60 protein-coding genes (2 of these 60 running past the window's edge) are annotated in these 52,957 nt (G+C 69.2%); 25 read left to right on the top strand and 35 right to left on the bottom strand.

Going from position 1 to position 52,957, the window contains the following annotated elements; genetic code table 11:
• A protein-coding gene (locus tag HHL11_RS14045; protein WP_169418972.1) for a rhodanese-like domain-containing protein crosses the window boundary here: on the top strand, nucleotides 1-221 show its 3' portion. The gene continues 115 nt to the left of window position 1, outside the view; the window shows 221 of its 336 coding nt (coding positions 116-336); the start codon falls outside the window, past its left edge; it ends in the stop codon at nucleotides 219-221.
• Between the two features lie 61 nt (nucleotides 222-282).
• Complete coding sequence (locus HHL11_RS14040; RefSeq protein ID WP_169418971.1) at nucleotides 283-1,602, top strand: TolC family outer membrane protein; 1,320 nt, start codon at nucleotides 283-285, stop codon at nucleotides 1,600-1,602.
• Nucleotide 1,603: 1 nt separating this feature from the next.
• On the opposite strand, the gene HHL11_RS14035 is transcribed toward HHL11_RS14040, so the two are convergent.
• From HHL11_RS14035 to HHL11_RS14005, 7 genes are all read right to left on the bottom strand, one after another.
• Entirely contained in the window at nucleotides 1,604-2,026 is a 423-nt protein-coding gene (locus HHL11_RS14035; protein WP_169418970.1) for a PaaI family thioesterase, read from the bottom strand.
• Nucleotides 2,027-2,084: 58 nt separating this feature from the next.
• Nucleotides 2,085-2,477, bottom strand: coding sequence for a helix-turn-helix domain-containing protein (locus tag HHL11_RS14030; RefSeq protein WP_169418969.1), 393 nt, complete (start codon nucleotides 2,475-2,477; stop codon nucleotides 2,085-2,087).
• The gene (locus HHL11_RS14025; RefSeq protein WP_169418968.1) at nucleotides 2,470-2,838 is read right to left on the bottom strand and encodes a GIY-YIG nuclease family protein; all 369 of its coding nucleotides are present in this window, start codon (nucleotides 2,836-2,838) and stop codon (nucleotides 2,470-2,472) included. Before HHL11_RS14025 ends, HHL11_RS14030 begins: the two co-directional genes overlap by 8 nt.
• A 114-nt stretch (nucleotides 2,839-2,952) precedes the next feature.
• Nucleotides 2,953-3,534 carry a DUF2239 family protein gene (locus tag HHL11_RS14020; protein WP_169418967.1) on the bottom strand — a complete coding sequence of 194 codons (582 nt, stop codon included), beginning with the start codon at nucleotides 3,532-3,534 and terminating at the stop codon, nucleotides 2,953-2,955.
• A gap of 60 nt (nucleotides 3,535-3,594) precedes the next feature.
• Nucleotides 3,595-4,854: a 3-deoxy-D-manno-octulosonic acid transferase gene (locus HHL11_RS14015; protein WP_169418966.1), complete on the bottom strand. Its 1,260-nt coding sequence runs from the start codon at nucleotides 4,852-4,854 to the stop codon at nucleotides 3,595-3,597.
• 7 nt (nucleotides 4,855-4,861) lie between these two features.
• Nucleotides 4,862-5,827: a lipopolysaccharide heptosyltransferase I gene (waaC, locus tag HHL11_RS14010; protein ID WP_169418965.1), complete on the bottom strand. Its 966-nt coding sequence runs from the start codon at nucleotides 5,825-5,827 to the stop codon at nucleotides 4,862-4,864.
• 31 nt (nucleotides 5,828-5,858) lie between these two features.
• Nucleotides 5,859-7,238 (bottom strand): phosphomannomutase/phosphoglucomutase, encoded by a 1,380-nt coding sequence (locus HHL11_RS14005; RefSeq protein ID WP_169418964.1) that lies wholly within the window; start codon nucleotides 7,236-7,238, stop codon nucleotides 5,859-5,861.
• 105 nt (nucleotides 7,239-7,343) lie between these two features.
• Between HHL11_RS14005 and HHL11_RS14000 the strand changes: the two genes are divergently transcribed.
• The 3 genes from HHL11_RS14000 (at nucleotide 7,344) to HHL11_RS13990 (ending at nucleotide 10,304) form a co-directional block, all read left to right on the top strand.
• Nucleotides 7,344-8,813, top strand: a complete 1,470-nt coding sequence (locus HHL11_RS14000) for a DNA-3-methyladenine glycosylase 2 family protein (RefSeq protein ID WP_169418963.1) — start codon at nucleotides 7,344-7,346, stop codon at nucleotides 8,811-8,813.
• An 18-nt stretch (nucleotides 8,814-8,831) separates the two neighbouring features.
• Nucleotides 8,832-9,329 (top strand): methylated-DNA--[protein]-cysteine S-methyltransferase, encoded by a 498-nt coding sequence (locus HHL11_RS13995; RefSeq protein ID WP_169418962.1) that lies wholly within the window; start codon nucleotides 8,832-8,834, stop codon nucleotides 9,327-9,329.
• Nucleotides 9,330-9,407: 78 nt separating this feature from the next.
• Complete coding sequence (locus HHL11_RS13990) at nucleotides 9,408-10,304, top strand: DMT family transporter (RefSeq protein ID WP_169418961.1); 897 nt, start codon at nucleotides 9,408-9,410, stop codon at nucleotides 10,302-10,304.
• Here the strand turns inward: HHL11_RS13990 and HHL11_RS13985 are convergent, their stop codons facing one another.
• On the bottom strand, nucleotides 10,305-10,676 hold the full coding sequence (locus tag HHL11_RS13985) for a hypothetical protein (protein ID WP_169418960.1): 372 nt from the start codon (nucleotides 10,674-10,676) through the stop codon (nucleotides 10,305-10,307).
• A 101-nt stretch (nucleotides 10,677-10,777) separates the two neighbouring features.
• On the opposite strand from HHL11_RS13985, the gene HHL11_RS13980 reads away from it, so the two are divergent.
• Nucleotides 10,778-11,521: a hypothetical protein gene (locus tag HHL11_RS13980; RefSeq protein WP_169418959.1), complete on the top strand. Its 744-nt coding sequence runs from the start codon at nucleotides 10,778-10,780 to the stop codon at nucleotides 11,519-11,521.
• Between the two features lie 42 nt (nucleotides 11,522-11,563).
• On the opposite strand, the gene HHL11_RS13975 is transcribed toward HHL11_RS13980, so the two are convergent.
• The 5 genes from HHL11_RS13975 to HHL11_RS13955 all read right to left on the bottom strand — a co-directional run bounded on the left by HHL11_RS13975 (nucleotide 11,564) and on the right by HHL11_RS13955 (nucleotide 13,106).
• Nucleotides 11,564-11,713, bottom strand: coding sequence for a hypothetical protein (locus tag HHL11_RS13975; RefSeq protein ID WP_169418958.1), 150 nt, complete (start codon nucleotides 11,711-11,713; stop codon nucleotides 11,564-11,566).
• Nucleotides 11,710-11,880, bottom strand: a complete 171-nt coding sequence (locus tag HHL11_RS13970) for a hypothetical protein (RefSeq protein ID WP_169418957.1) — start codon at nucleotides 11,878-11,880, stop codon at nucleotides 11,710-11,712. The genes HHL11_RS13975 and HHL11_RS13970 overlap by 4 nt, the downstream gene beginning before the upstream one ends.
• Before the next feature lie 19 nt (nucleotides 11,881-11,899).
• Nucleotides 11,900-12,061, bottom strand: a complete 162-nt coding sequence (locus HHL11_RS13965) for a hypothetical protein (protein ID WP_169418956.1) — start codon at nucleotides 12,059-12,061, stop codon at nucleotides 11,900-11,902.
• 82 nt (nucleotides 12,062-12,143) lie between these two features.
• Entirely contained in the window at nucleotides 12,144-12,530 is a 387-nt protein-coding gene (locus HHL11_RS13960) for a hypothetical protein (RefSeq protein WP_169418955.1), read from the bottom strand.
• 93 nt (nucleotides 12,531-12,623) lie between these two features.
• A complete protein-coding gene (locus tag HHL11_RS13955; RefSeq protein WP_169418954.1) occupies nucleotides 12,624-13,106 on the bottom strand; it encodes an acyl-CoA thioesterase in 483 nt (160 codons plus the stop codon).
• A 66-nt stretch (nucleotides 13,107-13,172) separates the two neighbouring features.
• Between HHL11_RS13955 and HHL11_RS13950 the strand changes: the two genes are divergently transcribed.
• From HHL11_RS13950 to HHL11_RS13940, 3 genes are read left to right on the top strand one after another with little or no spacing between them, the layout of a single operon-like run.
• Nucleotides 13,173-13,853: an aspartate/glutamate racemase family protein gene (locus tag HHL11_RS13950; protein ID WP_169418953.1), complete on the top strand. Its 681-nt coding sequence runs from the start codon at nucleotides 13,173-13,175 to the stop codon at nucleotides 13,851-13,853.
• Nucleotides 13,846-14,907 carry an Ldh family oxidoreductase gene (locus HHL11_RS13945; protein WP_169418952.1) on the top strand — a complete coding sequence of 354 codons (1,062 nt, stop codon included), beginning with the start codon at nucleotides 13,846-13,848 and terminating at the stop codon, nucleotides 14,905-14,907. Before HHL11_RS13950 ends, HHL11_RS13945 begins: the two co-directional genes overlap by 8 nt.
• Nucleotides 14,908-14,920: 13 nt before the next feature.
• Nucleotides 14,921-15,889 (top strand): Bug family tripartite tricarboxylate transporter substrate binding protein, encoded by a 969-nt coding sequence (locus HHL11_RS13940; RefSeq protein WP_240980073.1) that lies wholly within the window; start codon nucleotides 14,921-14,923, stop codon nucleotides 15,887-15,889.
• A gap of 42 nt (nucleotides 15,890-15,931) precedes the next feature.
• On the opposite strand, the gene cuyA is transcribed toward HHL11_RS13940, so the two are convergent.
• From cuyA to HHL11_RS13910, 6 genes are read right to left on the bottom strand one after another with little or no spacing between them, the layout of a single operon-like run.
• On the bottom strand, nucleotides 15,932-16,972 hold the full coding sequence (cuyA, locus tag HHL11_RS13935) for a D-cysteate sulfo-lyase (RefSeq protein WP_169418951.1): 1,041 nt from the start codon (nucleotides 16,970-16,972) through the stop codon (nucleotides 15,932-15,934).
• Nucleotides 16,973-16,992: 20 nt separating this feature from the next.
• A complete protein-coding gene (locus HHL11_RS13930) occupies nucleotides 16,993-17,529 on the bottom strand; it encodes a LeuD/DmdB family oxidoreductase small subunit (RefSeq protein WP_169418950.1) in 537 nt (178 codons plus the stop codon).
• Nucleotides 17,522-18,805, bottom strand: a complete 1,284-nt coding sequence (locus HHL11_RS13925; protein WP_169418949.1) for a 3-isopropylmalate dehydratase large subunit — start codon at nucleotides 18,803-18,805, stop codon at nucleotides 17,522-17,524. Before HHL11_RS13925 ends, HHL11_RS13930 begins: the two co-directional genes overlap by 8 nt.
• A gap of 10 nt (nucleotides 18,806-18,815) precedes the next feature.
• A complete protein-coding gene (locus tag HHL11_RS13920; RefSeq protein WP_169418948.1) occupies nucleotides 18,816-19,802 on the bottom strand; it encodes a Bug family tripartite tricarboxylate transporter substrate binding protein in 987 nt (328 codons plus the stop codon).
• A gap of 22 nt (nucleotides 19,803-19,824) precedes the next feature.
• Nucleotides 19,825-20,628 (bottom strand): HpcH/HpaI aldolase family protein, encoded by an 804-nt coding sequence (locus HHL11_RS13915; protein WP_169418947.1) that lies wholly within the window; start codon nucleotides 20,626-20,628, stop codon nucleotides 19,825-19,827.
• Between the two features lie 50 nt (nucleotides 20,629-20,678).
• Nucleotides 20,679-21,458: an IclR family transcriptional regulator gene (locus HHL11_RS13910; RefSeq protein ID WP_169418946.1), complete on the bottom strand. Its 780-nt coding sequence runs from the start codon at nucleotides 21,456-21,458 to the stop codon at nucleotides 20,679-20,681.
• A gap of 81 nt (nucleotides 21,459-21,539) precedes the next feature.
• Between HHL11_RS13910 and HHL11_RS13905 the strand changes: the two genes are divergently transcribed.
• Nucleotides 21,540-22,763, top strand: a complete 1,224-nt coding sequence (locus HHL11_RS13905; protein ID WP_205964276.1) for an MFS transporter — start codon at nucleotides 21,540-21,542, stop codon at nucleotides 22,761-22,763.
• Between the two features lie 11 nt (nucleotides 22,764-22,774).
• Here HHL11_RS13905 and HHL11_RS13900 read toward each other — a convergent pair whose 3' ends face one another.
• Nucleotides 22,775-23,803: a LacI family DNA-binding transcriptional regulator gene (locus HHL11_RS13900; RefSeq protein WP_169418945.1), complete on the bottom strand. Its 1,029-nt coding sequence runs from the start codon at nucleotides 23,801-23,803 to the stop codon at nucleotides 22,775-22,777.
• A gap of 124 nt (nucleotides 23,804-23,927) precedes the next feature.
• Here HHL11_RS13900 and HHL11_RS13895 point away from each other — a divergent pair, with 124 nt between their 5' ends.
• From HHL11_RS13895 to HHL11_RS13880, 4 genes are read left to right on the top strand one after another with little or no spacing between them, the layout of a single operon-like run.
• Nucleotides 23,928-24,899 carry a Bug family tripartite tricarboxylate transporter substrate binding protein gene (locus HHL11_RS13895; RefSeq protein WP_169418944.1) on the top strand — a complete coding sequence of 324 codons (972 nt, stop codon included), beginning with the start codon at nucleotides 23,928-23,930 and terminating at the stop codon, nucleotides 24,897-24,899.
• Nucleotides 24,892-26,529: an AMP-binding protein gene (locus HHL11_RS13890; protein WP_169418943.1), complete on the top strand. Its 1,638-nt coding sequence runs from the start codon at nucleotides 24,892-24,894 to the stop codon at nucleotides 26,527-26,529. Before HHL11_RS13895 ends, HHL11_RS13890 begins: the two co-directional genes overlap by 8 nt.
• Nucleotides 26,530-26,548: 19 nt before the next feature.
• A complete protein-coding gene (locus HHL11_RS13885; protein ID WP_169418942.1) occupies nucleotides 26,549-27,322 on the top strand; it encodes a citryl-CoA lyase in 774 nt (257 codons plus the stop codon).
• Nucleotides 27,319-28,032, top strand: coding sequence for a 4-carboxy-4-hydroxy-2-oxoadipate aldolase/oxaloacetate decarboxylase (locus HHL11_RS13880; protein WP_169418941.1), 714 nt, complete (start codon nucleotides 27,319-27,321; stop codon nucleotides 28,030-28,032). Before HHL11_RS13885 ends, HHL11_RS13880 begins: the two co-directional genes overlap by 4 nt.
• Nucleotides 28,033-28,039: 7 nt before the next feature.
• Here HHL11_RS13880 and HHL11_RS13875 read toward each other — a convergent pair whose 3' ends face one another.
• Nucleotides 28,040-29,035 (bottom strand): aldo/keto reductase, encoded by a 996-nt coding sequence (locus tag HHL11_RS13875; RefSeq protein WP_169418940.1) that lies wholly within the window; start codon nucleotides 29,033-29,035, stop codon nucleotides 28,040-28,042.
• A 17-nt stretch (nucleotides 29,036-29,052) separates the two neighbouring features.
• Nucleotides 29,053-29,430 carry a carboxymuconolactone decarboxylase family protein gene (locus HHL11_RS13870; RefSeq protein WP_169418939.1) on the bottom strand — a complete coding sequence of 126 codons (378 nt, stop codon included), beginning with the start codon at nucleotides 29,428-29,430 and terminating at the stop codon, nucleotides 29,053-29,055.
• 92 nt (nucleotides 29,431-29,522) lie between these two features.
• Between HHL11_RS13870 and HHL11_RS13865 the strand changes: the two genes are divergently transcribed.
• Together HHL11_RS13865 and wrbA are read left to right on the top strand one after the other, a co-directional pair.
• Nucleotides 29,523-30,221 (top strand): dienelactone hydrolase family protein, encoded by a 699-nt coding sequence (locus HHL11_RS13865; RefSeq protein ID WP_425355209.1) that lies wholly within the window; start codon nucleotides 29,523-29,525, stop codon nucleotides 30,219-30,221.
• A gap of 71 nt (nucleotides 30,222-30,292) precedes the next feature.
• Nucleotides 30,293-30,895, top strand: coding sequence for an NAD(P)H:quinone oxidoreductase (gene wrbA / locus HHL11_RS13860; protein ID WP_169418937.1), 603 nt, complete (start codon nucleotides 30,293-30,295; stop codon nucleotides 30,893-30,895).
• Here the strand turns inward: wrbA and HHL11_RS13855 are convergent, their stop codons facing one another.
• Entirely contained in the window at nucleotides 30,896-31,645 is a 750-nt protein-coding gene (locus tag HHL11_RS13855) for an IclR family transcriptional regulator (protein WP_169418936.1), read from the bottom strand.
• 89 nt (nucleotides 31,646-31,734) lie between these two features.
• On the opposite strand from HHL11_RS13855, the gene HHL11_RS13850 reads away from it, so the two are divergent.
• From HHL11_RS13850 to HHL11_RS13835, 4 genes are all read left to right on the top strand, one after another.
• Nucleotides 31,735-32,892 (top strand): CaiB/BaiF CoA transferase family protein, encoded by a 1,158-nt coding sequence (locus HHL11_RS13850; RefSeq protein WP_169418935.1) that lies wholly within the window; start codon nucleotides 31,735-31,737, stop codon nucleotides 32,890-32,892.
• Between the two features lie 15 nt (nucleotides 32,893-32,907).
• Nucleotides 32,908-33,657 (top strand): electron transfer flavoprotein subunit beta/FixA family protein, encoded by a 750-nt coding sequence (locus tag HHL11_RS13845; protein WP_169418934.1) that lies wholly within the window; start codon nucleotides 32,908-32,910, stop codon nucleotides 33,655-33,657.
• A gap of 149 nt (nucleotides 33,658-33,806) precedes the next feature.
• Complete coding sequence (locus HHL11_RS13840; protein WP_169418933.1) at nucleotides 33,807-34,739, top strand: electron transfer flavoprotein subunit alpha/FixB family protein; 933 nt, start codon at nucleotides 33,807-33,809, stop codon at nucleotides 34,737-34,739.
• On the top strand, nucleotides 34,736-35,719 hold the full coding sequence (locus HHL11_RS13835; protein WP_169418932.1) for a 2-dehydropantoate 2-reductase: 984 nt from the start codon (nucleotides 34,736-34,738) through the stop codon (nucleotides 35,717-35,719). The genes HHL11_RS13840 and HHL11_RS13835 overlap by 4 nt, the downstream gene beginning before the upstream one ends.
• Before the next feature lie 58 nt (nucleotides 35,720-35,777).
• Here HHL11_RS13835 and HHL11_RS13830 read toward each other — a convergent pair whose 3' ends face one another.
• The 5 genes from HHL11_RS13830 to HHL11_RS13810 all read right to left on the bottom strand — a co-directional run bounded on the left by HHL11_RS13830 (nucleotide 35,778) and on the right by HHL11_RS13810 (nucleotide 40,341).
• A complete protein-coding gene (locus HHL11_RS13830) occupies nucleotides 35,778-36,779 on the bottom strand; it encodes a D-2-hydroxyacid dehydrogenase (protein ID WP_169418931.1) in 1,002 nt (333 codons plus the stop codon).
• Nucleotides 36,769-37,545 carry a class II aldolase/adducin family protein gene (locus tag HHL11_RS13825; protein WP_342593217.1) on the bottom strand — a complete coding sequence of 259 codons (777 nt, stop codon included), beginning with the start codon at nucleotides 37,543-37,545 and terminating at the stop codon, nucleotides 36,769-36,771. The genes HHL11_RS13830 and HHL11_RS13825 overlap by 11 nt, the downstream gene beginning before the upstream one ends.
• Nucleotides 37,546-37,550: 5 nt before the next feature.
• Entirely contained in the window at nucleotides 37,551-38,522 is a 972-nt protein-coding gene (locus HHL11_RS13820; protein WP_169418929.1) for a Bug family tripartite tricarboxylate transporter substrate binding protein, read from the bottom strand.
• A 1-nt stretch (nucleotide 38,523) separates the two neighbouring features.
• Entirely contained in the window at nucleotides 38,524-39,501 is a 978-nt protein-coding gene (locus HHL11_RS13815; protein ID WP_169418928.1) for a Bug family tripartite tricarboxylate transporter substrate binding protein, read from the bottom strand.
• Nucleotides 39,502-39,582: 81 nt separating this feature from the next.
• The gene (locus tag HHL11_RS13810) at nucleotides 39,583-40,341 is read right to left on the bottom strand and encodes a GntR family transcriptional regulator (protein WP_169418927.1); all 759 of its coding nucleotides are present in this window, start codon (nucleotides 40,339-40,341) and stop codon (nucleotides 39,583-39,585) included.
• A 154-nt stretch (nucleotides 40,342-40,495) separates the two neighbouring features.
• On the opposite strand from HHL11_RS13810, the gene HHL11_RS13805 reads away from it, so the two are divergent.
• The 4 genes from HHL11_RS13805 to HHL11_RS13790 are packed head-to-tail and all read left to right on the top strand — an operon-like array spanning nucleotide 40,496 to nucleotide 45,243.
• Nucleotides 40,496-41,656, top strand: coding sequence for an acyl-CoA dehydrogenase family protein (locus HHL11_RS13805; RefSeq protein WP_169420046.1), 1,161 nt, complete (start codon nucleotides 40,496-40,498; stop codon nucleotides 41,654-41,656).
• Between the two features lie 10 nt (nucleotides 41,657-41,666).
• The gene (locus tag HHL11_RS13800) at nucleotides 41,667-42,455 is read left to right on the top strand and encodes an enoyl-CoA hydratase-related protein (protein WP_169418926.1); all 789 of its coding nucleotides are present in this window, start codon (nucleotides 41,667-41,669) and stop codon (nucleotides 42,453-42,455) included.
• Complete coding sequence (locus HHL11_RS13795; RefSeq protein ID WP_342593216.1) at nucleotides 42,452-44,227, top strand: acyclic terpene utilization AtuA family protein; 1,776 nt, start codon at nucleotides 42,452-42,454, stop codon at nucleotides 44,225-44,227. The genes HHL11_RS13800 and HHL11_RS13795 overlap by 4 nt, the downstream gene beginning before the upstream one ends.
• Nucleotides 44,228-44,256: 29 nt before the next feature.
• Nucleotides 44,257-45,243 carry a Bug family tripartite tricarboxylate transporter substrate binding protein gene (locus HHL11_RS13790; protein WP_169418925.1) on the top strand — a complete coding sequence of 329 codons (987 nt, stop codon included), beginning with the start codon at nucleotides 44,257-44,259 and terminating at the stop codon, nucleotides 45,241-45,243.
• A gap of 43 nt (nucleotides 45,244-45,286) precedes the next feature.
• On the opposite strand, the gene HHL11_RS13785 is transcribed toward HHL11_RS13790, so the two are convergent.
• Genes HHL11_RS13785 through HHL11_RS13770 form a run of 4 tightly spaced genes read right to left on the bottom strand, consistent with a single transcriptional unit; the run spans nucleotide 45,287 to nucleotide 49,990 of the window.
• Nucleotides 45,287-46,642, bottom strand: a complete 1,356-nt coding sequence (locus HHL11_RS13785) for an MmgE/PrpD family protein (RefSeq protein ID WP_169418924.1) — start codon at nucleotides 46,640-46,642, stop codon at nucleotides 45,287-45,289.
• Nucleotides 46,639-48,057, bottom strand: coding sequence for an FAD-binding oxidoreductase (locus HHL11_RS13780; RefSeq protein ID WP_169418923.1), 1,419 nt, complete (start codon nucleotides 48,055-48,057; stop codon nucleotides 46,639-46,641). Before HHL11_RS13780 ends, HHL11_RS13785 begins: the two co-directional genes overlap by 4 nt.
• Complete coding sequence (locus HHL11_RS13775; protein WP_169418922.1) at nucleotides 48,054-49,022, bottom strand: NAD(P)-dependent oxidoreductase; 969 nt, start codon at nucleotides 49,020-49,022, stop codon at nucleotides 48,054-48,056. Before HHL11_RS13775 ends, HHL11_RS13780 begins: the two co-directional genes overlap by 4 nt.
• Entirely contained in the window at nucleotides 49,019-49,990 is a 972-nt protein-coding gene (locus tag HHL11_RS13770; protein WP_169418921.1) for a tripartite tricarboxylate transporter substrate binding protein, read from the bottom strand. The genes HHL11_RS13775 and HHL11_RS13770 overlap by 4 nt, the downstream gene beginning before the upstream one ends.
• Before the next feature lie 50 nt (nucleotides 49,991-50,040).
• Between HHL11_RS13770 and HHL11_RS13765 the strand changes: the two genes are divergently transcribed.
• On the top strand, nucleotides 50,041-51,165 hold the full coding sequence (locus tag HHL11_RS13765) for an alpha-hydroxy-acid oxidizing protein (RefSeq protein WP_169418920.1): 1,125 nt from the start codon (nucleotides 50,041-50,043) through the stop codon (nucleotides 51,163-51,165).
• A gap of 6 nt (nucleotides 51,166-51,171) precedes the next feature.
• Here the strand turns inward: HHL11_RS13765 and HHL11_RS13760 are convergent, their stop codons facing one another.
• The 3 genes from HHL11_RS13760 to HHL11_RS13750 all read right to left on the bottom strand — a co-directional run.
• Complete coding sequence (locus HHL11_RS13760; RefSeq protein ID WP_205964275.1) at nucleotides 51,172-51,822, bottom strand: hypothetical protein; 651 nt, start codon at nucleotides 51,820-51,822, stop codon at nucleotides 51,172-51,174.
• 108 nt (nucleotides 51,823-51,930) lie between these two features.
• On the bottom strand, nucleotides 51,931-52,920 hold the full coding sequence (locus HHL11_RS13755) for a tripartite tricarboxylate transporter substrate-binding protein (protein ID WP_169418919.1): 990 nt from the start codon (nucleotides 52,918-52,920) through the stop codon (nucleotides 51,931-51,933).
• A 20-nt stretch (nucleotides 52,921-52,940) separates the two neighbouring features.
• Nucleotides 52,941-52,957, bottom strand: the 3' end of a protein-coding gene (locus HHL11_RS13750; RefSeq protein ID WP_169418918.1) for a TauD/TfdA dioxygenase family protein. 877 nt of this gene lie beyond the right edge of the window; only the last 17 of its 894 coding nucleotides appear in the window; its start codon lies beyond the right edge, outside the window; the stop codon is at nucleotides 52,941-52,943.

Below are 52,957 nucleotides of genomic sequence, written 5' to 3'. Positions count from 1 at the left end.
CCCAGGGCTTCGAGCTGGTGGCGATCCCGATGAACGAGATCCCCGGCCGTTTGGCCGAACTGCCGCAGGATCGCCCCATGGCGGTCCTGTGCCACCATGGCGCCCGCAGCCTGCGCGTCGCCATGTTCCTGCAGCAGCAGGGCTACACGGATGTGGCGAATATCGCGGGCGGCATCGATGCCTGGGCCCAGGAGCGGGACCCCGGGGTCCCGCGCTATTGACAATCCAGGGTTGGTCCCGAAAAAAGCATAACAAGCAGTTGGACGAGAGAAGGACGGAAAGATGAAACTGAAGCGGCTTCTCCCCCTGTCGGCGGCCATCGGCCTGGCTTTCCTGGGCAATGCCCAGGCGCAGAGCCTCGTCGAGCTCTACGACGCGGCCCGCGCCTATGACGCGACCTGGCAATCGGCCAAGTCGCAGTACGACGCCAGCATCGCGCGCGCCGACCAGGCCAAGTCGGGCATCCTCCCGCAGGTGAGCCTGTCCGGCGGCGCCAGCCGCAACGCCATCACCGTCGACCCGGTCCCGCAGCGCGAATACGGCACCCAGAGCGTCACGCTCAGCGCCTCGCAGCCGCTGTACCGGCCGGCCAACTTCGCCACCTGGGAACAGGCCAAGTACCAGGCGCAGCAGGCCGAATACGCGCTGACCGCCGCGAGCCAGGACCTGATCGTCCGCGTGGTGCAGGCCTACTTCGACGTGCTGGCCGCGCAGGACACCCTGAACTACACGCGGGCGCTGAAGACGGCGACCGCGGAGCAGCTGGCCGCGGCCAAGCGCAACTTCGAGGTGGGCACCACCACCATCACCGACACCCGCGAAGCCCAGGCCCGCTACGACCTGGTGACGGCGCAGGAGATCCAGGCCGACAACGACCTGCGGGTGAAGAAGCTGGCGCTGGACACCCTGGTGGGCCGCCAGGGCACCAACCCGAACCCGCTGGTCACCTCGCTGGTCGTGCCCTCGCCGAGCCCGGCCGACCCGGACGCCTGGGTGTCGGTCTCGGACACCGCCAACCCGGCGATCCTGCAGGCCAGGTCCAACGTGGACATCGCGCAGCTGGAAACGCAGAAAGCCTACGCCGGCCACAAGCCGACGCTGGACCTGACCGGCAGCCTGGGCGAGACGCGCAACATCGCCGGCACGGCCACCACCATCGCCGATTCGCGGCCCAAGACCGGCTCGGTCGGCGTGGTGTTCAACCTGCCCCTGTTCTCCGGCTTCGCCGTGCAGAACCGCGTGCGCGAGACGCTGGCCCTGGAAGACAAGGCCCGCACCGACCTCGAGGCGACGCGCCGCACCGTGGCGCAGCAGATCCGCACCGCCTATTTCGGCGTCGTCTCCGGCCAGCAGCAGGTGAAGGCGCTGGAATCGGCCGAAGCCTCCAGCCAGAGCTCGCTGGAAGCCAACCGCCTGGGCTACCAGGTGGGCGTGCGCATCAACATCGACGTGCTGAACGCGCAGACGCAGCTGTTCCAGACCAAGCGCGACCTCGCGCAGGCCCGCTACAACGTGCTGCTGGGACACCTGAAGCTGCGGCAGGCCAACGGCACGCTGGCGGCGGAAGACCTGGACCGGCTGAACCTGCTGCTGGCGCCCTGATTCAGGCGGCCACGGCGACCACGGTGAGCAAGGTCTCGCCGGTCGCCACCAGTTTCTCGTCGGCTCCCTGCAGCGCGAACAAGTCGCAGGCCGTGAACACCTGCGTCTTGCCCGGCTTCACGACCCGCGCGCGGGCGACGAAACGTTCGCCCACTGCCGGCCGCAGGCAGTTCACCGAGTAGTGCGAGGCCAGCACGCGCCCCACCAGCGTGGCGGCGGCGAAGCCGCAGGCCGTGTCGATCAGGGCGCCGAGCAGGCCCGCGTGCAGGAAGCCGGCGTACTGTCCCACCTCGGGGCGCCAGGGCATGGCCAGTTCCGCCACGCCGGCGCCGGCGCGCAGCACCTCGAAGCCGCACCAGCGGTTGAAGGCGGCGCTGTCGTTGATGGCGCGGATGCGCGCGAGGAGTTCGGGATCGCTGCCCATGGCTTGCTCCTTGGAAGAGTGGCGATCCCAATCTAGGCAGCGCGCGGGCGCCGCGCTGTCAACGCAGCGACGCGGCGTCGCGCAGGCGATAGGCTTCGGCGCACACGAAGGCGGCCGTCTCGCGGGCCTCGCGCAACAGCCGGCGGCCACTTGGGCGCAAGGTGACGCGGCGCCTGCCATCGACGTTCGCTTCGCGCACGACCAGGCCGGTCTTTTCCAGCGGCAGCAGCTGCAGCACCAGGCGCGAGGGCGCCAGCCCGAGCCGGCGCGCCAGCTCCGCCGAAGGCACGGCGCCGTCCGCGCCGTCCAGCACCCAGAGCAGCACGAAGTCCGACCACGCGAGGCCGTGATGCGTGCCGAGCTCGTCGTCGAGCCGGGCGTTCGTCGCGGCCAGCTCCAGGTGGCGCTCGAGGTGCCAGTCCAGGCGGGACTGCAGGGCGGAGTCATTCATCCTTGCCTCCCGCCTGCGCGAGCAGCTCGCGGTGGATCTGCTCCAGCGCCTTCAGCTCGCTGGCGTAGTCGAAGTCCGGGTCCGCCCGCTCCTTCAGCAGTTCCACCACTTCGAAGCTGAAGCGCTCCGGCCCGCTGCTGTTCCACGCGGCCTGCAGCACGCGGTCGGAATGCGAGCGCATGCGCAGTTCGAAGCGCGCGCGGTTCAGCGACGCATGCACGTTGCGGCTCGCGCCGAGCAGCACGCGGCCGCTCTGCAGGTCGCGGATCGCGTAGATGCCCATGGGCGGGAAGGCGTCACGCGCGCGGCGCGCGGCTTCGCGCCGCGCCACCCGCGGCGGGGGATCGGAGGGGGAATCCATGGCACTTGGCCTTTCTCTGTTGCGGATACAGGCGCAGGCGCCCGCGCGGCGCCACCTGGCGCCACCGATGTGGATGGAAAGAAACCCGGCGTCCAGGCCGGCAAGGTCAGCGCATCAGCCCGGATCGGCGAGGCGCACGACGTAATCGCGGATATCGGGCGGCCAGCCGGCCACCAGGCCGGCGAAGCGCTCGCGGTCGGCCGCGAACAGCGCCCGGCTCGCTTCCTCGAAGCCGGGCAGCGCGCCGGCCAGCGTGGACATGGCGTGGTAAGCGCGCTCCTGGGCCTGCCGTTCACGATCGCGGTCCGCGTTGGCACGCGAGGCTTCGTGCACCAGCTTGCGCAGGGCGACCGAAGCGCCGCCCGGCTGCGCGGCCAGCCAGTCCCAGTGCCTGGGCAGCAGCGTCACTTCGCGGGCGACGACGCCCAGCTTCGGGCGACCGCGGCCTTTGGCTTCCGGGGCCGGCGGCTCCTCGGCGGGCGTCGCCGCAGGTGCCGCGTAGCGTGCGGCGACCTCGGCTTCGCTCCCGCGCAGGTCCAGGTCGATGGACCGGCCCGTGGCATCGCTGAACACCACCGGCATGGCATACGGGTCAGCCGCGCGGGCACGCTGCACCGCCGCAGCGACTTCATGCAAGCCGCCAGTGGCCAGGCGGTCCGGGCCGAGAAAGGCGGTGTGGGCAGCATCGTGGGACATGATGCTGCAAATTTTACCCGGGTTAAATTGACGAAGTCAATATCGCCCGGATAAAAAGATTCAAGCTTCGAGAACGGGCCGTTCCAGCAAACCCAGCACCGCCCGTGCCGTCTTCAGCGCCGCGCCCCGGTGCGCCGAAGAGAACGCCTCGCAGGCTTCCACCGCCACCTCGCGCCGGCCCGGCTCGCGCGCCAACGCCACCGCCTCACGCACGCCCTCGTCGATGGAGCTCACGCGCAGCGCCGCGCCAGCCTGCTGCGCCAGCTGCGCCGCCTCGTTGAAGTTGAAGGTGTGCGGCCCCATCACCACCGGGCAATCGCAGGCGGCCGCCTCGATGAGGTTCTGCCCGCCCAGGGGCGCGAAGCTGCCCCCCAGCAGGGCGACGTCCGCCATCGCGTAGTACAGCGCCATCTCGCCCAGCGAATCGCCGATCCAGACATCCGCCGAAGCAGGCAGCTCGCCCCAGCCGCTGCGGCGCGACACGCGAAAGCCGGCTTGCGCCGCCAGCGCCGCCACTTCGTCGAAGCGCTGCGGATGGCGCGGCACCAGCAGCCATTGCACGCCGGCCTGCGAACGCGCGGCCTGCAGGAAGCCCGCTTCCTCGCCCTCGCGCGAGCTGGCGAACATCACCACCGGCCGGTCCTGCAGCGCGCGCCAGCCGCGGCCGCGCTCCAGTTGCTCCGGCGCCGGCGCTGCATCGAACTTGAGGTTGCCGAACACGCCCTGCACCGTGGCGCCGGCCTGGGCCAGGCGGCGGGCATCGGTTTCGGTCTGGGCCCAGACGGCGCGCAGCCCGCCATAGGCCGGCCGCGACAGGCGCGGCAGCCGGCGCGCGCCACGCAGCGACTTCTCGCTCAGGCGTGCGTTGGCCAGCGCGAGCGGCACGCCCTGCTCGCGGCACAAGGCGATCAGGTTCGGCCAGACTTCGGTTTCCATCAGCACGCCGACGGCGGGCTTCCAGTGGTTCAGGAAGCCGCGCACGGCTTTCGGCGTGTCCCAGGGCAGCCAGGCCTGCGCATCGCCTTCGCGCAGCAGCTTGGCGCCCTCGGCGCGGCCGGTGGCCGTGCCATGCGTGAGCAGGAGGCGGACGTCGGGCCTCTCCGCGCGCAAGGCAGTGATCAGGATCGCCGCGGCGCGCGTCTCGCCGAGCGAGACGGCGTGGATCCACAGCCGCCCCGGCCCGGTGCTGCCCTGGTAACGGCCGAAGCGTTCGTCGACGTGCTCCAGGTAGCCCGGCTCCTGGACGCCGCGGCGGCGCAGCTTGCGCCGCAGCAGCGGCTGCGCCCCCAGCAGCATCAGCGAGTAGATCGGGCGGATCATGCCGGCATCATGCCGCGGCGGCGACGCCGGTCCAGGCGTCCCAGACGGCGGCCACCGAAGGCGTCGGATCGGCGTAGACGCTGCGCTGGCGCGGCGAGCCGATCGGCCCCGTGCGCCAGGCGGTGTCGAAGTTGTAGATCTGCACGTGCGGCAGGTCGAGGGCGACGGCGATGTGGCTCAGGCCGCTGTCGACGCCGATGCAGCCGGCACAGCGGCCCATGCGTTCGGCCAGGGCGTCCAGCGGCAGCCGCGGCCACACCTCGGCCCGCGGGCCGAGGGCGCGCGCGAGGTGTTCGCTGCGCATCTGCTCCTGGTCGCTGCCGTGCGGCAGCGCGAGGTCCCAGCCGGCCGCCAGCAACTGGCGCCCCAGCTCCAGCCAGTGGTCTTCGGGCCAGCACTTGTCGGCCCGCGAGGTGCCGTGCACGAGGGCGATGGTGTTCTGCTTGTCGGCGGCCGCCGTCCCGAGGCCGTAGCGGATCTGCGCCGGCAGCTCGTAGCCGAAAGCGCCGGCGCAGACGGCGCGCGAGCGCTGCACGGCGTGGATGGCCGTTTCGACGGGCACCAGGATGTCGGCGACCCAGCGCGTCGGCGCCTCGTAGCCGGAGCCTTCGGTGCGGTTGCCGATGGCATAGCGCTTGCCGCCGGGAGCGAGGCGCGCCATGTGGGAGACGAGGGCCGACTTGGTCAGGCCCTGGAGGTCGAGGACGGCGTCGTACTGCGCCTGGTGCAGTTCGTTGCGGAAGGCGCGCCAGGCGTGGCGCGTCTCGCCCGAGAAGGGCGACTTGCGCCAGCGGCGGATGTCGGACGGAATGGCCCGCTGCACGCCGGCGCAACGCTGCACCAGCGGCGCGAAGCCGCGCTCCACGACCCAGTCCACCCGGGCCTGCGGAACACAGGCCAGGACGTCCTGCACGGCCGGCATGGCATGGACCACGTCGCCGAGGGAGGAGAGCTTGACGATGAGGATGTTCACTGGGGGCGTAGTGTGACATCCCTCCTCGTCGCTAATGCGCCGCTTCCCCGATCTTCGCGTCCGGCTTCACCTTGCGCAGCAGCTCCAGCATCCGGTCCTCGATGCGGTGCATGGCCTCCTGCGTGTGGCCTTCGAAGCGCAACACCAGCACCGGCGTCGTGTTGGAGGCGCGGATCAGGCCGAAGCCGTCCGGCCAGTCCACGCGCAGGCCGTCGATCGTCGAAACCTCGGCATCCGGGAACGACGCGATCTTCACCAGTTCGGCGACCACGCGATGCGGCTCGCCTTCCTCGCACTTCACGTTCAGCTCCGGCGTGGAGAAGCTGCTGGGAAGCGCGTTGAGGATGGCGCTCGGGTCCGGCGAGCGCGACAGGACTTCCAGCAGCCGGCAACCGGCATAGGTGCCGTCGTCGAAGCCGTACCAGCGCTCCTTGAAGAAGATGTGGCCGCTCATCTCGCCGCCCAGCGGCGAATTCAGCTCGCGCATCTTCGCCTTGATCAGCGAGTGCCCGGTCTTGTACATCACGGGCTCGCCGCCGGCTTCGCGGATGGCGGGCGCCAGCCGCTGCGTGCACTTGACGTCGTAGAGGATAGGCGCGCCGGGCACGCGCGACAGCACGTCGCGCGCGAACAGCATCATCTGGCGGTCCGGGAAGATGTTGTTGCCTTCGCGGGTGATGATGCCCAGGCGGTCGCCGTCGCCGTCGAAGGCGAGGCCGAGGTCGGCGCCCGTTTCCTTCAGCTTGGCGATCAGGTCGCGCAGGTTCTCCGGCTTGCTGGGGTCCGGATGGTGGTTCGGGAAATCGCCGTCCACCTCGCTGTACATCTCGATCACTTCGCAGCCGATGGCCCGGTAGATCTGCGGGGCCGAAGCGCCGGCGACGCCGTTGCCGCAGTCGACGACGATCTTCAGCGGCCGGGCCAGCTTGATGTCGCCGGCGATGCGGTCGCGGTAGGGAGCGAAGATGTTGACGTTGCGGATCTGGCCCGCCTGGCCGGCGGCGGGCGCGCCCTCTTCCATCAGCCTGCGCAGGCCCTGGATGTCGTCGCCGTAGATGGCGCGGCCACGCAGGACCATCTTGAAGCCGTTGTAGTCCTTCGGGTTGTGGCTGCCCGTCACCTGGATGCCGCTGCTGGTGAGCGTGCTGGCGGCGAAGTAGAGCATGGGCGTCGTCACCATGCCGACGTCGATGACGTCGACGCCGCTGGCGACGAGGCCCTTGACCAGCGCAGCGCTGACCGAAGGCCCGCTGAGCCGGCCGTCACGGCCGACGGCGACGGCCTGTTCGCCTTCGCGCTTGGCGACGGTGCCGAAGGCGCGGCCGAGCGCCTCGGCGACCTCTTCATTCAGCGTGCTCGGCACGATGCCGCGGATGTCGTAGGCCTTGAAGATGCTGGGGTTGAGTTGCATGGATTTCTGTTCTCTTCGTCTCTCGGTCCATTGTAGGCACGAGGGTGGCAGGAACATGTCCGAAAACGGCCAGTCCGCGCGGATGCGCTGCGTATCATGAACCCCATGACGCTCGCCGACCCGCCCCTGGCACCTGACGCCTGCTACCTCGCGCTGAAGGCGCGCGACGCCCGCTTCGACGGCACCTTCTTCACCGGTGTCACGAGCACGGGCATCTACTGCCGGCCCGTCTGCAAGGTGCGGACGCCGCGCCGCGAGAACTGCCGCTTCTTCGCCCATGCGGCCCAGGCCGAGAACGCCGGCTTCCGGCCCTGCCTGCGCTGCCGGCCCGAACTGGCGCCGCAAGCGCCGCGCTGGTCGATCCAGGACGCGAGCAGCATGCTGGCCCAGCAGGCCGCGCGCCTGCTCGACGAGCCTGAAGCGTGGGCCGACGGCTCGCCGTCCGTGGACCAACTGGCAGCGCGGCTGGGCGTCAGCGACCGGCACCTGCGCCGCATCTTCGAAGCGCAGCTGGGCGTCTCGCCGCTGCAATACCTGCAGACGCGGCGGCTGTTGACGGCCAAGCAATTGCTGGCCGACACCGACCTGCCGGTGACGGAGGTGGCGCTGGCCAGCGGATTCGCCAGCGTGCGCCGCTTCAACGCAGCCTTCGTCGACCATTACGGGCTGAGCCCCTCGCAGCTGCGCAAGGAAGGCACCCAGCGCGAAAGCGCCAGCGAAGTGCGGCTGGGCTACCGCCCGCCCTACGACGTGAGCGCGATGCTCGGCTTCTTCCGCACGCGGGCGATCACGGGCATGGAACTGCTGGCCGAAGATTCGCTGACGCGGACCTTGGCGCTCGACGCGGGCGGCAAGCAATACGCAGGCTGGCTGCAGGTGCGCTTCGACGAAGCGCATGCCCAACTGGTGCTGCGGGCCAGCGATACGCTGCGCGGCGTGCTGCCGCTGGTGATCCGCCGCGTCCGGGCCGCCTTCGACCTCGACGCCGACCCGCATGCCATCAACGCACGCCTGCACGGCAGCTTCCCGCTAGGGGATGGCCTGCGGGTGCCGGGCACCTTGAACGGCTACGAGCTGGCGGTGCGGGCCGTGCTGGGCCAGCAGATCACGGTGGCGGCGGCGCGGACCCTGGCGCAGCGGCTCGTGGAGCGCTTCGGCCAGCCGATAGCGACGCCGTTCGAAGGCGTGCATCGCCTCTTCCCGGCCGCCGAAGTGCTGGCGGCCGCCGAGGGCGATGCGCTCGGCCAGCTGGGCATCGTGCGCCAGCGCCAGGCGGCCATCGTCGCCATCGCGCGGGCCGTGGCCGAACGCCGCATCCACCTGCATGCGGGCGCCGACGTGCCGGCGACGATCGAGGCCCTCAAGGAGCTGCCCGGCATCGGCGACTGGACGGCGCAGTACATCGCGATGCGGGCCTTGCGCTGGCCCGATGCCTTCCCGGCCGGCGACGTCGCGCTGCACAAGGCGCTGGGCGTGCAGCAGATGAAGCAGCCGGCCCGCGAAGCCGAAGCAGCCTCGCAGGCCTGGAAACCCTGGCGCAGTTATGCGGTGGTGCGCGCGTGGAGCGCACTCTGAACCTCCTGGAGAAATGACATGAAGACGAACGGATCCCTCGTTTGCACCCGTTACGAAAGCCCGCTGGGCGCGATGCTGCTGGCCGCCAGCGACATCGGCGTGGCCGGCGTCTGGTTCGTCGGCCAGCGCCACGGGCCGGAAGGCGTGCTGTGGCCGGAAGCGCCTGAGCATCCGATGCTGAAGGAAGCCGTGCGCCAGCTGCAGGACTATTTCGACGGCAAGCGGACCTCCTTCGACCTGCCGCTGGACCTGCGGCATGGCACGCCCTTCCAGCAAAGCGTGTGGCACGCGCTGCTGGCCATCCCGCAAGGGGAGACCACGAGCTACGGCGAACTCGGTCGCCGGCTCGGAAGGCCGCAGGCGGCGCGGGCCGTCGGTGCCGCGGTCGGGCGCAACCCGGTCAGCATCGTCGTGCCCTGCCACCGCGTGCTGGGGACGGCCGGCGGGCTCACGGGCTATGCGGGCGGGATCGAGCGCAAGACTGCGCTTCTCAAGCTGGAAGGCGCATTGATGTAAGCGGCGAATCAATCGCCCCCGCAAGTTTCATCAGTGCCGGCGCGGCAACGCGCCGATTGCCCCGACACTCAGGTTCCCATGCCCGTCGCTTCCATCATCGATTTCGTCCTGCTGGCCGCCATCTGGGGCTCGTCCTTCCTGTTCATGCGGCTCGCCGTCGTGGAGTTCGGGCCGCTGGCGGCCACCTGCGCCCGCGTGGGCATCGCCACCCTCCTGCTGGTGCCGCTCATGCTGGCGCGCGGGCTGGGCCCGCAATTGCGCAAGCACTGGAAGGCGGTGTTCGTGGTGGGCGTGCTCAACTCGGGCCTGCCCTTCCTGCTGTTCGCGTTCGCGCTGCTGTCCATCAGCACCGGCCTGTCGGCCATCCTGAATGCGACGGTGCCGCTGTTCGGCGCGCTGGTCGCGTGGGGCTGGCTGGGCGACCGGCCGACCGGCTCGCGCAGCCTGGGCCTGGCGGTGGGCTTCCTGGGCATCGTGCTGCTGGCCTGGGACAAGGCCGGCATCCACCCGAATGCTTCCGGCATCGCGCCGATCTGGGCGGTGCTGGCCTGCCTGGGCGCCACGGTCTCCTATGCCTTCGCCGCGAGCTGGACGAAGAAGCACCTGCAAGGCCTGCCGCCCTTGATGACGGCCACTGGCAGCCAGCTTGCCGCGACCCTGGCCCTCGCGCTGCCGGCCGCCACGGCATGGCCGGCACGGATGCCGAGCGCACAGGCTTGGATCGCAGTGACTGTGGCGGGCGTGCTGTGCACGGGCATCGCTTACATCCTCTACTTCCGCCTGATCGAAAACGCCGGGCCGGCGCGCGCGCTGACGGTGACGTATGCCGTGCCGGTGTTCGCCGTCGTCTATGGCGGGCTGTTCCTGGGCGAGCAGATCACACCGTGGATGCTGGCCTGCGGGGCCATCATCATCTGCGGCACGGCGCTGTCCAGTGGAGTGTTGAAGCTGCCGGCGCTGCGCGCGTCGGCTTGATCAAAAGCGGGGCAAATCGCTCAAGCGCTGCCCCGGCCTCTCCTCCGACGCCATGAGCGTCTCGGTTCCCTCCGCCAACACGTCGACCTTCACCTCGGTCCCCAGCCGCAAGGTGCCGCGCTCGGTGGGGAACAGCGCCACCACGGTGTCGCCTTCCACCAGCCGGTCGACCACTTCGACCAGGCGCGTTGGAGCCGGGCGCAGGTCCCAGTGTTCGAGGCTGGGCGCGATCATCCCCATCATCACCTCGGTCAGGCTGCCGCCTTCCATCCGCACGGCCGTAATGCCGTAGATCACCGGGGGCTCGGCCTCGCCGGCCAGTACGGCCTGCGTCGCGCCGTTGCGCGTGGGCTCCATGCATTTCTCAACCATGGCGCACATTGTGGACACCCCCCATCGCGCAGTGATCAGCCGGGTGCTCCTGGATGCGTGGGAGGGTGCCTACCGTGCGACGTAAACTTCTGCGTTCATCCATGCAGTCCGAAACCGCCCCTGCCTTGTCGGCGCCCGTGCTCGCCAAGGCGCACGCCCGCCGCCTGCGCGACATCTACCGCTCCGCCGGCTGGCCCAGCCAGGACCCGCTGGAAATCGACCTGCTGGCGGCCGGCCTGCTGGAGCGCGTGCGCTCGCCGCTCGGGCATGAGACCTTGCGCGTGACCGACGCCGGCGTGCAGTGGCTCGCAGTCATGCTGGCGCACAACCGCGCGGCGCTCTCGGCGCACGAAGCGCTGGTGGAAAAGGTGGCGCAGGAGATGGCGCGCTCCGGCCGGCTCGCCTGGCGCGGCCTGAGCCTGCGCGCGCAGGTGCCCACGGGCGACGAGGCGAAGCCGCTGCGCTGGTGCGTGGCCCGCCCGGACGTGTTCTCGATCCGCCAGACCTCGGTGGAAGCTTACGTCGAACCGATCGTCCACGAGATCAAGGTGCGCCGCTCCGACCTGCTGGCCGACCTGCGCCAGGAAGCCAAGCGCGCCGCCTATCACGACCTCGGCGCCTGCTGGTACGTGCTGGGCAACGACGCCAAGGGCAAGCCGGTGGGCGAGCCCGACGAAGTGCCGGGCGACTGCGGCGTGCTGCTGCTGCAAGGCGAACGGCTGGTGATGGCGCGGGCCGCGCAGCAACCGGCGCGGGCGGCCTTGCCGTTCGGGGTGTGGATGGCGCTGGCGAAGGCGACGCCCTTGCCGCCGGCGGACGAGGATGCGCAGGGCTTGCTGGCGTAGCAACCCCCACCCCAGCCCTCCCCCCGAGGGGGAGGGAGAGAATCACTGTTTCGGATGCTCCGACTTCCCCTGCTCGGGGTCGTTCTTTTCGTGCCCCTTGCCGGGGTCCACCGGCCCCGTGGCGGGTTCCGGGTTGGCGGGCTTGGGCGCGTCGGTGGGCGGGTGCGGCGCGGCCGGGGCGTGCCAGTTCATTGCTTGTCGGGACGGTCCGGCGCACGCTCTTCGCGCGAGCCCCTGCGCTCGGATTTCGCCGAGGCATGGCTGTCGTCGGTGGGAATGTCGTCCTCGATCCAGAAATCGGGCTCTTCGCGGTCCAGGTAGGGCGCGGGTGGCGTGATGCCGGTGGGAGGCTTGTTCATCGCGATGTCCTTTCTTTGCCTAGAGATGCGGATGCTTGGCGCCCGGGTCCTCCGGCTCGCCAGGGGGCGGCATCGGACCGAATTCGGGCTCCACGGGCAATTGCGTCGGATTGGGCGCGGCTTCGTCGGCGGGTGAGGACGGCGGTTCCGGCTCGACCGGATGGGTGGGCACGGTGTTCATGGCGGCGATCGGAGTGGGCTCTTGAGGGTGAGCGTGACTGCTGCCGCGCCTGCGCGGCTACGGACCCGAGGCCGAAGCGCTGTCAGCGCTTTTCGTCGGCCGGCCTCTGCAGTTCGCGCCGCATCACGGCGCTGGGCTCGTAGGTGGCCGGCAACCGCGGCAGCCCGATCAGCGCCTGCAGGCGGCCGTGCGCCCGGTCCATGTCGGCGCCGATCATCGCGAGCCCGACCTCGTGGGTGGGCTCCCTCTGCATCATGTCGAGGTAGGCGTTGCGCAGGCGCTGGTAGTCGCCGTCGGCACGCGCCACCTGGTCCTGCAGCGAGACCACCTTCGCGTACTCCGCCCGGCTATAGCGCGGCGTCGCGTCGCCGCGGCTGTCGGAAGACGGCCCTTTCGAGCCGCCACCGCTGCCGGGACGCTCTTCCGCCATGGGGTGGGCCCGGGCCGAAGGTCCGTTGCGTTTGCTCATGCAACGGATCCTAGGAACTATTGCACGCCAAGGCTGTAGGACTGCGCGCCTAGCAGCGGCAAGCCGCGCTTGCCGGCGCGAAAAAATGCCCGTTCAAGGCGCGGGCTGCAGCTGCTGGAAGCGTTCCTGCATCTCGCGGCGCAGGCTCTTGCGCAGCTGGGCCGCCTCGAAGCGGCGTTTCTCGTCGGGCGAGAACGGCCGCAGCGGCGGCACCGACACCGGCTTGCGCTGGTCGTCCACCGCCACCATCGTGAAGAAGCAGCTGTTCACGTGGCGCACCTTCTGGCTGCGGATGTCCTCCGCCATCACCTTGATGCCCACTTCCATCGAGCTGGTGCCGGTGTGGTTGACGCTGGCGAGGAAGGTGACCAGCTCGCCGACGAAGATCGGCTCGCGGAAGGTCACCTGGTCGACCGAGACGGTCACCACGTAGTGGCCGGCATAGCGGCTCGCGCAGGCATAGGCCACCTGGTCCAGCCACTTCAGCAAGTGGCCGCCATGCACGTTGCCGGCGAAGTTGGCCGTGTCGGGCGTCATCAGCACCGTCATGGTGAGCTGGTGCGCGGGGAGGTCCATCAAGCGTTCTCCAATGCGGGAAACCGATTGTCGGGTAAACCCATGGTCCCGTTACCATCCTGGCCCATGAATTTGCAGTCTCCACGGGTGGCCCTGATCCATGCCACGCCGCTGGCCATCCAGCCGATCCAGGATGCCTTCGCCCGCCACTGGCCGCAGGCCCGCCGCATGAACCTGCTGGACGACTCGCTGTCCAGCGACCGCGCGCAGGCGCCCACCCTCACGCAAGGAATGGTCCAGCGCTTCGTGGACCTGGCCCGCTACGCCCAGGACACCGGCTGCGCCGGCATCCTGTTCACCTGCTCCGCTTTCGGGCCTGCCATCGAGGCCGCCGGCCGCAACACCGGCCTGCCGACGCTGAAACCCAACGAAGCGATGTTCGAGCAGGCGCTGGCCGCCAGGCGCGGCCCGCTGAAGCTGGCGCTGCTGGCCACCTTCGAAGCTTCCCTGGCGCCGATGACGTGGGAGCTGCAGCAGATGGCGCAGCAGCGCGGCAGCGACGTGCAACTGCGCACCGCTTTCGTGCCGCAGGCGATGGACGACCTGGCCCAGGGCCGCGCCGACGACCACCATCGCAAGATCGCGCAGGCCGCGCGCCAGTTCGCCGATTGCGACGCCGTGATGCTCGCCCAGTTCTCGATGGCCGCCGCCCAGCCCGTGGTGCAGGCCGAACTGCCCTGCCCCGTCCTCGCCAGCCCGGATTGCGCGGTGCTCGCCCTGCAGCAAAGGATCGCCTCCCATGGCTGAAGCCCGGATCCCCGCCGCGCAATTGCGGCGCTTCGTCACCACCGCCATGGAGCGCCTCGGCATGCGCTCCGACCACGCGGCCACCGTCGCCGCGCTCATGACCGAAGCCGAGGTGCAGGGCTCCGACGGCCACGGCGTCATCCGCCTGCTGCCCTACGCGCGCCGGATCAAGGCTGGCGGCATCAACCTGAAGCCCGACATCCGCGTCGTCAAGGAAAAGGCCGCCATGGCCTTGATCGACGGCGACAACGGCATGGGCCACCTGGTGATGAAGAAGGCGGCCGAGATCGCCATCGCCAAGGCGCGCCAGTGCGGCATCGCCTGGGTGGGCGCACGCCTGTCCAACCATGCCGGCCCGGCCTCACTGTATGCGCGCATGGCGCAGGCACAGGACATGGTCGGCATGTACTTCGCCGTCGGCAACGCCAACCACCTGCCGCCCTGGGGCGGGTTGGACATGCTGCTGTCCACCAACCCGATCGCCGTGGCCGTGCCGGCCGGCGAGGAACCGCCGGTGGTGCTGGACATGGCCACCACCGTCGCCGCCTACGGCAAGGTGAAGGCCAAGGCGCAGCGCGGCGAGCAGATGCCCGTGGGCTGGATGATCGACCGCCAGGGCCAGCCGCTGACCGACCCCAAGCGCTCCGAGGAAGGCTTCCTCATGCCCATCGGCGGCTACAAGGGCTACGGCCTGGCGCTGGTGGTGGGCATCCTGGCCGGCACGTTGAACGGCGCGGCGATGGGCAGCGAGACGATCGACTTCAACCACGACGACGTCAGCGTCACCAACACGGGCCAGGCGATCGTCGCCATCGACCCCGATGCCTTCGGCGACCTCGACGAGTTCAAGGCGCGCGTCGACAAGCTGGTGCGCGAAATGCGCGGCAGCGCGCGCATGCCGGGCGTGGACCGCATCTGGCTGCCCGGCGAACAGAGCCACGCCAAGCGCCTGGACAACGAGCGCTTCGGCCTCGAACTGCCCGCCGCGCTGCACACGCAACTCGATGCTTTCGCGCGCGACCTGGGCATCCCCCTGCTGCAAGACACGGAATAAAACGGAGACCAAGATGAAGATCCCCCGCCGCCTGGCGCTGCTCGCGCTGCTGTGTTCCGCCGGCCTCGCCCAGGCGCAAGCGAACTACCCGAACAAGACGATCCGCATGATCGTGCCGCTGGCCGCCGGCAGCGCGGTGGACGCGGCGGCGCGCATCGTCGCCGACAAGATGGGCCGCAACCTCGGGCAGGCCATCGTCATCGAGAACCAGCCTGGCGCGGCCGGCCTCATCGGCGCCGGCAACGTGGCCAAGGCGGCGCCGGACGGCTACACCATCGGCGGCTTCAACGACAGCATCATGACCATGGTGCCGAACATGACGCCGAAGATGCCCTGGGACATCCTGAAGGACTTCGAGCCGGTGTCGCTGGTGGCCACCGTCGAATGGGGCCTGGTGGTGCCAGCCGATGCGCCGGAGAAGACCGCGGCCGACCTGATCGCGCTCGCGAAGAAGCAGCCGGGCGTGTTGAACTACGGCTCGGGCGGCAACGGCAGCCCGCAGCACATCGCGATGGCGCTGTTCGCCTCGCAGGCCGGCCTGAACATGAAGCATGTGCCCTACAAGGGCGCGACGCAGGCGGCGATGGGCGTGGCCGGCAAGGAAGTCGACGCGGCCTTCCAGGGTCTCGCCACCGTCACCTCGCTGATCAAGGCGAACAAGGTGCGGCTGATCGGCGTGACCACGCCCAAGCGCATGCCGCAGTTCCCCGACGTGCCGACCGTGTCCGAGTCGGGCATGCCGGGCTTCGAGTTCAACTCCTGGTTCACGATGATGGCTCCGGCCGGCACGCCGAAGGACATCGTGCACAAGCTCGCCGCCGAAGTGCAGAAGGCGCTGGCCGACCCCGAGGTGCGCGAGAAGCTCGCAGCGCAGGGCCTGACGCCGCGCGGCACGACGCCGGAAGAACTGGGCGCCGCGACGCGCGCTCAGCTCGCCAAGTACGGCGCGCTGATCAAGGCGAACAACATCACGGCAGAGTGACGCAGTCATGTAGGGTGCGCAGCTCCGCTGCGCACCGCGTCGTCAGGGCGCCAGATCCTTCCCCTCGCCCAGCACCACGCCCTCGTAGGCATGCAGCGACGGCAGGCCGCCAGTGTGCAGGAACAGCACGTTCTCGTCCGGCTTGAATACGCCTTCGCGGGCCAGGCCGATCAGGCCGGCCATGATCTTGCCGGTGTAGACCGGGTCGAGCGGGATGCCTTCGGTGCGCGCCAGCATCTGCACGGCTTCGACCATGCGCTCGTTGGGCACCGAGTACTTCGGCTGCCAGAAGCCGCCGACGCAGCTCACGTCCTCGGGTTTCACCTTCAGGTTCACGCCCAGCAGGTCCAGCACGGCCTGCGCTTCCTTCAGGACCAGCGGCGCCTGGTCGGCCGGGTCGCGGCTGACGCCGATGCCGGTGATGGGGATGCGGATGTTGTTGCCCAGGAAGCCGGCCACCAGGCCGCCGTGCGTGCCCGAGCTGCCCGAGCCGACGACGATGCGGTCGATCTTCACATCTTCGTCGAAGAACTGCTGCTGCAGTTCCTGTGCGCAGGCCACGTAGCCCAGGCCGCCGATGGCGTTGGAGCCGCCGCCGGGGATGATGTAGGCCTTGCGACCCAGCTTCGCCACCTCGTCGGCCACCTTCTGCATGGCCTCGGCCATGTTGCTGCCGCCCGGCACCACGGTGATCGCTTCCACGCCCATGAGGCGGAACATGAAGTTGTTGCCGCTGGCGTGCACGTCGTAGCTGTCCTTGACCCGCTCCTCGATGACGAAGCGGCACTTCAGGCCCTCCTTCACGGCGGCGGCGAGCGTGATGCGGCAGTGGTTGGACTGCGGCGCGCCGCAGGTCACCAGCGTGTCGGCGCCCTGCGCCAGCGCGTCAGCCACCAGGAACTCGAGCTTGCGCGTCTTGTTGCCGCCGGGGAACAGGCCCAGCATGTCGTCGCGCTTGATCCACATGCGCGGCCCCTTGCCGCCGGGGCACGAAGCGGCCAGCGCCTGCGTGAAGTTCGGCAGGAATTCCAGCGGGGTGGCGAAGGGCGTGTAGCGACGGCGAGGGAAGCGGGAGAGGTCCATGGAGCGCGATGTTAGCGGGATCAGGCCGCCGCCGCAGCCCTTTGCGCCAGCTTGCGCTGCGCATACGGAACCAGCCCGCCCGCCGCCAGGATCTCCAGCGCCGTGGGCGAAAGCGGCGTGGCCTGCAACACCTGGCCCGTCGCTTCGTTGGTGATGCGCCCGGCCGCCAGGTCGACGCTCAGCGCCTGCCCTGTCTGCACGGCCTGCGAGATGCCTTCGCACACGAGGATGGCGAAGCCGTTGTTGATGGCGTTGCGCAGGAAGTAGCGGGCAAAGCCGTCGGCGATGACCAGCTGGATGCCCGCGCCGCGCAGCGCGAACACAGGTCCTTCCACGGTCTTGCCGCCGCCGCCGAAGTTGACGCCGGCCACGACGATGCCGTACTCGCCGGCCAAGGCCTTGGCGGAGAACGCCGGGTCGAGGTCGGCAAACGCCGCCTTGGCCAGTTCCGCGTCCGACAGCGCGTTGGAGCTCTTGAAGCGCGTGGGCATGATCTCCAGCGCCTTCACGTCGTCGCCGACGCGGTAGGCGCCGGCGCGGATCAATTTCTCAGGCATGTGCAGCCTCCACGGGTTCCAGCGTGCGCGGGTCGGTGATGACGCCCTGCACCGCCGAGGCCGCCACCGTCTGCGGCGAGCCCAGGTAGACGAAGGAATCGGGGCTGCCCATGCGGCCCTTCATGTTGCGGTTGCCGGAGCTGATGGCCACCTCGCCGGCGCCCAGCACGCCGCTGTGCTCGCCCATGCAGGGCCCGCAACCGGGCGGGAAGATCAGCGCCCCCGCCTCCGCCAGCGTGGCCACGTGGCCCGCGGCCAGCGCGCGCTGGTACACCTCGCGCGAAGCCGGCACGACGACGAAGCGCACGCCCGGCGCCACCTGGCGGCCGGCGACGATGCGCGCGGCCGCTTCCAGGTCCTCGAAGCGGCCGTTGGTGCAGGTGCCGATGAAGGCTTCGTTGATGGCCTTGCCGGCCTGCGAGGCTACGCTGTGGATGTTGTCCAGCGCGTGCGGGCAAGCCAGCAGCGGCTCCAGCGCGGCCAGGTCGACCTCGATCACTTCTTCGTACTTCGCATCGGCGTCACTGCTCACCGGCGTGAACTCGCGCTGCTTGCGCGCATTCGCATAGGCCAGGGTCACCGCATCCGGCTCGAAGATCGCCGACTTGGCGCCCATGTCGGAGCAGTAGTTGGTGATGGTGAAGCGCGCGTCCATGGACAGCGCCGCGACACCGGGACCGCCGATCTCGATGGTCTTGTAGATCGCCTTGCGCTCGTAGCCCAGCAGCTTCATCAGGTGCAGCGCGACGTCCTTGGTCGTGACGCCATCGCGCAGCGCGCCACGCAGGTTGACGCGGATCGTGGCCGGCACCACCAGCCAGATCTCGCCCAGCGCCGCGGCCACGGCCGCATCGGTCTGCCCCACGCCTATCACGACCGCGCCCATGGCGCCGCCGGTGGGCGTGTGCGACTCGTTCATGATGACCAGCTCGCCCGGCAGCACCAGGCCGCGCTCGGGCATGACCACGTGCATGATGCCGCTGCCGACGTCGAACAGGTTCTTCACCTCGAACTTCTTCGCCGCCACGCGGATGGCCGCATGCACGTCGGCGATGGCCACCGTCTGCGCCGGGCTCTGGTGGTCCAGCGTCAACGCCACGCGGGCCGGATCGAACAGCTGCTCCGACCCGAGCTTGCCCAGCGTGTTGAACACCAGCTTGCCCTGCAGGTCCATGCTCGCCACCTGGTCCACCTTGCAGTCCAGGAACTGGCCCGGTTGGACCGCGGCCAGCCCCGCCGCGCGGGCCAGGATCTTCTCCGTGATGGTCATGCCCATGCGGGACTCCTTATTCCGCGACGATGTGCGCCGCCTGGATGGTGGCGGCCCACTTGTCGGCGTCGGCCTGGATCAGCTTCGCGAAGGCGGCCGGCGTGACGGCTGTCGGTGCCTGCAGGCCCAGGATCTGGTAACGGGCCAGGATCTCGGAGTCCTTCAGCACTTCGGCCACGTCCTTCTGCAGCTTGTCCGTCACCTGCTTGGGCATGTGGGCCGGGCCCACCAGGCCGAACCAGTTGCTGAACTTGTACGCAGGCAGGCCGGCTTCCGCCATCGTCGGCACGTCAGGCAGCAGCGCGGAGCGCTTGATGCCCAGGACGGCCAGCGGCTTGAGCTTGCCGCCCTTGATCTGCGGCACCACCTGCGAGGCGGCATCGAAGTCCAGCTGCGTCTCGCCCGCCAGCACGGCGTTCACCGCATCGGCCGTGCCCTTGTACGGCACCAGGCTCAGGTCCACCTTGGCGGCGTCCTCGAACAGCGCAGCGGCGAGGTGCGGCGCACCGCCGTTGCCGGAAGTGGCACTGGTCACTGCGTCCGGCTTGGCCTTGGCCGCAGCGATGACGTCCTTGACGTTCTTGAAGGGCGAATTCGCCTGCGTCACCAGCACGAAGTCGACGCCAGCCGTCTGCGCGATGGGCGTGAAGTCCTTGACCGGGTCGAACTTCAGGTGCTTGTACAGGTGCTGGTTTACCGTCAGGTTGCCGGCCGTGGCCATCAACAGCGTGTAGCCGTCGGCGGGCGCCTTGGCCACGTACTCGGAACCGATCACGCCGGCGGCGCCCGGCTTGTTCTCCACGATCACCTGCTGGCCCCACTTGACGCTCAGCTTCTGGGCCACCATGCGCGCCACCACGTCGGTGGGGCCTCCCGGCGTGAAGGCGACCACGATCTTGACCACCTTGTCGGGATAGCCCTGCGCGAAAGCGGGCGCGGCAAGGGCGGCGAAGGCGGCGGCGGCCACGGCGGCGCGCGCCAGGGTGCGGCGGGTGAACTGCATGTCTCTCTCCTTGGGTTGAAATTCAGCGGCTGAGCGCGTGCACGGCCTTGGCCTTGGCAGCGGCGGCGCTTTGCAGGAAGGCCAGGTCGTTGCCGGTGGAAACGAACCGCGCGCCCATGCGCACGAACTTCTCCACCAGGTCGGGGCGGGAAGCGAGACCCCCGATGCCCACGTGCTTGCCGTTCCTGCGGCAGGCGGCGATGGTGCGCTCGTAGGCGGCAGCCACGCGCGGGTCGTCGTACTGGCCGGGGATGCCCCACTCCGACGTCAGGTCGTTGGTGCCCACCAGCATCATGTCGACGCCTTCCACGGCAGCGATCTCCTCCACCTGCTCCAGCGCGTCCACGGCTTCCATCATCAGGATCACCATGGTCTGGCGGTTCAGCGCCAGGTTGGCCTCCATCGTGGGGAAGCTGCGGTACTGCAGGTGCGGCAGGCCGCCGTTGGCGGAGCGGTCACCTTGGGGCGCAAAGCGGGCGTAGCGCACCACCTCGCGCGCCTGCTCCGCGCTGCGCACGTGCGGGCAGATCACGCCGACGGCGCCGCCATCGAGCACGCGCGAGATGTACTCGGGCCGGTTGGCCGGCACGCGCACGAAGGCGGGGATGCCCATTTCCAGCGCCGCCATGCAGACCTGGCTGGTGGTCTCCAGCGAGAAGGAGCAGTGCTCCAGGTCGATGTAGAAGGTGTCGAAGCCGGCCGTCCTGGCGATGCGGGCGATCTCCACGCCGCCCACCAGGCGCACCATCATCGAGGCCACGACTTCGTCGCGGGCCAGCTTCTCCTTCACGCCATTGCGGAGGATTTCGTCGAGCGAGGGGGACATGCTGCTCCAGAAAAGATTCTCATATTGTAGGAGACTTTTCTGGAACCGCGCTAGCCCAGGGCGCGCGCCGGCAGGTCGACGACGTCGGAGCTTTCGGCGATGCCCCGCGAGATTTCCGCGGCCGCCTTCATCACGGCCGGCGCCAGCGCCTGGAAATCCTTCAGCCGGGTGGACTGGGTGGAGGTGGCCAGCGCGATGCTTCCCAGCACCTCGCCGTCCTTGTTGAAGAGGGGCGCCGCCAGGCCCGCGATGCCCGCGCGGAACTCACCCGCCGAAAAGCTCCAGCCCTGCGCGCGGATCTCGGCCAGCCTGGCCCGCAAGGTGTCCCAGTCCTCGCCCAGGCCGGCGGCGGCGATGCGCTCGCCCTGCTTGGCGAACACGCTGCGCAGCTGGTGCGGCGGCAGGTGCGCCAGGATGATGTTGGCGGTGGCGCCCGCCACCAGCGGACGCTGCTGCCCGCGGCCGAACAGGTCGGGCGGCGCGTCCTCGGTGGCGACCTGCTGCACGCACATCACCGAGTCGCTGTAAAGCACCGACAGCAGCGCGCTGTAGCCGGTGCGCTTCGACAAGGCGGCAACCACGGTGCTGCCCACGCTGTACACGGGGTCCGACACGCGCGACACGCGGTCCAGCGCCAGCACGCGCGGGCCCACCACATAGGAGCCGCTGCCCACGCGGGCCAGCAGGCCGGCCTGGTGCAGCGACTTCAAATAGCGGTAACAGGTGGAAGGCGGAAGTTCCAATCGGGCGGCGAGTTCGTCGGCCGACCAAACGGGGGTGTCGACGCTGAACGCGTCGAGCAGGGTGAGCATCTTGTCCTGGCTGGCCATGGGCCATCTACTCCTCGGCAAGACGCGATTTTGCCTTTGCGGGGAGAATGCGGGTTTCCCCCGTAGGACCCCCACGCACCGATGACGGTTGCCGATACCGCCGCGGAACGTTTTTCCGCGCCTCCCGCCTTCCTGCGCCTGCTCTCGGCGCGCGTGCTTGCCGGCATGGCTAACCAGATGATGATGGTGGCGCTGGGCTGGCAGATGTACGAGCTGACCAACAGCGCCTGGGACCTGGGCCTGGTGGGCCTGTTCCAGTTCGTGCCCGTCCTCCTGTTCACGCTGCCCGCCGGCCACGTGGCCGACCGCTACCCGCGCGGACGCATCGTGGCCTTCACCCAGGGGCTGCAGCTGCTGACGGCGGCCTTGCTGCTCGGAGCGAGCCTGGGGCACTTCCTCTCGCGCGAGCTGCTGCTCGGCGTCTCCGTGCTGCTGGGCGCGGCGCGCACCTTCCAGCAGCCGGCGCAGCAGTCGCTGGTGCCGACGCTGGTTCCGACCAGCATGCTGCCGCGTGCGATGGCGCTCAGCGCGTCAGGCAACCAGGTGTCCGTGATCGGCGGTCCTGCGATGGCAGGCGTGCTGTTCATCGGCACGGGCACCACGGTCTATGGCGTGGCGACCGTGCTGCTTGTTCTGGCCGTCATAGCGATGCTGCAAGTGCATGACCAGCGCGTGGTGTCGTCGCGCGAGCGGCCGACCTTGCGCACGATGCTGGCCGGCGCGGAATTCGTCTGGTCGCGCAAGCCCTTGCTGGGCGCGATCTCGCTGGACCTGATGGCGGTGCTGTTCGGCGGCGCCACCGCGCTGCTGCCTATCTATGCGAAGGACATCCTGCATGTCGGCCCGACCGGCCTGGGCGCGCTGCGCGCAGCGCCCGCCATCGGCGCGTTGCTGATGTCGATCGTGCTGGCGCGGCATCCGATCCGCACGCACGTGGGCCGCTGGCTGCTGCTCTCCGTCGGCTTCTACGGCCTGTGCATGCTGGCCTTCGGCCTCTCGCAGTGGTTCGTGTTGTCGCTGGTGGTGCTGGCGTTCTCGGGTTGCGCCGACATGGTGAGCGTGGTCGTGCGCCAGACCCTGGTGCAGCTGGACACGCCCGACGACATGCGCGGCCGCGTCGGCGCCGTCAGCTCCATGTTCATCGGCGCCAGCAACCAGCTGGGCGAATTCGAGTCCGGCGCCACCGCAGCCTGGTGGGGCCCGATCGGCTCGGTGGTGGTCGGCGGGGTGGCGACGCTGCTGGTGGTGGCGTCGTGGTGGAAGGTGTTCCCCGGGCTGGCGCGGCGGAATACCTTCGACGCATAGGGGGCCGCCCCTCAGGGATTCTTGCTTTGCCGCGGCGGTGGCGCACAGGTGCCGCCGACCGTCAGGTCCCATTCCAGGATCACCCGGCGGCCCTGCGGCCCGGCCGTCCCCTCGATGCGATCGAGCATCAGCTGCACCGCCACTTCCGCGCTGCGGTGATAGTCATAGCGCAGCGCGCTCATCGGCGGATACATCAGCTCCAGTGTTTCGGTGGTGCCGATGCCAATCATCGAGAAGTCCCGCGGCACCTCGCGGCCGGTGGCGCGGATGACGTGCAGCGCGCCCGAGAGCATCTGGGTGCCGAGCGCGATCAGCGCCGTCGGCGGTGCAGGCAACTGCAGCATGCCCGCCGTGAACACGCGCGACGACGCGAGCCACGACTCCGGCATGAAGACGAGGTCCGGGTCGAAAGGCAGGCCGGCGGCCGCCAGCGCTTCCTGGTAGCCGCGCAGCTTCTCGCGGCCCGGCGCGAGGTTGGCGCCGGAGACCAGCAGTGCGACGCGGCGGTGTCCCAGCGAGAGCAGGTAGTCCATGGCCTGCCGCACGCCGCCCGCGTGGTTCATCAGCACGCTGTCGAACGCATCGCCGAGGTCCCGCTCCACCACCACGACGGGCAGCGCCGTCTTGTGGAAGGGGCAGTCCGCGGCGGCCGGGTACTCGAAGCTCGGCGACGCAATGATGCCTTCGAGCCGCCGGTTCTCGAAAAAGGTCACCAGTTCGCGATCCCGCGCCGGCCGCTGCGAGCTTCCCACGAGCAGGGAAAAGCCCGCGGCCTGCAGCAGCCGCTCGACCTCGCCCAGATGCGCCGCGGGCGCCGGGTTGGCGATGGTCGGCAGCAGGTAGCCGATGGTCTTGCTGCGGCCGGTGCGCAGGTGCCGCGCCGTGAAGTCCGGTTCGTAGCCCAGCTTGGCCACCGCCTTCAACACGCGCTGCCGCACGGCCTCGCTGGCATAGCCGCTGTCGTTCAGCACGCGCGAGACGCTGCTCATGGCGACGCCGGCGGCGGCCGCCACGTCGCGGACGGAGATGCGATCTGTCATGGTTTACCAGTATGGAAACGATCCACAGCATTGCCGGACGCGTACACGCTACTTAGACTGGAATGCGTCGGGAAACGATTCCACATCTTGGCCCTTCCGGCACGACAACACAAGGAGACTTTCCATGCACGCTCTGCTGCGGACCCTCATCACCGCGGTGGCCCTGGCGGCTTCCGTCCTGCAACCGGCACTTGCGCAGGACTGGCCCACCCGGCCCGTCACCTTCCTGGAACCTTATGGTCCCGGCACCAACCTCGACGCGATCACGCGCTACCTGGCCGCCACCATGGGCGCGCAATGGAAGCAGGCCGTGGTGGTGGAAAACAAGGCCGGCGCCAACGGCGTCATCGGCACCGAGCAGGTCGCCCGCTCCCCCGCCGACGGCTACACCTGGCTCTTCACCGGCCCCGGGCACTTCACCAACGAGGTGCTCATGGGCAAGGTGCCTTTCGATTCGATCAAGGACTTCAAGCCGGTGGCGCGCCTGGCCAGCGTGATGCTGGTGCTGGTCGTGCCGGCGAACTCGCCGTACAAGACCGTCAAGGACATCATCGAAGCGGCGAAGAAGCACCCCGGCAAGCTGACCTATGCCTCCGCGGGCAGCGGCAGCGCGCAGCACCTGTCGGCCGCCGCGTTCCAGCAGGCAGCCGGCGTGCAGTTCCTGCACGTGCCGTACAAGACGCAGGCCGCCGCGCTGACCGACGCGGTCGCGGGCCAGGTGGACTTCACCTTCTCCGCGCTGGCCACCACCAAGGCGCAGATCGAGTCCGGCCGCGTGCGCGCGCTTGCCGTCACTGGCCCGCGCCGTTCGCAATCGCTGCCCCAACTGCCCACGGTGGCCGAGGCCGGCCTGCCCGGCTACGAGTTCTTCTCGTTCAACGCGGTGTTCGTGCCCGCCGGCACGCCGGACGCCATCGTGCGCAAGTTCTCCGACGCGCTCTCGGTCGCGACCCGCACGCCGGAGTTCGCGGAGCTGGCGAAGGCGCAGGGCTTCGAGAGCGATTTCGCCGATGCGCAGGCCTGGACCGCCGCCGTGCCCGCCGAGAAGAAGAAGTGGCAGGACCTGATCCGCGTCAGCGGGGCGAAGAATGAATAAGCTGCCTGGCTACGATGCCCGCACGTCCACGCTGGACATCGTGTTGCGCGAGCGCGCACAGCAATGGGGTAAGAAGACCTTCCTGACCTGGATGCCGGACGGCAGCACGCTGTCGTACGCCCAACTGGACGAGCGGACGCTGCGCGTGGGCGCCGGGCTGGCCGCCGCCGGCTTGCCGCGCGGCGCCCATGTCGGCGTGCTGATGAACAACTCCCCCGAGCAGCTGCTGGCCATCCTGGGCCCGGCACGCTCGGGCTTCGTGTCGGTGCCGCTGAACGCGGCGGCGCGCGGCCAACTGCTCGGCTACTTCCTGGACCACGCGGACTGCGCCGCGCTGATCGTCGACGCCGACCTGCTGCCCCGCTTCCTCGAAGCCAGCGCGCATGCGCCGCGTGTGCGTCACGTGTTCGTGGTGCCGTCGCGCGGCGAGGAGCCGGCGCCTGCCGCCTTGACCCAGCCTGAAGGCGTCACCCTGCACGCCTTCGACAGCCTGCTTGCTGCGCCCGCAGCCGTGCCCGGCGAGCCGCCGGCTTTCAGCGACCTGGCGATGCTGATGTTCACCTCGGGCACGACCGGCCCGTCGAAGGCGATCATGTACACGCACGCCCACTTCATCTACTGGGGCTCGGACGTCGCCTTCCACCACGAATACACGCCGGACGACATCGCCTATGTCTTCCTGCCGCTGTTCCATGGCAACGCGCTGCTCGGAAGCACGATGGGTTCGCTGATGGCGGGCGCGGCGATCGCGCTGGCGCCGCGCTTCTCCGTCAGCCGCTTCTGGGCCCACGTGCGCGCAAGCGGGGCCACCGTGTTCAACGGCGTGGGCGCCGTCACCAATTTCCTGTGGAAGCAGCCGCCCTCGCCGGCCGACCGCGACCACCGCGTGAAGCGCTGCCACCTGGCGCCCGTGCCCGGCTTCGCGCGCGAGTTCGAAGAGCGCTTCGGCATGACCATCATGAGCGCCTTCGGCCTCACGGACTACTGCCTGGGTGCGGCCTACAACACACAAAGCCGGCGCGACAAGCTGGGCTCGTGCGGCCTGCCGCGCGCGGGCATCGACCTGCGCATCGTGGACGAGAACGACTTCGACGTGCCGCCCGGGACGCCCGGCGAGATCGTCATGCGCAACAACAACCCTTGGGGCGCTTCGCTGGGCTACTACAAGCAGCCCGAGGCGACCGCCGCCAGCCGCCGCAACCTGTGGTTCCACACCGGCGACCGCGGGCTCGTCGACGCCGACGGCTACGTCTGGTACACGGACCGCATCAAGGACGCGATCCGGCGGCGCGGCGAGAACATCTCCGCCTTCGAGGTGGAGGAAGTCATTCGCGTCCACCCGGCGGTGGCGGACGTCGCCGTCTATCCCGTGCGCGCGGAGACCAGCGAGGACGAAGTCGCCGCCAGCATCACGCTGCGGCCCGGCGCGGACTTCAGCTACGAATCGCTGATGGAGCACTGCAACCGCAACCTCGCGTACTTCATGGTGCCCCGCTACGTGCAGACGCTGGACGACATGCCGCGGACGCTGAGCCAGAAGGTCGAGAAATACAAGCTGCGGCGCGAGGCGGAAGCCGACCTGTCCGCGCTGTGGGACCGCGAGCGCGCCGGCATCGCGGTCCGGCGTTGAACCCAGGAAGGAAGAACACATGCGCACCAAGCCCCAACCCACGACGGCCATTGCCACCTCCGACTCCAAGACCATCCGAGTGCGCGGCCACGACCTCGTCGAGGAGCTGATCGGCCAGGCGACGTTCACGGAGATGTTCCTGCTGCAGCTGACCGGCAAGCGCCCGACGCCCACGCAGGTGCGCATCCTCGACGCCGTGCTGGTCACGCTGATGGAGCACGGCCTGACGCCCAGCGTCATCGCCACGCGCCTGATCTACCACTCCGCGCCGGATGCCTTGCAGGCGGCAGTGGCGGCCGGCCTGCTGGGCGTGGGCACCACCTTCATCGGCACGATGGAAGGCTGCGCGGCGCTGCTGGAGGAAATGCTCGCCGCGCCGGAAGGCCTGGAAGCCCGTGCGCGCGACATCGCGCTGCGCCACAAGGAAGCCGGCAAGCCCGTGCACGGTTTCGGCCATCCGCACCACAAGCCGGACGACCCGCGCACGCCGCGGATGCTGGCCGTGGCGGAAGGCCAGGACGTGCCGGGCCGCCACATCGCGGCGCTGAAGATGCTGTCCGCGCAGGTCGACGCGGTGTACGGCCGCCACGTGACGATCAACGCCACCGGCGCGTCGGCGGCGCTGCTGGGCGAAATCGGCATCCCGCAGAAGGTGATGCGCGGGGTCGCGGTGGTCAGCCGCTCGGCCGGCCTGGTCGGCCACATCTACGAGGAGTCGCAGCAGCCCTCCGCCGCCTTCATCTGGGAAACCGTCGACGAAGCGATCCCCTACCGCGCGCAGGATGCTGCATGAGCGCCTCCACCGTCTACCTCAAGGTGAACCGCGTCGCGGCCGACATCGTCGAGCGTGCGCGCGAGCTCACTGTCGCCGACATCCACGAATCCATGGGGGCTGCGGGGCGCGCGGCCCTGATGGATGCGCGCATGCACCCCTTGCAACAAGGCGTCCGCATTGCCGGCCCCGCGGTGACCGCGTATTGCTGGCCGGGCGACAACCTGATGATGCATCGCGCCCTGAACCTCGCGCAGCGCGGTGACGTGCTGGTGGTCGTCTGCCGGGCGGAGCTCTCGGGCGCGCAGTGGGGCGACCTCGCAACGCGCCATGCCCTGGACAAGGGTCTGGCGGGCGTGGTCGTGCAAGGCTGCGTGCGCGACGTGGACCAGGTGCGCGAGCTCGGCTTCCCCGTGTGGGCGACGCACGTCTGGGCCATGCACCCGGAGAAGGCCGGACACGGCACCGTCAACGCGCCCGTCATCTGCGAAGGCGTCGAGGTCCGGCCGGGCGACCTCGTCGTAGCCGATGGCGACGGCGTGGTCGTGGTGCCGCGGGCGGATGCGGACCGGGTGGTCGGCGCCGCGCAGGCCAAGATGCGGCGCGAGGACGATGTGATCGCGGCCATGCGCCGGGGCCAGCCCATGTGGGACGCGATCGGCGCGCCCGCCAGCTACGCGAAGCTGGAGGTGCGGGAGGTCGACGGGGCGTTCGACGACGCCCCGCGATGACGGCCCGCTAGCGGACCGCGTCGCCGAAGCGGAACTCGCGCGTCATCTCGTCGAGGCGCGCGAGCAAGGCCGCATCCAGCTTCACGCCCGGCGCGGCCAATGAATCCGGCAGCTGCGCCGCGCGGCTCGCGCCGATGATGGCGCAGGTGATGCCCGGCTGCGCCAGCACCCAGGCCACGGCCAGTTGCACCGGCGGAATGCCGGCGTCCTTGGCCAGCGCGACGAACTGCTGCACCACTTCGAACTCGCGCTCGTGCCAGTAGCGGTCCTTGTACATGGCCGCGGCATTGCCGACGGTGAAGCGGTTGTCCGCGCCCGGCGCCGCCAGGTCGCGGTGCTTGCCCGTGAGCAGGCCGCCGGCCAGCGGGTTGTAGCAAAGCGTGGCCAGGTTCTCGGCCTGGCACATGGGGAACAGGTCGCGCTCGAACTGGCGGAACAGCAGGTTGTAGCGGGGCTGCACCGTCGCCGGCCTGGTGACGCGCAAGGCCTCGGCGCGCCCCAGCATGCGGGCGACGCGCCAGGCGCTCCAGTTGGAGACGCCCACGTAGCGGGCGCGGCCGCTCTTGACCACCGTGTCCAGCGCCTCCAGCGTCTCGTCCAGCGGCGTGCTTTCGTCATCGCGGTGCAACTGGTACAGGTCGACGTAGTCGGTGCCCAGGCGCTTGAGCGACGCATCGATGGCATGCAGGATGTGCTTGCGCGAGGTGCCGCCCTGCCAGGGCAGCGGCCCCATGACGCCGGCGCACTTGGTGGCCAGCACCACCTGCTCGCGCTTGCCCTGCAGCCACTTGCCGACGATGCGCTCGGTTTCGCCCTTCAGCGCATGGTCCACGCCCAGCGGGTAGACGTCGGCCGTGTCGAAGAAGTTGACGCCGCCTTCGCAGGCCGCGTCCATGATGGCGAAGGATTCCTTTTCGTCGGCCTGCGTGCCGAAGGTCATCGTGCCCAGGCATAGGCGCGAAACCTGCAGGCCGGTGTTGCCGAGGCGGGTGAGTTTGCTCATTCGTACGTCTCCGGGGCTCAGATGCCCATGTCCTTGAAAACCTGGCGCGCCACCTTGAAGGCGCCCAGTCCTGCCGGCATGCCGCAGTAGACGGCGACCTGCAGGAAGCATTCCTTGATCTCGTCCTTGCTCATGCCGTTGTTGATGGCGCCGCGCACGTGCAGCCCCAGTTCCTCCGGCTTGCCCAGCGCCGCGATCATGCCCAGGTTCAGGATGCTGCGGCTGCGGCGGTCCAGGCCGGGGCGGTTCCAGATCTCGCCCCAGCAGAATTCGGTGACGAGCTCCTGCATGGGCATGCTGAAGTCGTCGGCGTTCTTCAGCGAAGCCTCGACGTGGCTTTCGCCCACCACGGCGCGGCGCACCGCCAGGCCCTTCTCGAACAGTTCCTTGTTCATGCTAGCTCCTTCTGTGCCAAGACCTGCAGTGTGCCGCGTTCCGCCTTACCATTCGCGCCATCCCTGAAGGAGCAAAAACCATGACCGCCAAAATCCAGACCCGCTGGGTCGCCATGAAGAACAGCGACACCGGCTACCAGGGCTACCTGGCGCTGCCGCCGGCCGGCAAGGGCCCCGGCATCGTGCTGTACCAGGAAATCTTCGGCGTCAACGGCCACATCCGCGGCGTTGCCGAGCAGTACGCGCAGGACGGCTTCGTCGTGCTGGCGCCCGACATGTTCTGGCGCGGCGCACAGAAAGTCGAACTCGGTTACGAAGGCGCCGACCGGGAACGCGCGCTGGAGCTGATGAAGTCCCTGAAGCCTGAGGAGATCCAGGCCGACGTCAAGGCCGCCGTGGCCACCCTGCGCGCGCTTCCTGAAGTGGCGGGCCAGAAGGTCGGCGCCGTCGGCTATTGCCTGGGCGGGCGCCTCGCCTACTTCAGCGCCGCGCTGACGGACGTGAATGCCGCGGTGTCCTACTACGGCGGCGGCATCCAGGACAACCTGCAGGTCGTCGACAAGATCAAGGTGCCCATGCAGTTCCACTACGCCGAGAACGACCACGCCATCCCGCTGGAGGCCGTGGAGAAAGTGAAGGCTGCCTTCGGCGACCGCGCCGAGTTCTTCGTGTACCCGGGCGCGCAGCACGGCTTCAACTGCTGGGACCGCGCCAGCTACCACCCGCGCAGCGCCGCCCTGGCCCATGGCCGCACCCTGGAGTTCTTCGCGCAGAACCTGTACGCGCAATAAAGCGACCCCACGGTCATCAAGGATGAGGAATCGCTTGCCAGAATGCCGGCTCCAACACCACGGAGAACGAAATGGCAAAGATCCTCGTCCTGTACCACAGCTTCTACGGCCACATCGAGGCGATGGCCAACGCCGTCGCTGACGGCGTGCGCCAGGTGGAAGGCTGCACCGTCGACATCAAGCGCGTGCCCGAGACGGTGCCGCAGGACCTGTTCGCCAAGTCCGGCGGCAAGGCCAACCAGCCGGCCCCCGTCGCCAAGCCGGAGGAGCTGGCGAACTACGACGCCATCATCTTCGGCACCGGCACGCGCTTCGGCAACATGACGGGCCAGATGCGCAACTTCCTGGACCAGACCGGCGCGCTGTGGATGTCGGGCGCGCTGGTGGGCAAGGTCGGCTCGGTGTTCTGCTCCAGCGCCACGCAGCATGGCGGCCAGGAAAGCACCATCCTCACCTTCATCCCCACGTTGTTGCACCAGGGCATGATCTACGTGGGCCTGCCCTATGCGGAGCAGCGCCAGATGGGCCTGGACGAGATCAAGGGCGGCAGCCCCTACGGCGCCTCCACCATCACCGGCGGCCAGGGCGAGCGCATGCCCAGCCAGCAGGAGCTGGGCATGGCCGGCTTCCAGGGCAAGCACGTGGCGACGATCGCGAAGAAGCTGTTCGGGTGATCAACCCAGCGCCGCGGCGACCGGCTGGTCCAACTCCGCCGCCGCGGCCTTCAGCCACTTCACCACGTTGTCGATCTTGCGTTCCATGCGCTTGACCGAGCCGGCAACTGTGATGACGTAGATGGCGCCCTGCCACTGGAAGCGGGCCGACACCGTCAGCGAATCCTCCACGCTTTCTTCGCGGTTGAGGAACCAGCCGCGCTCCTCGGAGGCGGCCACGTCCTTCTTCAGCGCCGCCTTGGACGTCAGCGTCTGCGGCGTCAGCGCCTTCAGGTTCAGGGCCGCCAGGATGCGGTCCTGCTCCGCCGGCTCCAGGCTCGCCAAGTAGGCCTTGCCGGCCGACGTGGCATGCAGCGCGCGCAGCGGCTCGCCCACCTTCACGCTCAGGCGCAGCGGGCTGTCAGCGTCGATGACGGACACGTAGGTGAGCGAGCCCTCCCCGGCCTTCATCAGGAACACCGACTCCTGCGCCTGGTCGCGCAGCTTCTCCAGCACCGGCTGCACGCGCGCCAGGAAGGGGTCGTTGTCCACCAGCACTTTGGCCAGGTCGAACAGGCGCGCCGTGGGGTAGTAGCCGCCGCGCGGGCGCACTTCGTAGATGTAGCCGCGCTCTTCCAGCGCGCGCAGCACGTCATGCGCGCTGGACACGGGGATGCCCAGCACCTTCATCAGCTCGGAGAGCACCAGCGGCCGCTTCGCCGTGGCGAAGGCTTCAAAGAAATCGAGCGTGCGGTTGACGATCTTGGACATGGCGGTCTGGTCTTGACACCAGGGGCGAGCATAAAGCAGAATTCGCAACCGCGAAAGTAATTTCGCCATTGCGATATTGGAGCAAATGGATGGCAGGCCCTCTGGCTGGAGTGCGGATTCTCGATTTGACCACCGTGGTGATGGGGCCCTTCGCGACCCAGATCCTCGGCGATTTCGGCGCGGACGTGATCAAGGTGGAATCGCCCGAGGGCGACTCCATGCGCAAGGTCGGGCCCTTCGTGCACCCGGGCATGGGCCCTCTGTACATGCAGGCCAACCGCAACAAGCGCAGCATCGTCCTGAACCTGAAGCAGCAGGAAGACAAGGACACCTTGCTGGCGCTGGTGAAGGAAGTGGATGTCCTGGTCTACAACATCCGGCCGCCCGCGATGCGCCGCCTGGGCCTGGACTACGAGACGCTCGCCAGGATCAACCCGGGCCTCATCATGTGCGGCGCCTTCGGCTTCGGCGAGAAAGGCCCTTATGCCGGCCGTCCCGCCTACGACGACATCCTGCAGGCCGCCAGCGGCATCTCCTCGGTGTTCCAGCGCGTCAACGGCAAGCCCAGCTACGCGCCCATCAACATCTGCGACCGCACCGTGGGCCTGTACCTGGCGACGACGATCTCCAGCGCCCTCTTCCACAAGCAGCGCACCGGCGAAGGCCAGGCCATCGAACTGCCGATGTTCGAGACCATGGCGCAGTTCGTCCTGGGCGACCACTTCGGCGGCGCCTTGTTCCAGCCGCCGCGCGGCGAGACCGGCTACAAGCGCCTGCTGTCCTCGCAGCGCGGCCCCTACCCGACGAAGGACGGCCACCTCTGCGTGGTGGTCTACACCGACGAACACTGGCGCAAGTTCTCGCGCATGCTGGGCGTGCCCGACCTGGTGGACAACGACCCGCGCTTCGCCTCGCTGCAGGAGCGCACGATCCGCTCCGAGGAGATGGGGGCTTACCTCAACTCGGCGCTGGTCGTGAAGACCACCGAGGAATGGCTGCGCCTGTTCGACGAGGCCGACATCCCCGCGAGCCCCGTCAACCGCATCGACGACCTGTTCGAAGATCCGCACCTGGAAGCGGTGGGCTTCTGGCAGGAGATGGAGCACCCCACCGAAGGACGCATCCGCGTGCCGGCGCCGGTGGGCACCTGGTCGCGCACGCAGCCCGAGGTGCGGCGCCTGCCGCCCAACCTGGGCGAGAACCAGGCCGAAGTGCTGCAAGAGATCCTGGGCCGCGAGGCCCGCTAACCCGAGGTTTTGGCCATGAAGATCCTGGTGCCCGTGAAGCGGGTGGTGGACTACAACGTGAAGGTCCGCGTGAAGTCGGACGGCAGCGGCGTCGATATCGCGAACCTGAAGATGTCGATGAATCCCTTCGATGAGATCGCCATCGAGGAGGCGGTGCGGCTGAAGGAAAAGGGGCTTGCCACCGAAGTTGTTGCCGTGTCTTGTGGGGTGGCGCAGTGCCAGGAGACCTTGCGGACCGCGATGGCGATCGGCGCGGATCGCGGCGTGCTCGTGGAGACCGCTGAATCGCTGGAGCCGCTGGCGGTCGCCAAGCTGCTGAAGGCGCTGGTGGACAAGGAGCAGCCGGGGCTGGTGGTGCTGGGCAAGCAGGCGATCGATGATGACTGCAACCAGACGGGGCAGATGCTGGCTGCTCTATGCGACCTTCCCCAGGCGACATTTGCGTCCAAGGTGGAAGTGGCCGACGGCAAGGCGCGGGTGACGCGCGAGGTGGATGGTGGCTTGGAGACGCTGTCTCTCTCGCTGCCTGCAATCGTGACGACCGACCTGCGCCTGAACGAGCCGCGCTACGTGACGCTGCCGAACATCATGAAGGCGAAGAAGAAGCCGCTGGAGACGGTGACTCCCGCTTCGCTCGGCGTCGAGGTTGCGCCTCGCCTGAAGACCTTGAAGGTCTCCGAGCCGCCCAAGCGTGGCGCAGGCGTGAAGGTACCCGACGTCGCGACGCTGGTTGCCAAGCTGAAGACCGAAGCGAAAGTAATCTGACAGCGAAAACGGACTTCCGGACGCAAAAGACGCAAAAGGACGCAAAGGGCGCAAAAGAAATCCATTGATTTTTCTTTGGCCCCTTTTGCGTCCTTTGCGAAACCTTTGCGACTTTTGCGTCCGGAAGTCCGCATTGAATTGGAATCCCCATGACCTCCCTCGTCATCGCCGAACACGACAACGCGTCCATCAAGGCCGCGACCCTCAATACCGTCACCGCGGCCAAGGCCTGCGGCGGCGAAGTGCACGTCCTCGTTGCTGGCGCGAATGCCGGTGAAGCCGCCAAGGCCGCCGCGCAGATCGCCGGCGTGTCCAAGGTGATCCACGCCGACGGCGCGCAGTTCGAACACGGCCTGGCCGAGAACGTCGCGGCGCAGGTGCTGGCGATTGCTTCGAACTACTCGCACATCCTGTTCCCGGCGACCGCCAGCGGCAAGAACATCGCCCCGCGCGTGGCCGCCAAGCTGGACGTCGCGCAGATCAGCGACATCACCAAGGTCGACAGCCCCGATACCTTCGAGCGCCCGATCTACGCCGGCAACGCCATCGCCAGCGTGCAGAGCACGGACAAGGTGAAGGTGATCACCGTGCGCACGACCGGCTTCGACCCGGCCGCCGCCACCGGCGGCAGCGCCGCCGTCGAAAGCGCCAGCGCCGTCGCCGACAGCGGCAAGAGCACCTTCGTCGGCGCCGAAATCGCCAAGAGCGACCGCCCCGAGCTGACCGCCGCCAAGATCATCGTCTCCGGTGGCCGGGCGCTGGGCTCCAGCGAGAAGTTCCATGAAGTGCTGGAGCCGCTGGCCGACAAGCTGGGCGCCGCCATCGGTGCCTCGCGCGCCGCGGTGGACGCCGGCTACGCGCCCAACGATTTCCAGGTCGGCCAGACCGGCAAGATCGTCGCGCCGCAGCTGTACATCGCCCTGGGCATCTCCGGCGCGATCCAGCACCTGGCCGGCATGAAGGACTCCAAGGTGATCGTCGCGATCAACAAGGACCCCGAAGCGCCGATCTTCAGCGTGGCCGACTACGGCCTCGAGGCCGACCTGTTCACGGCCGTGCCGGAAATGGCGGGCCTGCTGTGAAGGCCTGCATCGTCGGTGCCGGCGCGATCGGTGGCCACGTCGCCGTGAAGCTGGCGCGCGCCGGCGCGACGGTCAGCGTGCTTGCCCGCGGCGCGACGCTGGAAGCGATCCGCGCCAACGGCCTGGTGCTGGAGCAGGACGGCCAGCAGCTGCATGCCGATGTGAAGGCCGCCGACGATGCGCAAGCCCTCGGCCCGCAGGACCTCGTGCTCGTCACCACCAAGTCCACGGCCCTCGGCGACATCGCACGCCAGCTGCCGCCGCTGGTGGGCCCGCACACCAGCGTGGCCTTCCTGCAGAACGGCGTGACCTGGTGGTACCCGCTGGGCCTGCCGGCCGGCAAGCCGCGCCCGCCGCAGCTGCCGATGTTCGCGCTGGCCGACGCGTTCCTGCGCTACCTGCGGCCCGAGCAGGTGCTGGGCGGCATCATCTACAGCGCCAACGAAGTACTGCGGCCTGGCGTGGTGCGCAACAACTCGCCGCGCAACGCGATCGAGCTCGCCGCCGTCGACGACAGCGAGCGGCCCGCCGTGACCGCCGCACGTGCGCTGCTGGAACAGGCAGGCATCGAATCGCCTGCCGTGCGGGAGATCCGCGCCAACCTGTGGCTCAAGCTGGTGGGCAACGCGTGCGCCTCGCCGCTGTCCGTCGCCATGGGCAACCCGAGCGCCCTGGTGAACGACCCGGCGCTCAACGCGGTCTACGTGCGCATGCTGAAGGAATGCCTCGCGGTGGCGGCTGCCCACGGCTACGACGTGGCGGACCAGTTCGACTTGACGCGCTGGACCCAGCACCGGGCGCGCCACAAGCCGTCGATGTTGCAGGACTACGAAGCGGGCCGCGCGATGGAGGTCGGCGAGATGGTGCTCGCGCCCGTGGCGTTTGCGCGGGCCGCGGGCGTGGATGCGCCGACCCTGGAGGCGGTGAGCGCGATCGTGGCGAGGTTGGCGATCGACAAGGGATTGTTCACGCCGGCGTGAGACCGGGACGACCATGGAGGCTGGGTTGCCGCGCAGCGGCACCCCAGCTTTCCGGCCATCATCCCGGACGCGCCAGGTTGTGCAGCTCGGCTCCGTCCAACCAGCGCTGAAGGTTCGCCAGGAACATCTCCTCCGTCCTTCCTACGAAGCCCTTGGACATCGCGGCCACATGCGGCGAAATCAGGGTACGCGGCAAGTCCCACCACGGCGATTCCGCCGGCAGCGGCTCTTCGACGAACACGTCCGCATAGACCGCACCGAGCCGGCCCGCACGCACCGCGTCGAACAGGTCCGCCTCGACCACCACCTCGCCGCGCGCCACGTTCACCAGCCCCGCATGCGCGGGCAGGCGGGCCAGCAGCGCCGCATCGACCAGGTCGCGCGTCTGCGCATTGAGCGGACAGCAAAGCAGCAGCCAATCCGCCTGCGGCAGCAGCGCCGGCAATTGCTCCTGCGCAGCCACCGCATCGCAATCCGCGTGCGGTCCGGCCTGGCGCCGAACGCCCGTCACCCGCAACCCCAGCGCACGCAGTCCGCGCGCCACGCGCGAACCAATGGCCCCCAGGCCGATCACCACCGCGTGCTGGCCGTCGAGGTCCCGCGGCAACGTCGGCGCGGACCAGCGTCGCGCATCCTGGTCGCGCACCCAGCCCGGCACGCCGCGCGCCAGCGCCAGCACGCCAGCGATCGCCGTCTGCGCGACCGAGGCGGCATTCGCGCCAGGAGAAGAAGTGACGGCCACGCCGCGCCGCATCGCGTCCTGCAGCAAGGGACGATCCGTCCCGGACGCCGCGGTATGCAGCCAGCGCAGAGAAGGCGCGGAATTCACCGCCGCCCCGAAAGCCGCCAGCGCCGGGTTCGGCGCCTGCTTGTTGCTGGCCTTCATCAGGTCGGGCGACAGGAAGGCCGCCTGCACGTCGGCCAGCTGCTGCGCGGACAGCGTCGCGCCTTCCGGCAGCAACTGCACGCGGCCACGGCCGGCCAGCACTTCATGCAGGCGATCGCCGCAGCGCCGGCCGCAGCTTTCCGTCACCAGGACGGCACGGGACTCATTGCTCATAGCCCGGATTGTGCTTGTCCAGCAGGCGCAGCATCGCCGGCCATTCCATCTCGCCCAGCGGCGTCGCCGGCAGGCCCAGCGAACTCTTGTTGCCGGCGTACTGCTGGTTGGACAGCCGCACCAGCTCCGCCGAAGGCTGGATCAGCGGGCTGTTGGCCGCCTGCGCCAGCAGCTGGATCTGGCAGACGCGCTCCAGCCGGTAGATGCTGTTGAAGGCCTGCGCCACTGTGGCGCCGCAGGCCAGCAGGCCGTGATTGCGCAGCACCATCACGTCGCGCGCGCCGAGGTCGGCCACGAGCCGGCCCTTCTCGCTTTCGTTGAACACCACGCCTTCGTAGTCGTGGTACGCGATGTCCGCGAAACGCATGGCCGACTGCGAGATCGGCAGGATGCCGCATTGCAGCGCCGACACCGCGATGCCGGCCGGCGTGTGCGTGTGGACCACGCAGCCCACGTCGGGCCGCGCTTCGTGCACGGCGCTGTGGATGATGTAGCCCGCGTTATTGATGCTGTACCTGGCGTGCGGGTTGTGCAGGATGTTGCCCGCCACGTCGATGCGGATCAGGCTGGAGGCCGTGATCTCCTCGTACAGCCAGCCGAAGGGATTGAGCAGGATCTCCTCGGTGCCGGGGATGCGCGCCGAGATGTGGTTGGAGACCAGGTCGGTCATGCCGAACAGCGACACCAGGCGATAGCAGGCTGCGAGGTCGACGCGCGTCTTCCACTCCTCCTCGGAGCAGTCGGGGCGGGGAATCGAAAGGCTCACCGCGCTCACTCCGGCTGGATGTTCAGCGCCTTGGCCATCGCGCCCCAGTGCTGGTACTGCGCGTCGACGTAGGCGCCGAATTCGGCCGGCGTCATCGCCCGCGTGTCCTGCGTGCCCTTGCGCATGATGTCCTGCACCACCGGGTCCTTCAGCGCCTGGTTCAGCGCCGCGTTCACCTTGTCGATGATGTCCCTGGGCGTGCCCTTCGGCGCGAACAGGCCGGCCCAGATCTCCACTTCCACGCCCGGCACACCCTCTTCCGCCATGGTCGGAATCTCGGGATGCGTGCTCAGGCGATGCGGGCCGGCCACCGCGAGGGGCTTGATCTTGCGGCCATCGTAGAGGCCGCCGCCTGCGGTGAAGTCGCCGAAGATGTAGTCGATGCGGCCCGCCGCCACCTCGGAGTGCGCCTGCGGCGTGGAGTTGTAGTTGACCTCCACGACCTTGCTGTAGGTCTTCAGCCGGAACATGGCCGTCGCGAAGCGCGCCGACGCATTCGGCACCGCGAAGTTCAAGCCGTCGGGTCGCGCGGCCGCCTGCGCCATGACGTCCTTCACCTTCGCCGCCGGATTGCCGCTGGCCGTGAACAGCACCGGCGAAGTCCCCACCAGGAAGCCCACGGGCGCGAAGTCCGAAAGGCTGTAGGGCAGGCTCTTGAACAGGAAGGGGTTGATCGAATGCGTCGTCAGCGACGTCATGAAGAAGGTGTAGCCGTCCGGCGCCGCGCGGGCCGCGGCCTGCGCGCCGATGAAGCTGTTGGCGCCGGGCCGGTTCTCGATGACGAAGCTGGCGCCCAGCTGCTTGCCCATCACCTGCGCCACCGCGCGGGTGGTGACGTCGGTGCCGCCGCCGGCGGCGAAGGGCACGATGATGCTGACGGGACGCGCGGGCCAGGCCGGCTGCGCCTGCGATGCGGCGGCGCAGGCCAGCCCCGCCGCGAGCGCCAGGGCGCCGCGGATGAAAGTCGAACGGTGCATGTCAGTCGGTGGTGATGTTGCGCTCGCGGATGATCTTCTGGTACGCGGCCTGGTCGGACGCCACCAGTTGCGCCAGCGCGGCAGGGCCTTCGGCGCGCACGGGCAGCGCCGAGTCGAGCAGCTTGCGGCTCACTTCGCGGTCGTTCAGCGCCACCTCGATGTGGTGGGCCAGGAATTGCACGATGTCCGGCGGCAGCCCGCCCGGCCCGAAGAAGCCGAGCCAGGTGGTGAGGTCGAAGCCGGGCACCGTCTCCGCGATCGTCGGGAGGTTGGGCGCGCCGGGGAAGCGCTTGGTCTCGCCGATGGCGAGGATCTTCAGCTTGCCTTCGGACTGGTAGTTCTTGACCGCCGATAAGGTGACGATGCCGGCCTTGATGTTGCCGGCCAGCAGGTCGGTGACCATGGGGCCGCCGCCGCGGTACGGCACGTGCGTCCACTCGAAGCCGGCGCGCTGCGCGAACAGCAGGCCGCCCACGTGCTGCGGCGAGCCGGCGCCGGCGGTGCCGAAATTCAGTTCACCCGGATGCGCCTTGCCGTAGGCGATGAGCTCGGCGATGTTGTTCACCGGCAGCGAGGGATGCACCGCGATGCAGACCACCGCGTTGACGCCGCAGGTGATGGGCGTCAGCTCCTTGTTCGGGTCGAAGCCGATGCTCTTGTAGACGTAGGGATTGATCGTGACGATCGGCTGCGTCGCCAGCAGGATGCGATAGCCGTCCGGCGGCGACTTGGCCACGTAAGCCGCACCGACGTTGCCGTTGGCGCCGCCGCGGTTGTCCACCACCACGGGCACGCCCACGTCCGGCTGCATGCGCTGCTGCACGAGGCGCGCGACCTGGTCGGTGCTCGCGCCCGGCGGATAGGGCACGACGATGGTGAGGGGGCGGTTCGGGTAGGCCTGCGCGATGGCGAGCGGCGCAGCAGCCGCAGCCGCACAGCCGCCGGCGGCCACCAGCAGGCGGCGACGGGTGAGATTCATGGGGAGTCCGGTCCGTGTCAAACGTCCGGACATTAGGACGAAGCCGGGGGGCTTGTCAACCGGGTTTACCTCTTCGAGGTCTTACTCCGCGTTCCAGTTCAACTGCCACCGCGTCGTCAGCTTGAACCGGTCCTGCGGATGCGTGTTGATCGCCACCGACAGCAGCGATTCGTCGGCCCCGAGGTAATAGCGCAGCACGCGCAAGGCCGGCGCTCCAGGCTTCGCGTGCAGCAGTTCGGCGATCTTCTTGGGCAGCGACACGCAGGTGATCTCCTGCTGCAGCGCATGCACCTTCTCGCCACGCAGCTCCTCGATCAGCTGGTACACGGTCTGCCCGGGCCGGTGGATGCGGTCGCGGATGGCCGCGTAGGACGGTTGCACGAGCGTCTCGGTATAGGCGATGGGCTCCTTGCCGCCGGGGCCGGCCGGATAGCGCAGCGACGTGAAGCGCGGCCAGCTCTGGCCCGCGGCGTCGGGCAGCACCTTCAGCCATTCGCCCTTGATCTCCACCTGGTCCTCGCCCAGCAGTTGCACGCGCGTCTGCTTGGTGAAGGCGAACAGGTCGCTCGGGTCCGAGATGCTCGCCGTGTAGCGCGCATTGACCGACTTCGCCTGGATCGTGGTGCCCACGCCCGCACGGCGTGTCACCAGGCCCAGGTCCGTGAGCTGGCGCACCGCCTCGCGCGCCGTGTAGCGCGAGATGGCGAAGCGCTCGCAGATCTCGATCTCGGTGGGCAGCATGCCGCCCACCGGGAACTTGCCCTGCTCGATCTCCTGCATCAGCGTCTGGGCGACGGTGATGTAGCGGGGAACGGACTTGCTGATGGCATGGGCAGGCATCGCGCGGATTATCGCCAAGCCCCGGTCGTCGCCCCTTGACAACAGCAGGGTCACATGGTTGAATTCGCTATAGCGATAAATAATTCGCCATTCCGAATATCTGAAAACCGGCCCGAAGGCCGGAACCAAGCGAAGGAACACCGTGAAAGAAGCCATGGCCGACACGCCGGAGCGCGTGCAACTGCGCGAAGCCGTCCGCGAGATCTGCGACCGGTTCGACGACCATTACTGGGGCGAACTCGATCGCACCCACACCTTCCCGCACGAGTTCACGCAGGCCATCGCCGAAGGCGGCTGGCTGGGCATCGCGATGCCGACCGAGTACGGCGGCGCCGGCCTGGGCGTCACCGAGGCGGCGATCATGATGCAGACGGTGGGCGCCTCGGCTGGCTACTTCGCCGCCTGCTCGGCCATCCACATCAACATCTTCGGCCTGCACTCCATCGTCAAGCACGGCACCGAGGAACAGAAGCAGCGCTGGCTGCCGGGCGTCATCAATGGCAGCATCCGCGCCTGCTTCGGCGTGACCGAACCCGATGCCGGCCTGGACACGACGCGCATCAAGACGCGCGCCGTCCGCCACGGCGACAAGTACGTCGTGCACGGCCAGAAGATCTGGACCAGCACCGCGCAGCAGGCGCAGAAGATCGTGCTGCTGGCCCGCACCACGCCGCGCGAGGAATGCGCCAAGCCCACCGACGGCATCTCGCTGTTCTTCGCCGACATGGACCCGCGCTGGGTCCAGGTGACCGAGATCCCCAAGATGGGCCGGCACGCGGTGAACTCCAACCAGACCTTCATCGACGGCCTGGAGATCCCGGTCACCGACCGCATCGGCGAGGAAGGCAAGGGCTTCCGCTACATCCTCGACTCGCTCAACCCCGAGCGCATCCTGAACGCCGCCGAAGTCATCGGCATGGGCCGCCGCGCGCTGGACAAGGCCGCCCGGTACGCACAGGAGCGCGTGGTGTTCAACCGCCCGATCGGCCAGAACCAGTCCATCCAGCATCCGCTGGCCGAATGCTGGTCCGAGCTGTACGCGGCCGAACTCATGACGATGCGCGCCGCCGACCTCTATGACGCCGGCAAGCCCTGCGGCGCCGAAGCCAACGCCGCCAAGTACCTGGCCGCCGACGCCGGCTTCCATTCCTGCGACCGCGCCATCCGCACCCACGGCGGCATGGGCTACGCGCAGGAATACCATGTCGAGCGCTATTTCCGCGAGATGGTGGCCACGCAGCTGGCGCCGGTGTCGCGCGAGATGATCCTGAGCTTCATCGCCGAGCGCGAGCTGGGCCTGCCCAAGTCCTACTAAGGAGCGCGTCTTGACCCAGTCCATCCTCCTCGAGCGCCGCGGCGCCGCCCTGTGGATCACGATCAACAGAGAAGAGCGCCGCAACGCGATCAACCCGGAAGTCATCGCCGGCATCCATGAAGCGCTGCGCGGCGTTGCCGCCGATGCGGGCATCCGCGCCGTGGTGCTCACCGGCGCCGGCGAAAAGGCCTTCTGCGCCGGCGCCGACCTGACGCGCGGTACCGGCGTCTTCACCGAAGGCGCGGCCGCCGAGACCACCACCGACTTCGGGCGGCTGGCCCGCTTTGCCCGCGAGCTGCGCGTGCCCTTGATCGCCCGCATCAACGGCGCCTGCGTCGCCGGCGGCATGGGCCTGATGTCGCTGTGCGACCTGTGCGTCGTCGCCGACCACGCGCGCTTCGGCCTGCCGGAGGCCAAGGTCGGCGTGTTCGCCATGCAGGTGCTGGTGTTCCTGCGCCGCATGATCGCGCCGCGCTACGTCAATGAGCTGTGCTTCACCGGCGAGCTGATCGACGCGCAGCGCGCGCGCGAGATGGGCATCGCCAACGCTGTCGTGCCCTATGCGCAGCTCGACGCGAAGGTCGACGAGATGGTTGACCGCATCGCTGCCTGCTCGCCGATGGCGGTGCAGCGGGGCCGCTCCGCCATTGCCGGCATGGAGTGGATGGGCTGGAACGAAGCGCTCACCTACGCCGAGACGCAGATCGCCGTGGCGTCCGCCAGCCCGGATGCGAAGGAAGGCCTGGCCGCCTTCAACGAGAAGCGCGCGCCCGCGTGGGCGCCGAAGAGAGAGGTATGACCATGGCAGAACGCATCGTCCGCATCGGCGGCGCTTCCGGCGCCTGGGGCGACAGCCCGCGCGGCATCGGCCAGCTGCTCGGCACGCAGGTCGACTACCTGATGATGGATTACCTCGCCGAGGTGACCATGTCGCTGCTGGCTCGCGCCCGCATGAAGGACCCCGAGGCCGGCTTCCCGCCCGATTTCGTCGACTACCTGAAGCCGCACCTGAAGGCGCTGGCCGAACGCAAGGTCAAGGTGGTCAGCAACGCCGGCGGCGTCAACCCCGCCGCCTGCAAGCGCGCGCTGGAAGCGGCCTGCGCGGAGCAAGGCCTGTCGCTGAAGGTGGCCGTCGTCACCGGCGACGACCTGCTGCCGCAGATCGATGCCTTGCGCGAGGAAGGCGTTCGCGAGTGGGTCAGCGGCGAGCCGCTGCCCAAGCGCATGCTCACGGCCAACGCCTACCTCGGCGCCTTGCCCATCGCAGCTGCGCTGGCCAAGGGCGCAGACATCGTCATCACCGGCCGCTGCGCGGACAGCGCTCTCGGCCTGGGCATCCTGATGCACGAATTCGGCTGGCAGCCCGGCGACTACGACCGCCTGGCGGCCGGCTCGCTGGTGGGCCACGTGCTCGAGTGCGGCCCGCAGGCCACCGGCGGCGTGTTCACCGACTGGGAGCGCGTGCCGGACTGGCACGACATCGGCTACCCCATCGCCGAATGCAAGGCAGACGGCAGCTTCTGGCTGACCAAGCCTCCGGGCACCGGCGGCCTGGTCGACACCGCTTGCGTCGCCGAACAGGTGCTGTACGAGATCGGCGACCCGCGCGCCTACATGCTGCCCGACGTGGTGGCGGATTTCTCGCGCGTGCGCCTGACCCAGGAATCGTCCGAGCGCGTGCTGGTGCAAGGCGCCATCGGCCGCGCGCCGACCGCGCAGTACAAGGTGTCGGCCACTTACCAGGATGGCTACCGCTCCGTCGCCATGGCCGTGATCATCGGCGCCGATGCCGTGCGCAAGTCCGAACGCAGCGCCCAGGCGCTGGTGGACCGCGCGCAAGCCATGTTCAAGCAGCGCGGCATCGCGCCCTTCAAGCGCGTGCACATGGAGATGCTGGGCGCCGAGTCGGCCTACCTCGCCGACGCGAAGACCCGCGCGACGCGCGAGGTGGTGATGCGCCTCGTGGTGGAGCATGACGACGCCAAGGCGCTGGGCCTGTTCGCGCGCGAGATCGGCTCGGCCGGCCTCAGCTTCGCCCAGGGCACGGCGTCCTTGATCGGCGGCCGGCCGAAGCCGACTCCGGTGGTGCGCCTGTTCACTTTCTTCGTCGACAAGGCACGCCTGAATCCCCTGATGGTGCAGGTGGCTGGCGAGCCGGCCTTCGCGGTGGAAGTGCCGGCCACGGGCGGCTACGAAGCGCCTGCGGCGGAGCCCGTGCAGGGCAAGGCCGCTGACCGCGCGAGCGTCGAAGTGCCGCTGATCCAGCTGGCGCACTCGCGCAGCGGCGACAAGGGCAACAGCTCCAACATCGCCATCTTCGCCCGCAAGCCCGAGTACCGCGACCACATCGCCGCCTGGCTGACGCCCGAGCGCGTGGCTGCGCACTTCGCCGGCAGCGTGTCCGGCGCCGTGACGGTGTTCGACGCGCCCGGCCTGCATGCCATCAACTTCCTGCTGGAAGACGCGCTCGGCGGCGGCGGCATGGCTTCGATGCGCATCGACCCGCAGGGCAAGGCCTATGGCCAGCGGCTGCTGGAAATCATGCTGCCGGTGCCCGCTGAATGGGCCTGAAACAAGACACAACGAGACGAACCGAGACGATGTCCTTCCACGATTCCCTGCTTTCCCGTCGCACTGTCCTCCAGGCGCTCACGGCCTCCGCCTTCGCGCCGCAAGCCTTCGCGCAAGCCGGCTTCCCTGCGCGCACCGTCGAACTGATCGTGCCTTACCCGCCCGGCGGTTCCACCGACGTCGTGGCCCGCATGCTCGCGGCCAAGATGCCCGCGCTGCTGGGCCAGACCATGATCGTGGACAACCGCGCCGGCGGCAACGGCAACATCGGCACCGCCTTCGTAGCCCGTTCGCCCGCCGACGGCCACCGCCTGCTGATGGCGACCAGCGCGCTGGTCACGATCAACCCGCACATCCACAAGAACCCCGGCTTCGAGCCGTTCAAGGACTTCGCGCCGGTCTCGCTGATCTGCAATGGCGCGCTGGTCGTCGCCGTCGGCGCGCAGAGCCCGGTGAAGTCGCTGCGCGATCTCATCGCGCTGGCGAAGAAGGAGCCGAAGGGCGTTTTCTACGCGACGCCGAGCTCGGGCACGCCGCAGCACCTGATGGGCGAGCTGCTGAACCAGGCTGCCGGCATCAGCATGACGCCGGTGCACTACAAGGGCGTGGCGCCCGCCATCACCGACCTGATCGGCGGCCAGGTGCAGGTGCTGTTCTCCACCTATGCAGCGATCAAGCCGCAGGTGGACTCCGGCAAGATGCGCGTCATCGCCGTGGCGGAAGCCAGGCGCCTGCCGGAAGCACCGCAAGTGCCCACCATCGCCGAAACCTTTCCCGGCTTCGAGATGACCACCTGGTTCGGCATCTTCGCCCCGGCTGGCACGCCGGCGCCGGTGATCGCCAAGCTGGAGAAGTCCTTCGCCGCGGCCGTGGCGACCAAGGAAGCGCAGGATCTGCTGCAGTCGTTGGCCCTGCCGCCGGTGGGTGGCAGCGCCGCGCAGCTGGCGCAGGTGCTGCGGCGGGATTACGACAAGCTGGGCAAGGTGATCCGGGAGAAGAACATCACGGCGGATTGAGTCCGCGGGAACAAGCTGGGGTCGGCTCGTCGCCGAACCCAGCCTACGTGGAGAGTTGCCGGACGTCGGGCAGGTCCTGCAAGTTCTCCAGCTTGTTCAACAGGACTTCCCCATTCTCGAAGCCACCCGCCTCGGCGCACTGCAGGAACTTCCTCCGCCGCGCCTGCGCATCCAGTGGGCGCCGCGCATGCCCCAAGGCGTAAGCCACCTCGCCGCTATCGAACACGCGGCCATCCTTCATCGTCACCACCACCCGGTCCCAGGGCGAGAACACCGGGTCGTCGGCGCTCTTCTCCTCGTGCAGCCGCAGCGTCGTGGCGGCGATCAGCCGCTGCACCAGCGGCGCATGGATGAAATCGTCTGACAGCTGCGCGAAGCTGGCGTCGCGCGCCACCAGCCCGCTCGCGGCCGCGAACTCCACGCTGTACTTGGCCTCGAAAGGCGTGCGCACCTCGTGGTGCCGGGCCATCCAGGCTTGCATGGAACCGATATCCACCTGCACGCCCTGCACGCCCTCGGCGGAGAAGCCCGGCTGCCGCGCGACGTCGGCCGCCGCATCGACCACGCGGTGCGTCGAATAGCAGACCGGATACTTCTTGATCGACAAGCCCTGCGTCACGATGCGCAGCTCGCCCGGATCGAACACGCCGTCCAGACGTGCGCGGCGTTGCGGCGAGATCGCCTTCAGCAGGCCCGGGTCGCGCTCCAGCGCGTCCGACGACGCGGTCAGCCCCTCCGCCGCCAGCCGCGCGGCCAGCAGGCCCGCGGACGATGCGCGGGCGACCTGGATGGCCTTGGTCTGGGTGCCGAAGTTGGCGACCAGCCCGCCCGTCATGCTGGCAGCGGCGGCGATGGCGGCCGTGCACTGTTGCGCGTCGAGGCCCCGAAGCCGCGCCACGGCCGCAGCCACCGCCGGCGGCCCCAGCATGCAGCTGGGATGCCAGCCGGCGCCATGCAGCGCATCCGGTTCGCGCGAGGCCAGTTCCGCCAGCACCTCGTAGCCGACGACGTAGGCCTGCAACAAGTCGCGGCCACTGCGCCCCAGCGTCTCGGCTTCAGCCAGCAGCGCCGGCACCAGCAAGGCGCTCGGGTGGCAGCCGGCCGCCACGTCGTCCATCGCCAAGGCATGGGTCGCGACGCCGTTCAGGAAGGCGGCATCCAGTGCGCGGGTACGCACGGGGCCGAGGAGCACACTGGCTTCGCCGCTGCTTGCCGCCAGGCCCTCGGGCAGCAGCACCTTGCGCAGGGTGGCAAAGGCCGCGTCCTTGCGGCCGGCGAACATGGTGCCGATGGCGTCGCAGACGCCGGCAGCCGCCACCTGCAGCGCGGCAGCGGGAAAGTCTTGCGGGCGGGCGGCGAAGGCGCCCAGCGAAGCCGTAAGGCCGGAATCAGGATTCATCGTTGTTGCGCGGGCGGTGGCAGCACCTTGCCCGGGTTCATGAGGCCCAGGGGATCCAGGGCCTCCTTGATGCGTTGCATCAGTTCCAGTTCGAGCGGCGCCTTGTAGCGCGCCATCTCGTCGACCTTCAGCAAGCCGATGCCGTGTTCGGCCGAAATGCTGCCATCGAGCTCGTGCACCAGGTCGTGCACGATGCGGTTCATGCGTTCACGCTCGGCGAAGAAGCGCTGCGGCTCCCAGCCCAGGGGCTGCACCAGGTTGAAGTGCAGGTTGCCGTCGCCCATGTGGCCGAAGGGAATGACGCGGATGCCGGGGATCGCCGCTTCGCAGGCAGCCGTGCCGCGCCGGATCATCTCGGGCACTTGGCTCACCGGCACCGCGATGTCGTGCTTGATCAGCCCGCCTTCCTGGTGCTGGTGGCCGCCGGCCGTCACCTCGCGCAGGCGCCACAGCTCGCGCCGCTGCGTCTCGCTGTCGGCAATGGCAGCGTCGAGCACCAGCCCGCGGGCCAGCGCCGTCTCCAGCACTTCCTCCAACGCGGCGCGCAGGCCGCTCGCGCGCGGCGAGGACAGCTCCAGCAGCACGTACCAGGCGTGACGTTCGCCCAGCGGGTCGCGGCCGCCCATGTTGCGCAGGCCGATGTCCAGGCCGTTGCGCGGCAGCAGCTCGAAGGCGTTGGCCGCGTCGCCGGTGATTTCGCGAGTGAGGTTCAGCAGTTCCAGCGCCGCCTGCGGGTCGGTGACTGCGACGAAGGCCGTCTGCCGTTCTCGCGGCGCGGGGAACAGCTTCAGCGAAGCGGCCGTGATGATGCCCAGCGTGCCTTCCGCACCGACGAACAGGTGCCGCAACGCATAGCCGGTGTTGTCCTTGCGCAGGCTGCGCAGCCCGTCCCAGATGCGGCCATCGGGCAGCACGACTTCCAGGCCCAGCATCAGGTCGCGCGCATTGCCGTAGCGCAGCACGTTGATGCCGCCGGCATTGGTGGACAGGTTGCCGCCGATGCGGCAGCTGCCCTCGCCGCCCAGCGACAGCGGGAAGAAGCAGCCGGCGTCGCGCGCCGCCTGCTGCAGGTCGGCCAGGATGCAGCCGGCCTCCACCGTCATCGTGAAGTTGGCGGTGTCGATGGCACGGATGCGGTTCAGCCTTTCGGTCGCGAGCACCACGGCGCCGGCTTGCGGCACGCCGCCGCCGCAGGCGCCGGTGTTGCCGCCCTGCGGCACCACGGGCACACGCAGTTGCGCACACAGCGCCACCACCTGCGCGACCTGCTGCGTGTCCGCAGGGCGCGCCACGGCGATTGCGTTCCCGCGGAAAAGGCGGCGCTCCTCGACCAGATAGCGCTCCATCGCCTCCGCTTCGGTGAGGCAATAGCTCTCGCCGACGATGCGACGCAGGCCGTCCAGCAACCCCGTCATGCGCGGCGCCCCGCCAGCCATTGCTCCAGCACGCCGGCCACGCCGTCCGAATAGGCCAGCATCGCGTCCTGCGCGAGGAAGCCCATGTGCGGCGTGATCAGCACATTGGGCACGCCGCGCAGCGGATGCTGCAGCGGCAGCGGCTCCTCGTCGAAGACGTCCAGCGCCGCGACGCCCGGGCGGCCGGCCTTCAGCGCCTGCACCAGGTCGTCCTGCACCACCAGCGAAGCGCGCGAGGTGTTCACCAGCACGGCATCCGGCTTCATCAGCGCGAGCAGCCGTGCGTCGACGAGGCCGGTGGTGCTGGCGGAAGCCACCAGGTGGATGGTGACGACATCGGAAGTCGCCATCAGTTCTTCCAGCGGCACCGAGCGCGCGCCGGCTTCTGCCGCGCGTTCCGGCGTCATGTGCGGGCTCCAGGTGACCAACTCCATGCCGAAGGCAGCGCCGACGCGCGCGACCAGGGAGCCGATGTTGCCCAGCCCGAGCAGGCCGAGGCGCTTGCCGTGCAGCATCGCCGGCAAGGCGTCCAGGCCCGGCTGGCGCCAGCCGCCTGCTTCCACCGTACGCACCTGCTGCAGCAAGCGGCGGCGCGCGGCCAGGATCAGCGACCAGGCCTGCTCGCAGGTGCTTTCGCGGCCGGGGCCGCCATCGGTGCCCTGGACCGGGATGCCGCGCGCATCGAGTGCGGCGCGGTCCAGTTTCATGTTGCGCGGGCCCGTGTGCACGACTGTTTCCAGGGCGGGCATGCGGGCGATGAGGTCCGCGGTCAGCGGAGTGCGGTCGCGATTGAGTACCAGAGCCTGGGCGTCGCGCACCAGCGCGAACAAGGCCTCGTCCTGCACCGTGTCCCGGTGCACCGCGAGGCGCGTGCGCTGCTTCAGGGCGGCCCAGCGGGGGCCTTCGGTGAGAGCGCTTTCCCAGTCGTCCAGCACCACCACGTTCGGCAGTGCGATTTCGTTCATTCGATGGTCACGTTGTTGTCACGCACGATGGGCGTGAACATCGCAGTATCGTCCTTCACGAGCTTCGCCAGCGCCGCAGGGCCTTCGGCGCGCTCCACCATGCCGCGGGCCAGCAGGCGCTGGCGCATCTCGGGCTCGGACAGGATCGCGCGCAGTTCGGTCGCCACCTGGTCCACCTGCGCCTGGGGCGTGCCGCTGCGGGCGAAGAAGCCGAACCAGGACGTGATGTCGAAGCCGGGCACCGATTCGCGCAGCGCGGGCACGCCCTCGGCGGACGGCACGCGGCCCGGCTCGCCGATGCCCAGGATGCGCAGCCGGCCTTCGTCGGCAAAGGGCTTGCTGGTCGCGTAGTCGACGATCGACAGCTGGATCTGGCCGCCCAGCAGGTCGGTGAGGTTGGGCGCGGCGCCGCGGTAGGCGACGTGCGTCAGCGGCGTGCCGGCCATCTTCGACAGGCGCAATCCGGCCAGGTGCATGGGCGTGCCGATGCCGGAGGTGCCGTAGGCCGTGCCGGGATGCGCCTTGGCGTACTGCACGAAGTCCGCCAGGTTCTTCACCGGCAGGCTGGAATTGACGGCGGCGACCACCACCACGTTGACCGCCGCGGTCACGGGCACGAGGTCCTTCACCTCGTAGCCCATGTTCTTGAACAGCAGCGGGTTGATCGTGACCATGGGCTGCGTCGCGAGCAGCAGGGCCGAGCCTTCCTGCGCCGTCTTCGCGACCCAGGCGGCGCCGATGTTGCCGGCGGCGCCCGGCTTGTTGTCCACCAGCACCGTGCGCTTCAGGCGCGCGGCCAGCTGGGGCGCGACTTCGCGGGCCAGCACGTCGGGCGCGCCGCCAGGCGCGTAGGGCACGACGATGGTGAGCGGCGCGGTCTGGGCACCGGCGAAAGGCGCGACGGCCAGCAGGGCGGCAGCAAGGGCGAGGCTGCGGCGGCGCAGCGGCTGGAAAGTGGCAAACGGCATAATGTCCGTATGTTTGGTTTTGCAGCGCGAACTGTCAAGAGGGATCGCCCGTGATCCTCAACCTGCCTGACTGCGAAGCCGCGGCGCGGAGGCGCCTGCCGCGCTGCCTGTTCGAGTTCATCGAAGGCGGTTCGGAGGACGGCGTGTCGGTGCGTGCCAACCGCGCTGCCTTCGAGGCGCGGCGGCTGGTGCCTCGCGTGCTGCGCGACACGGCGTCGCGGGACCAGCTCTGCGCCACGCTGGGCGGCGGTTGGTCCGCGCCTTTCGGCATTGCGCCCATGGGCGCGGCGGGACTCGCCTGCTTTCGTGCGGACCTGGCGCTGGCGCGCGCAGCACTTGCGGCCGGCATTCCCTTCATCCTCAGCGGCGCTTCGCTGGTGAGCCTGGAGCGCGTGCTGGAAGCGAACCCGCAAGCCTGGTTCCAGATGTACCCGTCCTCGCACGAGCCGGAGAACCAGGCGCTGCTGGCGCGCCTGCGAGCCGCGGGCTACGGCACGCTGGTCGTCACGGCAGACGTGCCGGTGGGCGGCAACCGCGAGCGCGACGTGCGCAACGGCTACGGCTCGCCGCTGCGGCCCAGCTTCAAGCTGGCACGCGATGCCGCGCTGCGTCCGCGCTGGCTGCTGCGCACCTTCCTGCGCACGCTGGGCGCCGAGGGCATGCCGCATTTCGAAAACTTCGCCGCCGGCCGCGCGCCGATGTTCTCTCGCACGGCGGTGCGGCAGCATCGGCGCGACAGCTTGTCGTGGGATTGGCTGGCTTCGGTGCGTGCGCAGTGGACCGGCCGTCTCGTCTTGAAAGGCGTACTGGCCGCGGAGGATGCAGAGGCGGCTTCACGCCTGGGCCTCGATGGCGTGATCGTGTCCAACCATGGCGGGCGGCAGCTCGATGGGGCGGCTGCGCCGCTGGATCAACTGGCGGCGGTGAAGGCCGCGAGTGGCGGGATGGCTGTCATGTTGGACAGCGGCGTGCGGCGAGGCACCGACGTCTTGAAGGCTCTCGCGCTCGGCGCCGAACATGTGTTTGTCGGGCGGCCGTTTCTGTATGCGGCCGCAGTGGGCGGTGAGGAAGGAGTCGGACAGGCGATCCAGCTGCTGCGAGCGGAGATCGATCGCGACATGGCGCTCCTCGGCTGCGTGCGCCTTACGGAAGTCGCCGACCGGCTGGCCGCCTGATCCGGTTCACCGCTCGCTGCGCCGCTCCCGCTCCACCTTCTCGCTGGCCATGGCCCGCTCGGGGCTCACATCGAACCCGCGGCGCGTCGGCATCGGAACCGGCTCGCGCACGACAGCGCGCCTGGTCTCGGCCACCTCCAGCAACTCCGCGAACAGCGCGCGATAGTGCACGATGGCCTGCCTCAGCGCCTCGGTGTCCGCCTGCCCTTCGCGGTCGCGCAGGGCGATCGCATGCGCCGCGCGGTATTGCTCCACCACGTGCGGATGGTCCACCGAGATGTCGGCGGCGCGGCTTTCAAAATCGCCCATGGGGTAGCCGCGCAGGGTCATCAGGTCGCGCACCAGCAGGTCGGCTTCGGCCAGGGCGGCCTGCGGGTTGTCGACGAAGCGGCTCTGCAGGCGCTCCCAGTCGATGCGGAAGCGCTCGGCTTCCTGCGGCGACAAGGGCACGATCTGCAGCTTGTCCACGCGCTTCTTGCGCGCCAGCAGTTCCGCCTCGGCCTTGCCGCGGCTGCCCATGGCACCGACGGTGCGCTCGTACTCGGGCCCGAACTGCCCGTGCAGGTTTTCGGAACGCCGCTTGCGCGTGAGTAGCAGGCCCGCGATGACAAGCAGCAGGACGACGACGGCGATGACCGCCAGGATGTTGGTATCCATTCTTCAGCTCCCCAGGTTCAAGGCCGTGCCAGCACGGCTGTGAGTGAACCCAAGGTAGCGTGAGCGAGCCGGCCCGCCTGTCAGCCGGCAACGGATTTCGCCGCTGCCCTACTCCGGCTTGATGCCTGCCACCTGCACCAGCTCGGCGAAGCGCTTGTACTCTTCCTGGTAGAAGGCCATCAGTTCTTCCGGCGAGCTGCCGATCAGGTCGTAGCCCAGCGCTTCCAGCTTCGCGCTGGCGTCCGGCTGCCGGATCGCTTCGCGCATGGTCGTCGACAGCTTCGCCACCACGGGCTTCGGCGTGCGGGCCGGCGCATACGCGGCGATCCAGCCGGCCATGCCGAAGCCCTTGAAGCCCTGCTCGCCGAAGGTCGGCAGGTCCGGCAGGATCTTCGTGCGCTGCGGGCCCGAGATGGCCAGCAGCTTCAGCTTGCCGGTGGTGCCGTGCACCTTTGCCGTACCCTGCGAAAAGAAGGACAGGTCGAGGCTGCCGCCGATGACGTCGTTCATCGCGCCGAGCTCGCCGGTCTTGTACGGCACGTGCACGAGCTGGATGCCGGCCTGCTTGGCCAGTGCTTCGCCATAAAGGTGGGCGCTGGTGCCCAGGCCGAAGCTGCCGTAGCTGAGCGGCCTGCCGCTCTTCCTGGCGTACTCCACCAGCTCCTTCAGGTTGCCGAAGGGCGCGTCGGCGCGCGCGTACAGCGCGATGTTGCCAGCGGCCAGCAGCGACAGCGGCTCGAAGTCCTTCACCGGGTCGAAGGGCAGCTTCAGCTTGGTCAGCGCGTTGGTCAGCTGGCCGGTGGAAGACGTGATCAGCACCGTGTAGCCGTCGGGTGCGGCCTTGGCCACGTAGTCGGTGGCGATGATGCCGGAGGCGCCCGGCTTGTTGTCGGTGACGACGGCCTGGCCCCACATGCGCGCGGCCTGGTCGCCCATGATGCGGCCGAACAGGTCGAGGTTGCCGCCCGGGTTGGACCAGTTGACGAACTTCACCGGCCGCACCGGGAAGCCTTCGTCGGCAAACGCGCGCAGCGGCAGCAGCGAGGCGGCAAGCGCGGCGCTGAAGGCGCGGCGCGTGGTGGATGGCAAATGGCTCACGGTTGTCTCCTTGGTTCTCTTCAGGCCGGCCGCTCGC

This window comes from Ramlibacter agri (assembly GCF_012927085.1).
GTDB classification, from domain to species: Bacteria; Pseudomonadota; Gammaproteobacteria; order Burkholderiales; family Burkholderiaceae_C; genus Ramlibacter; species Ramlibacter agri.
The sequence above is the reverse complement of the archived record's forward strand: the minus strand, read 5'-3'. Positions and strand labels throughout refer to the sequence as shown.

Bases quoted from the DNA above. Each gene is read 5' to 3' on its own strand.
- HHL11_RS14040 (WP_169418971.1), top strand. From the start codon at position 283: ATGAAACTGAAGCGGCTTCTCCCCCTGTCGGCGGCCATCGGCCTGGCT.
- HHL11_RS14035 (WP_169418970.1), bottom strand. From the start codon at position 2,026: ATGGGCAGCGATCCCGAACTCCTCGCGCGCATCCGCGCCATCAACGAC.
- HHL11_RS14030 (WP_169418969.1), bottom strand. From the start codon at position 2,477: ATGAATGACTCCGCCCTGCAGTCCCGCCTGGACTGGCACCTCGAGCGC.
- HHL11_RS14025 (WP_169418968.1), bottom strand. From the start codon at position 2,838: ATGGATTCCCCCTCCGATCCCCCGCCGCGGGTGGCGCGGCGCGAAGCC.
- HHL11_RS14020 (WP_169418967.1), bottom strand. From the start codon at position 3,534: ATGTCCCACGATGCTGCCCACACCGCCTTTCTCGGCCCGGACCGCCTG.
- HHL11_RS14015 (WP_169418966.1), bottom strand. From the start codon at position 4,854: ATGATCCGCCCGATCTACTCGCTGATGCTGCTGGGGGCGCAGCCGCTG.
- HHL11_RS14005 (WP_169418964.1), bottom strand. From the start codon at position 7,238: ATGCAACTCAACCCCAGCATCTTCAAGGCCTACGACATCCGCGGCATC.
- HHL11_RS14000 (WP_169418963.1), top strand. From the start codon at position 7,344: ATGACGCTCGCCGACCCGCCCCTGGCACCTGACGCCTGCTACCTCGCG.
- HHL11_RS13995 (WP_169418962.1), top strand. From the start codon at position 8,832: ATGAAGACGAACGGATCCCTCGTTTGCACCCGTTACGAAAGCCCGCTG.
- HHL11_RS13990 (WP_169418961.1), top strand. From the start codon at position 9,408: ATGCCCGTCGCTTCCATCATCGATTTCGTCCTGCTGGCCGCCATCTGG.
- HHL11_RS13985 (WP_169418960.1), bottom strand. From the start codon at position 10,676: ATGGTTGAGAAATGCATGGAGCCCACGCGCAACGGCGCGACGCAGGCC.
- HHL11_RS13980 (WP_169418959.1), top strand. From the start codon at position 10,778: ATGCAGTCCGAAACCGCCCCTGCCTTGTCGGCGCCCGTGCTCGCCAAG.
- HHL11_RS13975 (WP_169418958.1), bottom strand. From the start codon at position 11,713: ATGAACTGGCACGCCCCGGCCGCGCCGCACCCGCCCACCGACGCGCCC.
- HHL11_RS13970 (WP_169418957.1), bottom strand. From the start codon at position 11,880: ATGAACAAGCCTCCCACCGGCATCACGCCACCCGCGCCCTACCTGGAC.
- HHL11_RS13965 (WP_169418956.1), bottom strand. From the start codon at position 12,061: ATGAACACCGTGCCCACCCATCCGGTCGAGCCGGAACCGCCGTCCTCA.
- HHL11_RS13960 (WP_169418955.1), bottom strand. From the start codon at position 12,530: ATGAGCAAACGCAACGGACCTTCGGCCCGGGCCCACCCCATGGCGGAA.
- HHL11_RS13955 (WP_169418954.1), bottom strand. From the start codon at position 13,106: ATGGACCTCCCCGCGCACCAGCTCACCATGACGGTGCTGATGACGCCC.
- HHL11_RS13950 (WP_169418953.1), top strand. From the start codon at position 13,173: ATGAATTTGCAGTCTCCACGGGTGGCCCTGATCCATGCCACGCCGCTG.
- HHL11_RS13945 (WP_169418952.1), top strand. From the start codon at position 13,846: ATGGCTGAAGCCCGGATCCCCGCCGCGCAATTGCGGCGCTTCGTCACC.
- HHL11_RS13940 (WP_240980073.1), top strand. From the start codon at position 14,921: ATGAAGATCCCCCGCCGCCTGGCGCTGCTCGCGCTGCTGTGTTCCGCC.
- cuyA (WP_169418951.1), bottom strand. From the start codon at position 16,972: ATGGACCTCTCCCGCTTCCCTCGCCGTCGCTACACGCCCTTCGCCACC.
- HHL11_RS13930 (WP_169418950.1), bottom strand. From the start codon at position 17,529: ATGCCTGAGAAATTGATCCGCGCCGGCGCCTACCGCGTCGGCGACGAC.
- HHL11_RS13925 (WP_169418949.1), bottom strand. From the start codon at position 18,805: ATGGGCATGACCATCACGGAGAAGATCCTGGCCCGCGCGGCGGGGCTG.
- HHL11_RS13920 (WP_169418948.1), bottom strand. From the start codon at position 19,802: ATGCAGTTCACCCGCCGCACCCTGGCGCGCGCCGCCGTGGCCGCCGCC.
- HHL11_RS13915 (WP_169418947.1), bottom strand. From the start codon at position 20,628: ATGTCCCCCTCGCTCGACGAAATCCTCCGCAATGGCGTGAAGGAGAAG.
- HHL11_RS13910 (WP_169418946.1), bottom strand. From the start codon at position 21,458: ATGGCCAGCCAGGACAAGATGCTCACCCTGCTCGACGCGTTCAGCGTC.
- HHL11_RS13905 (WP_205964276.1), top strand. From the start codon at position 21,540: ATGACGGTTGCCGATACCGCCGCGGAACGTTTTTCCGCGCCTCCCGCC.
- HHL11_RS13900 (WP_169418945.1), bottom strand. From the start codon at position 23,803: ATGACAGATCGCATCTCCGTCCGCGACGTGGCGGCCGCCGCCGGCGTC.
- HHL11_RS13895 (WP_169418944.1), top strand. From the start codon at position 23,928: ATGCACGCTCTGCTGCGGACCCTCATCACCGCGGTGGCCCTGGCGGCT.
- HHL11_RS13890 (WP_169418943.1), top strand. From the start codon at position 24,892: ATGAATAAGCTGCCTGGCTACGATGCCCGCACGTCCACGCTGGACATC.
- HHL11_RS13885 (WP_169418942.1), top strand. From the start codon at position 26,549: ATGCGCACCAAGCCCCAACCCACGACGGCCATTGCCACCTCCGACTCC.
- HHL11_RS13880 (WP_169418941.1), top strand. From the start codon at position 27,319: ATGAGCGCCTCCACCGTCTACCTCAAGGTGAACCGCGTCGCGGCCGAC.
- HHL11_RS13875 (WP_169418940.1), bottom strand. From the start codon at position 29,035: ATGAGCAAACTCACCCGCCTCGGCAACACCGGCCTGCAGGTTTCGCGC.
- HHL11_RS13870 (WP_169418939.1), bottom strand. From the start codon at position 29,430: ATGAACAAGGAACTGTTCGAGAAGGGCCTGGCGGTGCGCCGCGCCGTG.
- wrbA (WP_169418937.1), top strand. From the start codon at position 30,293: ATGGCAAAGATCCTCGTCCTGTACCACAGCTTCTACGGCCACATCGAG.
- HHL11_RS13855 (WP_169418936.1), bottom strand. From the start codon at position 31,645: ATGTCCAAGATCGTCAACCGCACGCTCGATTTCTTTGAAGCCTTCGCC.
- HHL11_RS13850 (WP_169418935.1), top strand. From the start codon at position 31,735: ATGGCAGGCCCTCTGGCTGGAGTGCGGATTCTCGATTTGACCACCGTG.
- HHL11_RS13845 (WP_169418934.1), top strand. From the start codon at position 32,908: ATGAAGATCCTGGTGCCCGTGAAGCGGGTGGTGGACTACAACGTGAAG.
- HHL11_RS13840 (WP_169418933.1), top strand. From the start codon at position 33,807: ATGACCTCCCTCGTCATCGCCGAACACGACAACGCGTCCATCAAGGCC.
- HHL11_RS13830 (WP_169418931.1), bottom strand. From the start codon at position 36,779: ATGAGCAATGAGTCCCGTGCCGTCCTGGTGACGGAAAGCTGCGGCCGG.
- HHL11_RS13820 (WP_169418929.1), bottom strand. From the start codon at position 38,522: ATGCACCGTTCGACTTTCATCCGCGGCGCCCTGGCGCTCGCGGCGGGG.
- HHL11_RS13815 (WP_169418928.1), bottom strand. From the start codon at position 39,501: ATGAATCTCACCCGTCGCCGCCTGCTGGTGGCCGCCGGCGGCTGTGCG.
- HHL11_RS13810 (WP_169418927.1), bottom strand. From the start codon at position 40,341: ATGCCTGCCCATGCCATCAGCAAGTCCGTTCCCCGCTACATCACCGTC.
- HHL11_RS13805 (WP_169420046.1), top strand. From the start codon at position 40,496: ATGGCCGACACGCCGGAGCGCGTGCAACTGCGCGAAGCCGTCCGCGAG.
- HHL11_RS13795 (WP_342593216.1), top strand. From the start codon at position 42,452: ATGACCATGGCAGAACGCATCGTCCGCATCGGCGGCGCTTCCGGCGCC.
- HHL11_RS13790 (WP_169418925.1), top strand. From the start codon at position 44,257: ATGTCCTTCCACGATTCCCTGCTTTCCCGTCGCACTGTCCTCCAGGCG.
- HHL11_RS13785 (WP_169418924.1), bottom strand. From the start codon at position 46,642: ATGAATCCTGATTCCGGCCTTACGGCTTCGCTGGGCGCCTTCGCCGCC.
- HHL11_RS13780 (WP_169418923.1), bottom strand. From the start codon at position 48,057: ATGACGGGGTTGCTGGACGGCCTGCGTCGCATCGTCGGCGAGAGCTAT.
- HHL11_RS13775 (WP_169418922.1), bottom strand. From the start codon at position 49,022: ATGAACGAAATCGCACTGCCGAACGTGGTGGTGCTGGACGACTGGGAA.
- HHL11_RS13770 (WP_169418921.1), bottom strand. From the start codon at position 49,990: ATGCCGTTTGCCACTTTCCAGCCGCTGCGCCGCCGCAGCCTCGCCCTT.
- HHL11_RS13760 (WP_205964275.1), bottom strand. From the start codon at position 51,822: ATGGATACCAACATCCTGGCGGTCATCGCCGTCGTCGTCCTGCTGCTT.